Below are 57671 nucleotides of genomic sequence, written 5' to 3' on the forward strand. Positions count from 1 at the left end.
GGTGACATCAAGCGCTTTTCCAGTCCCCAGAAGCTCGTGAGCTACCTCGGGCTCAATCCGAGCGTGCACCAGTCCGGCGACCACCCCGCCTACCACGGACACATCACGCACGTCGAGTTCGAGTTGTTGCCACAGCACGCATGACAGCCAGCACGCTCCCCACTGGCGCGGGCGTTCCAAGCGCAGTTGGTCCAGACGGATGCCGATCGCATTCGCGTCATCCGCGGGCATCGAGCCGGCCGGAAACAGCGCCACCTGGCGTCTCGTTCCCTCGTCGTGCACCTCGATGGTCTTGCGCCAGGCTTCGCGCTGGCTCGCGTTGATCTCGCCCAGGTAGAGCACCTGCCTTTGCACCACGCGCCCATCGGTGAGTCGGCGGTTCTCCACCACGCTCCAGTAGTCGTGCGTCTTACCGTCCTTCAGCCGTCGGTTGCAGCGCAGGAACATGCGCGGCAGTTTAGGAACCCCTCGCCTGCATGCCAAGGACCAAGGTCTCCACCACAAGCGTTTCGCGCCGCCACCCCTATACCCATCAAGCACTTGCGTCGCTCAACACCCTCAAAATCGTCGAAATCGGGGTTGAGTTGAGAAAGATGGGTTAACGCCACGGCGCGCCGCGTCGCCGGACGCTCGACGGCAACGATGCCGCCCGCCAGGACGCCCGTGGTCCCGGACTCATCGACGCCGATTGAGGTCAATAACAGGCGATTATCGAGGGTAAAAATACAGTGGAAGAGGGCGGGTCAACGCCAGACTGTTCGAGGTCCATATGAGTGAAATCCGGGAAATCAGAAGCGCTCGTGGCATCCAGCAAGAGGATGTCTTCAAGGCTGCGATGCGCTCCTTTCCGAGGGGCTGCGGCCCACCATCGAACGCGTGCGGCTGAAGATCGGGCGCGGCTCGCCCAATACCGTGAGCCCCATGCTGGAGCGCTGGTTCGGCACGCTGGCGTCACGGGTTGCCGGCGGCGCGAACCCGTCGGCGAATCTCGCAGCGGGCAACGACGCGGATGGCGTGCCGGTGTCGGTGCGCAATGCCACGCGGCTCCTGTGGGAGACGGCGCGGCGCGAGGCCGAGGATGTGCAGCGGCAGGAACTGGAAAGCGCGCGGGCCCAGCTTGAGGATGCCGCGAACGTCTTGGCGGCTGGGCAGGCCGAACTGACACAAAGGGTGACCGCCTTTGAACAGGCGCGTGCCAGCCTGGATGCAGCGCTGGCCTCCTCGCAACAGGCGCGCGAAACCCTGGAGCGGCAACTGGCCGATCAAGGCGCAGAGAGCGCACGCTTGCGGGCGATGTCCGAACAGGAGATCGCCCTGCTGAACGCCCTCCTCCAAGAGGCGCATGCTGGCAAGGAGGTGCTGCGGCAGGAGCAGGCGGCGGCTCTGGCCGCGCGGGATCAGGACTTGCGCGACGCCGAAAACAGGCACACTGCGCAGGAACGACGCATGCTGGAGGAAGTCGACCGGGTTCGCCAAACGCTGAAGCAGTCCGAGGCCGGACTGGCCAGGGAGCAGAAGCAACGCATCCAGAGCGAGGAAGCCGCGGCCCAGGCGCTGGAGACCGGCCGACGGATGCTGCGAGACACGCAGCACGCCGCCCAGCAACTCGAGCGTGAGCTTCGCGATCAACTTGCCAATCAAGGAAGCCTCTTGGCTCAGTCGCAGTCGCAAGGTCAGCACTCCAGCAGCGGCTGGACGATCTTGAGCGGCAGCTCACGGATGAAAAGAAATCGCACGAAAACACGCGCGGGCTGCTCGCCGGCGCCTTGGCCGTGCGCAAGACGGTGGGGTCACGCAAGCCGTCCGTTCGACGGGGCAAGGCGTAGGCCGCCCAAGGGTGGTCGTACTTTCTTTCCAGAATGGTGCGGCTTCGCCTGAAAAGTTGTTGCGCGACAAGGACTTACGATATCCGGTCAGTGCGCGAAAGTCGTCCAACTAAGCTGTTGATTTCTAAAGGGAAATCTCGCGTAAGCGTGTCAATTTGTCGGAAAAGTAGTTCTGCATCAACGCCGTCGCGCCTCCGTGCAAAAATCGACAGTCGCTTTAATAGTCCCGGAGGCACTACAGATGAAGAAGGATGCGCTGTTGGCACTAATCGCAGAGACTGCTTACAACGTGGGATATGGCGCGAAAAAGCATTTCGCCACTTATGACATCGTTGAAAAACTCCCAGGATGGGTCGCGCTCTTCTCCGCCGCCGCCGGAATTTTTGCCTTGTTTATTCCGTCCATGGAGCAAAAATGGATGGCTGCGTTTTTTATCGTAATCTCAATTGGTACGGCCACAATAGTGATCTACGACAGAGATAAGTCGAAGTATGCAGAGGCGGGAACTCAGCTTACGACAAGATTTCATGAATTGCGAATGCTTTATCAGGCAGTGAAAGAGCAGCCTGATGGAGTGGATCTGCCTACCTTTGAGAAGCAACACAAAGATATTCAAAATCAAGCTCTCCAAATTCCAATCTCAAAGCAGATCTTTATGAGCGACTGGTACGCGCATTACAAGTTTTTTTGGCAAGGACAGACAAACTGGATTGATGAGCAACTCCACTTCAAACTATTCCGCGATAAGATCCCCTTGGGAATGATCTTCGTGCTCTGTTCTGGATTCGTAGTGCTGATTTGGTTTCTTTTTATTAGTGCGCCAGCCCTTGTGTCATCGTTATGCAAGGTGGTTGGATGATTGCAGCCTTATTCAAAAAATTCCGATCGAACATTGCTGTTTCAAATGCAGGCGAAATATCGACTTCGTACGCCACAATCACGACACGCCTCAATAAGGACTTTTGGAGTTTGGACTCCGATTCGGTCCACCGGAGACAAGTCGGCTCTTACGGGCGCGGCACAGCCATCCACGGTATCAGCGACCTTGATATGGTTTTCGAACTTCCATGGGAGATGTACGAGCGATTCAGACGCCATGAGAACAACGGCCCATCTCAGCTACTCCAAGCCGTGAGGCAGTCGCTTCGGAAGCGGTACAACGGCACCGACATCAAGGGCGATGGCCAAGTTGTAGTAATCAATTTTAAGAATTATGTGGTTGAGGTGCTGCCTGCATTCAAAGACGTGGAAGTCGACGGCTATCGCTTCCCAGACTCTAACAATGGAGGTGGTTGGAAAGTTTGTAAGCCCATTAAAGAGATGGACGCGGTTGACGCGCGTTCCATCAAGACAAATCGAAATTACAAGCATGTCTGCAAGATGCTCCGGGCTTGGAAAAACACGCATGGCATCAATATGGGTGGCTTGCTGTTGGACACCCTCGTCTACAATTTTTTCTCTCAAACCGATGCGTATGATAATGCGACCTACGCCTCATTTGACGAGTTGATGGTGTCGGTATTTAGCTATCTTGGTGGCTTGGAACACCAAGACTATTGGGCGGCACCAGGTAGCGGTCAACGAGTCTATGCGAGCGGGAAATTTCAATCTAAGGCGAAGAAGGCGTCGGTCAAATGCGTTGAGGCGAAAGAGGCTGACCGAGAATCGAGGAAGACCAAGCTCTACCGAGAGGTTTTTGGAAGATCATTTCCGGCGAGCACGGAGACTGTCGTCAAGGCTGCTAAGTCGGCAGACCGCGCCAAACCCACGACCGAAGAATTCATCGAAGACAAGTTCCCGGTGGATATTCGATATGACTTGGAAGTCGATAGCGAAGTTATGGGAAGGGGCATCGCCGCAGATCGTCTACGGCGGCTTGCAGCGGTCTTCACGTGGCTACCAGTCGGACGCGAGCTTGAATTCTTCGTGGAGGTTTGCACTGTTCCGAAGCCCTATGACCTCTACTGGAAGGTTAGAAACGTCGGGCCGGAAGCCGAGCGACGCGGCATTCGCGGGCAGATCTACCCCGATGGTGGCAGAGAGCGGAAGCGAGAGACGTCGGACTTTCATGGCGACCATTACGTCGAGGCGTATGTGGTGAAGGACGATGTGTGCGTGGCACGAGATGTCATTGATGTGCGCATAAATGGCGAGCACTGCTGAGGAAGTTGTGTATACGCGCAGGGCGGATCAGAGATTCCATAAGCCCGCGGGGCATACGGGAGTTCGACTACACCTGAGCCTCGAGCTCGTTAAGGCGTAGCGCGAAGAAGAGAAGAAGAGCGCCTCGACGAGCACTGGGAACCCCGCGGTGGGCAGCGGCCGTGCGGACAGCCGTGCCTGCCCGAGCGGCGGAAACACCCTGTGAGCGCTGCTCCGGTGGACGTCGCCGGCGTGCGATTTGCTCACTCGATTGCCTTGGCCATGTCTTCCACGACTTTCTTGGCGTCGCCGAAGACCATCATGGTCTTGTCCATGTAGAAAAGCTCGTTGTCGAGTCCGGCGTAGCCGGCGGCCATGGACCGCTTGTTCACAATCACCGTCTTGGCCTTGTATGCCTCCAGGATTGGCATGCCGTAGATCGCGCTACCTTTGGTGTGCGCCGCCGGGTTGACCACGTCGTTGGCCCCCAAGATGATGACCACGTCGGCCTGCGCGAACTCGCCGTTGATGTCCTCCATCTCAAACACTTGGTCGTACGGCACATCCGCTTCGGCCAGCAGCACGTTCATGTGGCCTGGCATGCGGCCCGCCACAGGGTGAACGGCGTACTTCACAGTCACGCCTCTGAGTGTGAGCTTTTCGGCCAGTTCGCTCACCGCTCGCTGCGCGTGCGCGACCGCCAGACCATAACCGGGGACAATGATTACCCTCTCAGCATTGCTCAGCATATGAGCTGCGTCGTCGGCGCTGCCCCTGCGGACCGTCCGCCTTATGGAACCGTCTGCGCCCGCTCCTACGCCGCCGAAGCCTCCTAGGATCACATTGGAGAACGAGCGGTTCATCGCCTTGCACATGATGTAGGCAAGGATCGCGCCGGAGCTGCCCACCAAGGAGCCGGCAATAATCAGCATGGCGTTGTTAAGGCTGAAGCCAATGCCTGCGGCGGCCCAGCCCGAGTAGCTGTTGAGTACCGACACCATCGTCGGCATGTCGGTGCCCCCGATTGGGATGACCAACAGCACTCCCAGCGCCAAGCCCAGCGCAATCACCAGCACAAAGTCCATCCAGCTTTGCGAGTGCCAGAAGCCAAAGCAGAAAAAGATCGCCGCCAGCGTCAGTACAAGGTTGACCTTGTGCCGGCCGGCAAACTGCACCGGCGCACCCTGAAACAGGCGGAATCTGTACTTGCCCGACAGCTTGCCGAAGGCGATCACCGAGCCGGTAAAGGTGACCGCGCCGATGAAGGCCCCCAGCGCGAGCTCGATGCGGGTGCCCGCGGGAATTGGTTGGCCAAGCGCCACGATGCCGAAGGCCCAAGGCTCTTCCACCACGGCCACGGCAATGAACACGGCCGCCAGCCCGATCATGCTGTGGAATAACGCAACCAGTTCAGGCATCCGACTCATCTCGACCTTTTTGGCACGATAGGCGCCGTAGCCGCCGCCAACCACCAGGCCCATCAGCACCCAGACCATGCCCACGGCGTTGCCCCCGGCTAGCTTGACGATCAGCGCGGCGGTGGCAAGCACGGCAATTGCCATGCCGGTCATCCCGAAAATGTTGCCTCGGATGGAGGTGGTGGGATGCGACAGGCCCTTCAGGGCCTGAATAAAGCAGACGCTGGCAAGCAGGTATAAGAAGATGAACGGACTAGATTCGTCGATGATTTTGCTGCCAGAACTTGGACCGGGGACCGGCAAATCAAACCGATAGGGCCTTGGTACATTAAAGAATGCAATTGCAGCACCGAGGGTTGCGAGGGCCAATATCAACAATAGCTTCCAGACTTGGAAATATTTCCCGCCAATTATCCAATTAACTTTCGCTTGCCTTGATGCATGCGAGCTAGCTTTAGATGTTTCATTTGCTGTTGAGGTGGCCATGAAGCGCGAAAGCTCATCCTGGGCAATTGAGAGTTCTGCTAGTGCTGCTCCTACTTCATCGTCGCTTCCAAAGTCGACTGCATCATTTAGGAATGCAGCCATCTCCGAGTCTAGGTTCATCAAAGCGAATCGGGCGCGCAATTCATCGCGAGCGCTACTTGCCTCGGGAGTGCTCATACACGCTCCTCATTCTAATTGCAACTCGCGACGAACTCGCCGAAAAACTCGATCAACGATCGGACGCGCAAGAACTGCGTAGCGTTCAAACTGGGCCTGTTCGTCCGGTGTTAGTGATCCGTACTCTCGGGTCGCCTTACTAATTTCAGTCTGTGGCAATTCGCTACGCAACTTGTCAATCGAAAATTCGAGGCGCTTGCGGATTTTGTTCAAATCTGTTCGATTCATCACAAACAAACTCGCATGCAACTGGCATCGATCCTGCAATGACGCGAGCAAAGCACCGTCATTTCTTGCCAATTTTATTAGTTCATCCACTTCCGTGCCCAGCATCATTAGTCGACATGCAGACAGAAGGCGTCGAACAGCTTTGACGATTAGACGAGGCGATTTTCCACTGGCGGCAATATGCTCAGCAGCGTTCTCGACCAACCAAGCTAGGTAGGCACCTAATCTAAGCGGGTCCGACAGGTCGCGCGGTGTCCATGCTACTTCCGAGATTGAAACTTCTTGGAACGCGAAACTCCTAGCCGCCTCTGATCCGGCCTCTGGTACGCCGTAGTCCAGATCTAGAATCAAGTTGGTAACCTCGAACACCCCGAGAGAAGCCAACTCTGCAACAAAAATGCATTGCCGAAACGGAGCTGCTTGTAGTTTATCAACGACGTCAGATGAAGACAGGTTTTCAGCCCAAGGGGCTTTCCACGTCGTATGCTGTCCCAGTGACAAGCTCAAAAGTTGAGGCCCTTGCGCATCGCGCCGGCTCGCCAGCTCTGAAAGCCGGTCTTTGGAGTTGTGATCCAATTTCGGTACATACTCGCAGAAATCCAGATCGGAAATGTAGCGTATTTTGCCAAACTGGCATGCGCTTCCACTCAAGCAAATGACTGATCCGGGATCGACTTGAATTCGTGCTCCCAAGGCTGCCATCTTCCTTAATTCTCGCGCCAAAGGCATCATGTCATGCAAGAAGAAGGGAACGAATACATTATTTCCCGATACGGGAAATACAACATAGCCAATTTGTTCGCTATTGGCGCTGGCGCCCTGCGACCTCATCTTCCACGCAGCCGCTTGGGCAAAAACGTGCCAGTGCCCTTTAATAATTTTTCTGAATTCTTCGAGTTCTTTCGCACCTGCCAAATCGATGCTTCTCGTTGTTCTTCGCTGATGCCATTGCACGGCATTGGCGAGGATCTTGACCATGTCATAAAGGCCGCTCTGAATCAAGGCTTGGGCTCCATTGGGTAAAATGAGCAGGCAAAGGTGCCCCATGCAGCGACAGCCGTCCTCTGCCACCGCGCCGGCGTACTTGAGAAGTGAGGGTAAAGGTGCTGGCTTCGTCAAACAAGGTGCAAGCCCGAAACACAAGATAGCAGTACTTCGTTTCGTCATGGCGCCACGGACTTTGCGCAGCGTGTCGGCCCGTTCGGCCCGTCGGTCAATTTCCTGCAGGATCCCGGCTCTGCAAGTAGGTTGACGTCCACGATCTGGCGCTGGCGCCGCGTCTTCGACCATTCATTGTGGCTGCCCATCGATCCAATTCGGCGCGAATAGACCAGTCGACGGCCGTGTGCATCGCTGCCGTGAGAGTGCGGGCCAAAGTGGGGGCTACGCTGCCCTCCTGAGCAGTTCTGCGTCCCATCGAGAGTCTGGACCAAGCTTTGGCGCGCGAAGCGGAATCGGCATAGCCCGCGGCTTGAGTTCGTCGTTGAGTACTTGCACCCTCACCTGCGCCAGTAGATGGGCACCTTCGTCGGACCAGCGCATTTGCCGATGCTTGACCATGCGACTGCTGACGACCTGATTGACCGCGGACTCTGCGGTTGCACTGCTGATTGGCAGCCCTTTGCGATAGCGTCGGCCGTAGTTGACCAAGTAGCTGTCATTGGACCTGAGGTACCACCAGACCTTGCGCAGGTTCCACTGAAGAGTCGAGTAACGTCCCCTCGGCCAACACTCCGAATGCATCGTGAAGGTTTCTGGGGGTAGTCGAATGATAACACGCCCTAGGACTCGGCGGCAACCTCAACCCCGACGAGCACCCCGAGGACGAGCGCGGTAACGCGCGGGCGGGCACACCCTCACCCGAAGCAGTGGCCGTCTCGTTAGCTTGCATCGCTCGCCACGCCGCTAGTCGATCTCGACATCGCGCCCGAGCCGGATGGCTCGCTGCAGGAAGGTCTGCACGTTCCAGACGTCCTGATAGCGATTTTCCAAGGTGTAGGTCTTACCTGCGGACTCTTCCTTGCAATCGACGACGAGCGGGTGCTCGGCGCGGATGCGATCTACTGTATCCGGCCGCAGGCGATGATGCGCATCGGTGACACGCCACAACGCCTGGTCGAGACCCGCCAATCGATCGAGGACACCCTGCATCTGCGCCGACGTCAGGATGATGCGGCCTTCGTCGTTCGGTCTGGTCACGACGTCGTCGAGGAACTGGCGCAACTCCCGGCCGCGCGGCGGATCGACGACGTTCCAGAGAAAGGTCGCAATGTACAAGTAGGTACGGCCCGCCTCGATCTCGCACGGATGGGGCGAGTCGAGATCGTCGTCGCACTCGCCTGCGCGCACATTGAGCAACCGCATCGACATCACGGGCCTCCTCTGGCCGGCGGCGCCAGAATCCGGTCGATCAACTGGTTCATGTCGGCCTCCGTCAGCCCCAGCGACTTGTCGAAACCCTTGCCTTCGAGCCCGCGGGTACGACTTTGTGCCGTGCCGGCACTGCCGAGATCGACCTGATTCGTAATGTCAAGGGTTCGGTTGACGTGCAGGCGAACAGTGGTATCGCCGCTCGCCATGCGTTGGATTGCCGCAAGTGCTTTGGCATTCTGCGCCCGCGCACTGCTCGGCGTCGAATCTTTCGATGTTCCGGTCTTCACCTGTTCGAGCGCGCTCAGCCTCGCTTTTCCACCGGTGCCGCCCTGCAGGACGAGGATGTCGATGTCGGTCATGCGTTTCCAGACCTTGCCGTCCAGCTCATGAATCTGCAAGTTCTCGCCCGGATGTGCCGCCTTCGCCTCCGCGAGGGTCCGGAAGCTGCCGAACTGCTCCACCACTTCGACATCACCGATTACCTGATAGCCGGCGTCCGCGTTGAATTCCTGCCTTGCCTCCACGCGCGCCAGATACTCCCCAATCTTGCCTTGCAGGGCCGGACGGTCGCCAGCCGTGATCCCTGATTGCACCAGTGGGTTCTCGTAGAATCCGCTCCCACGCAGGCGAAGCTCGGCGGCGGTAACGCGCTCGTTCGAGGGGACTTTCATCGCTTGCCGCTGGCCTTCCTCTATAAGCGAGTTTTCCAGGCCTTTCCGGCTCGCGCTCTTGCTCTCGAAGTCGCGCAAGGCGCGCTCCGCACCCTTCTCCTGCACTTGCCGCAAGAACTCCATCTGCGCTTCATCCGAGTGCAACTTGAGAAGCATGTCCTTCAGCTTGATTCGCGCCGGCTCGGGTGCCGTCACCGTCAGGGATTTCAGCAACTCGACACGCGGATTGAGCGTCTCGATGACCGTTATTATCTTGCCATCCGGCGTAAGGGTCTCGAACGTGCGCGCGCCGCCTTCGCCGACCGTCACCTTCTCGGTCTTGCCGATGACCGGGACGATGGCGTCGATCCGCTCGCTCGGGCACTTGAACAGCCCCGGCCCCATTCTTTCGAGCGTGAGCAGTGCGTCGACGCTCTTCGTCTTGGTGAGCGCCGCATCGACCTGACCGCGCAGCTCGGTCAGGTCCTTCATCTCCATCCCCATCTTCTTCAGGATGCCGCCGTCCTTCGGCGGATTGGCTGCATCGGCCTGCGCCTTCTCGTGGATCTCGGTCAATACCTGCGAGCGCTCCTCGAGCCACGCGCGCTCATCGGCGACGAGCTTGCGCGCACTGACGAGGTCCTTCGTCCCTTCGAGCGCTCCGGCGCGCGCCCGCAGTGCATTGATGGCGGCGTTGTTCGCTCGCAGCCGCGTACCGAACTTGTAGGCCGCGCCCTCCAGCGGCTTGAACATCGGCTGCGTGACCTTCGAGATCGCGTTCTGCGCGATGTACATGACGAGCGCCTGCACGGCGATCTCCGCAACCTCGCCCCGAGTCAAATGCTTGCCCGTCTTCACGAGCTTGTCGATCTCCGCCTTGGCCAGCGACATCGACGTGAGCAGCACCATCTGCCCGCCGCCTTTCGCGATCGCGGAGAGCTTGGCGGCCTCGGCGAAGGCAGCGAACTTGCGTAGCGCGCCGAACATCAGCCAGTTCGCGCCGAACTCGAAGGCGATGTGACGCGCGTCGTGCTTCTCGTCGAGCACGATCTGCGACAACGCGGTGAAAACTGCGGCCTCCCCCGCGCTCACCAGGATGATTCCACCGGTCGACAGCCCCGTTGCGGTCGTGCCGAGCCCGAGCCCGATCGCCCCGGCCGCAAACACATCCGCGAGCCCAGCGGTGACGACCGTGATGACGAGGAGCCCGACGAGCTTGCCGATGATCTTGTCGCGGGCAGCATCCTTAAGTACGCCCTGAATCTTCCCGAAATGCGCCCGCAACGCGGGATCGGCCCGCAGTGCATCCACCTGCGTCTTTGACTGGGTGCGGCTCGCCTCGTCCCCCTTCCTCCAGAGCGCGTAGGCCTGCTTCCAGCGCGCGTGAAATTGATCCCCCTCCTTCTGCAGCAGCCTCGCGCCGATTTGCGTCCCCGGCGAGGACCAGAAGCTGTCCGCCGCGTCGTCGAGCGCCGACCACGCTGCGTCGATCTGATCCATGTTCGCGACAAACTCTGTCTCCGAAGCGAGATCGGTGATCTCCCTCGCCAGCTGCTCCAGCAACTTTGCCGCTGCGTCCGGGTCGCTGAGCGCGGTGGCTTTCGCCGTCGCAAGCCGCCGTCGCAGCGCCTCTTCACGCTGACTCATTCCCGCGACACCGTAGTCGTGCTCGGCACCACCCCGTTTGGTCTTGCGCGCGTCGTCGAGCGAGCGCTGAACGCCGGACAGGGCGCCTTCAAGATATTCGATCGGCAGTTGCCGGGCATCCTCGTTCGCTTTATCGAGCAACTGCTGGCCGTTGCCGGGCGTGTCGCTCGCGAGCATCGCGTTGGAATAGCCCATTGCTACTCGATGCATGGCGTCGCGAACGTACGGCGGGAGGTTGAGTCCGCCGAGCTTCACCGTCGCGTCGGTTACCTTCTTCGTCATCTCGTCGAGGTGCTCGACGAGCACCCCGAAGCCCGTCGAGATCGTGACGAGCAGCCGCTGCTGCGACTCGATCTGCGCGCCCCACGACTTCGCCTGTGCGTCATCGCCCCCGGCGATCGCCGCACGCCGCTTTCGCAATCGATCGAGCAATGCCGTCGGGCCAGCCACATTGGGATCCCTGCCCATGCCGAAGCGCGCACCGGACGCGGCGATCTTCGAGACGATCGCAGTGTTCTCGTCGATGAGGCGCAGCGCATCGCCCTTCGTGAGCACGATGGTCGCGATCCCTGCGGCCTGATTCTTCGCGATCTGATCCGCGAGCGGGCCTTGCTGTGCCTCCAGCAGAGGATCGCCGAGCTCGTCGAGGTTCGCGCCCAGCGACTGGAGTGATTTCTGGTGATGCGCGAGGAGCTGGTTCGCTCCCGTGAAGCCGAACAGGGGAGCGGCGGCGACGGCGATTTTTCCTGCGCTAATCGAGGAGCCGAACAGCGCGTTCGCCACTTCCTCGACACTCGGATCCGAAGGCGTGGTCACGCGAATCCAGAACGTTCCCTTGCGCGGCGGCTCCCAGCAGAAGCAAATGGGCCGCAGCACACCGCGTTTGCCGCGCGCGTCCGGATTGGCCGCACGGAAGCCCTGGTAGTCGAACTTCGCCCGGCCACACAGGCCAACGATAACCGGCTGGTCGATGGCGTGACTAGGGATGATGTCCGCGGGATTCGGACGCGGCGGATCGAGCAGCGATGAGTTGCGCTTCTGTTCGGCCTCCATGCCCAATGCGACCGCCGCATCGATGTAGCGTGGCACGATGCGTCGCAGAGACTCGTGGACCTTCCGGGTCAGCGCCTGCCCAAGCTCGACCGCGACATCGGCGAACCAGCGTTGCGGCCCTTCGTTGCTCTTATCCTCCGTCCACGTCTTGTTGTCGTCGGTGACCGTGACTCGGCCCTTCTTGCGTCCTTTGTCGATGAGCGTGTCGATTCTGAGCGGCGCGAGATACGTCGCCAGCTTGTTGGCGAGGTCAGCGCCACCTTTGCCGACCAGCAGGGGACCCGGAAGGTCCGGCGGCGAAATGTACAGATAAGGCGTGCCCGTCGGGAACGGCTGCTCTGCGAGAAAGCGGAAAACTTCGTCGCCAATGCGCTCGGTAAACGTCGCAAAGTACGTGGCTGCGTTGACGTCCTTGTCATCGGCATCGTCGCGCTGCACGGTCGCGGCTGGCGACGAGCGTCCCTGTTGCATCACGTGCGTGAGCTCGTGAGCCAGCAAATGTCGGCCTGAGACCGAATCAGGCGAAAACTTCCCCGCGGCGAACGCAATATCGCGGCCGACGGTGAACGCGTTTGCGTTGATTGAGCGTGCCGTTGTAGCGGCATTCGCATCGGTATGAACACGCACGCCGCTGAAATCCGCGCCGAAACGCGGCTCGAATAAGGAGCGGGCCGACGCCGGTAGGGGGTTCCCTGCGCCAATCATCGCGTTGATGTGGCCAGACACGGAGCGAGGCGCCTGCGTCACCGCCGCTGAGATCTCCTTTCGTTGGAGCTTCGCGTGGCTGTCTTCCTCGTCGCGGTGTTGAGCCTGGCGCTGGACTCGATGCGCATTGGTGGTGGGTGCGGGATCCGCCATCCCCATGACTCGGTCTGCAACGCTGTCCGCTTCGCGCTCGTGCGCGTCGCCGGGCTCACTGATGGTGAGCTGACCTACACCGACGCTCGGCTTGGCCGGTCCCGCGCTCGATCTCGCTCGATCGCCACCACCGCGCACGCGATCGACAAGGCTCCGCGTCCCCTCGTTTCCGAGCCGCTGCTGCAGTGCCTGCCCGGCCGAGGGCGCGCGATTCTCGGCTTTCGCACGCTCGACCGCCGCAGCCGTTTCACGGCGCGAGGCGTCCGGCACCGGACGACGTACCGATTCACGTTGGTCGGACATGCTCGCGCGCGGGCGACTCTAGCTGCGCTTCGACTTATGCGAGCCCTTCGACCCCGTCGGCGCGTACGAGCTCTGAGGCTCCTGCTTCGCAGCGCCCTCGGCCTGGCTCTCTGCACCCTGTGCCTCAGCCTGTGCCTCGGTCCGTGTGTCAGCCTGTGCCTCACCCGGCAGCTCGTACTCCAGCGCTGTTTCCTCCCGGCTTTCCCAGCCCTGATCCTTGTACTGCTGCGCGCGTTTGCAATCTTCCAGTTCCTTCTGTACCTGCGGATCGCGCATCAGCATCGGACGTATGAAGCGCCGCACGCGATGATCGGCCTTCCACACGGGATGCTCCGGATCGTTGTCGACACGGTCGAGGCGCGCGAGCAACACGCAATCACACTCGCAACTCGCGCAGTCTTCGCAGTCGCATCCGCACTTGCCGAGATAGTGATCCTTGTAGCAAGGATGCTCCGGATTCGCGCACCAGCACTCATCGTCCGGCACGCCCTGCGGGGGGTCGCTCGGCGTGCCCTCTGCACAGCTGCAGGTGCACGCCGGCCGCGACCGCATGATGCGAATCTCGAATCCCGTTCGCTCGCGAGTGCAGACCGAAGCAGCCTCGTCGTCATCAGACGAGCACATCGATGTGCGCGGTGAGCAGCACTTCTCGGTGCCGCACAACGCCACCCACACGCGGCCCGGGATCTCGGGATTGCACTTCTCGTCGAGCACGATGCTCTGCGCCTGCGGCACATGGATGGGATCGCCCTGGCAATCGAGTGCCAGACCGCCTTCGACCGTGACCGTGACCTTCCCGCAATTCACCTTCGTGCCGACGACGAGTCCGCAGACTACGCCGCAGCCGAACAGCGAGCGGAACATCAGGCGGTTCAGGTCGCGGGTGTAGAGGTTCAACTGCTCCAGGTCTTCGTGCTGCAGAAGCATGCCGGGGCCGAACTTCGCGCGGACGAGCGTCGAGTTGCCCTTCACGCTTGCGAGCGGCTGATGGTTGGCGTTCATGACTTAGGCTCCTTGAGCTCGATAGGTGTTGTCGTAGCCTCGCGGCCGCGAATCGCGCGGGTGCACGCGAAAACTGGAAAAGAACGTGCCGCCCGGCGTGCCATTCCCGGTGGGCGCCGGCGAGAGACCGACGGCGTTCGCGTCCACCGTCTGACCATTGCAGTCGACGATGTAGTCGCCGCGGACCTCGATCTCTACTTCTGTCTCGTGCTGGTTGAATACCTTCTTGCGACTCTCGATCGCATCGTTGACCCAGCCGGCATCCACGACGAGCGTCGCGCGGACAACGAATCCTGGCTGGCCGGGCGCATCGACCGTCTCGACGTCGATGATGGGCACGCGGCGCGCTTCGCCCCAGCCGGCTTCGTCCTCGGGCACGATGACCGTCATCGTGAAGCAGTCGGTGCGCACGGTGTCCTTGCGCACGGCGCGCGAGAACTCAACCCAGTACGCGAGCGTCACGTTCCGGCCGCTGCCGGAAGCGGACTCCTTGCCGAACGACTCTCTGAAGGCATCCCAATGGATCGGGTCCTTTGCGCGATGCCACCGCGCCCAGCCGATGTCGCAGATCCGCGTGAGGTCGCAGCCGCGGATAAGGTCGAACAGCACGTCGTTGCGCTTCACGACGCGTCGCGAGCCGCAGGCTTCGACGTCTTCATCGAACAGCCAGTTGTCGCAGTTGCCTTCGCGTAGGTGCACGCAGGCGATGTCGACTCCGTGACGGAGATCGACGCGAACCCGACCGCACGGCTCGTCGATTGCCTGCAGGCAATCGCAGTTGAGGTCCGACGGTCCGCCATGCTCGCAGAGGCATTGGCAGCCGCCGCGTCGAACCGGGTTCTTCGTCGTGTCGGTATGCCCTTCGTGCTGATGCTCGCGTCGCTGCTCGTTTTGATGTTCGTGCTGATGCTCGTGCTGATGCTCGTGTCGATGCCCCTCGCAGCACCGGCCGGTTCCGCACTCGCAGTGGAGCTCGCAATCGACCGCCTTGCAGCACTCCGCGCAGTTCACGCGACGCAAGGAGAAGCGCACGGTTTCACACACGTGATCCCATTCCTTGCGCTCGCAACTGCAGGGGTCGTTGACCTTTACCGGCCCGACGTTCTGCTCAGCGTAGTGCGCGCTCAACATCCAGCACGCTTTCGGATGCTGGGAGCGCTGCCTCTCGTCGCACCGCTCGTACGGCTCGTACGAACCTTTCGGCGGTTGGTCGAGCGTCCCGCCATCCGCATCCAGCAGAATGACGTCGACCACCGCGAGCGCCTTTGCGCGCGCAATCAGCAGTTCGCGTCCGCACTCGTCGAGCGCAAGACCCGCGGTCACTTCGAGTCCGCCCGAAGCCCCATGTCCGGCCGACGATTGCGTCTTCACGCTTAGGCCGTAGACAACGCCCCAGCCGTGCATAGCGCGATTGAGGAGGCGCCGCCGTTCGAGGAGGTAACTCTGCTCGACCCGGAACGAATCAGCCGTGAGGCGCTTACCCTCGAAGTACTGGTTTCGCAGCCCCGAGTCGCACGGCGCATCGGTGCAGCACGGTTGCGACATGGCACCGCGCGGCGGCGGCGTTCGTGTTGTGTCACTTCTTTGCATGGCTGAATCTCCTGAAGGTCATTGCAGGCGCGTGCCGATGTCCGCTCCCGTAGATGTGATGCGGCTGCCGCGCTCCGGCAAGCGGGCAACGCCGGTCACGGCGTCGCTTCCCAAGTGAGGCGTGGTGTTGTCCTGCAGGACCAGCGAGCCGTTGAGGCGCGCGCCGTGCATTGCTTTCGGCCCGATCCATCGCAGCTTGACGCGCGCCGTGAGGGGCACCATCTCGTCGATGAGCGCGGGCAGCCACGGCTCCCACGCCTGCCGTTGTTCGCTCGTCGCCGCGATATCGATGCGCACGAATCCGGACAGTGACCCCACGCCGTCATCGACCTGACCGGCGCACGGCAACCGCATGCGACCGAGCACGGCGTTCGCGTCGAGCTCCGGGCTCCACTGCGAACGGCCGCCGAGCATGGCGGGCAACGTGCTGCCGCGGCAATCATCGCCGCCCACCATCGCGAATCCGACGTCGGCAGTGCCGTCGGTGATGCGGTAGCTCGGCGGCGGGCCAAGCAGCAGGCTTTCGAGCAGCGCTTGCAGACCCGCGCGTGTTCCGCGACCCCGCGCAATATCGACCGATTGCGCGATGAGTCGCTTCTTCTGCTCGTCGCTCAGCGCGTCGTCCCAAGGCACACCGAGCCAGCGCGCGACGAAGTCCAGCCAGGGCCCCTCTGCAGTCGCCGGATGAATGTGACTGGCGATCGAGCCGATGCGCGCATCGAAGCCTTGCGTCATCGACTCGAGCACGCCGACGAGCGAGCGCAAGAAACTGCCAGGCCGCGCCTCGTCGCGACGATAGATCGCGGGCAGATTCTCCATCAGCGACTGGCCCGGATAGCGCACAACCAGTTCACTCAGTGAGGGCAACGAGCCACCGGCGGTGGAACTCAGCGCAACGCAGATCAGCACATAGGGGTCATGCACGTCAAACAATGGCGCGGAGTAGGGGTCGGCCGGCTGCGGAGTCTGTTCTGCGGCCGTCGCCTGGGTTCCGTGGAATGTGATCGGCGCGCGCCAGATATCCGGTTCCTGCAGCATCTTCTGCATGCGAACGCTGGCCGGTACGGTCTCGTCGGCAGCGATCGTCGCGAGCTTCTTGAGGGTCTGCGGGTCAGCCGTCGCGGCGTAACGGATTTCGAGCGACGCGCCATCGGGCACCTCGGCGCTCGCTTCGATACGCAACCAGCGGCGCGCGTCCTCGCGGTCGGGCGAGTACAGCACAGGCGTCATCAACGAGCAGCGCACCTCGGACGTTCCATCCGGGACCGATTGCGCCACCGAATATCGCAACAGACCGCGTGGCCCCGCGACGAGCAGCTTGTCCTTCGTGCCTGCGACACCTGTTGCCAGCGCATCCCGTTCGTCGAGCGCAGTCTCGCCGAGCGACTCGCCGTCACCGTTGAAGATGAGCACGAAGGGTTTGCCGCCGAGGTCTGCGCTGTCGGCACCGGCGAGGAACACGCGTTCGCGGCCATCTCCACCCAGAGCCTGCGCCACGTAACACGGGTGCAGAGCGCCGACGCTAACGTGCCTGAGTGCAGGCCCGCCCGTAGCCGCGAACCAGTAGAGTCGTGCGCACTCACCGCCGGTCATCACGGCGAAGCGCCGCGCGCGACGCAAGAACGTGAACGCTGTGACGCCGGTGACGCCCTCGAACGTCACCGTCTCGATGATGCGCCCGGAGCAGTCGAGATGAAGAGCCTTCGCAACGCCGTCGCTTTCGACGAGCACGAACAGTTTGTCTCGGCCATCGCCTGCGATGTCGACAATCGGCTGTTCGGAGATCTCGACGATCCCGAGGCGCGCCAGCGCTTCCTCGTCGTAGCACTCGAGCGATGTGCGCGCCGCACCGATCACCCACAGCCCGCTCGACATCGACACCATGCGGGCGGCGTGTGCAATCGCGTAGGGTGCGGGCGAGACGTCGGGATCTTCGCTGCATGCCGTGAGTCGACACAGGCAACCGGCATCGTCGCGCCACAGTATCTCGCCGGCTGGCGTGACCGTCGGCGCATGTGCGCCGCGCGTCTCATGCAGCTCTGCGCTCTGCTCATACGGCGCAATGAGCTGGATGATGCCCTGCTTCGCATCGAGCTCGACGCGATCGAACAGGCACGCGGCCCACTGCGCCGGCGTGCTGAAACGATAAGAGCGCTGAGACGAGGCGCTCATGTCGGCACCTTCGTTCCGCTGCGGATCACGTCGACCTTGCTGCCGGCGAGATCGAATCTCGGCAGCCCGTTGCGGGGAACCGCGATTTCTTGAACATCCGCACCCGATGCGCCGACGAGCCTCAACGAGTTGACACCGCGGACGCCCGGAACGATGCGTATCCATCCCGCGACATCGCGATTCGTGACCGGTGCACCCGGATGACGTGCGTCATCTCCCACCAACGCCAGCCGCTTCTTCAGCTCGAGCTCGATGTCGCGCTTCACGTCCGCCGGATCGCGCCCGGCCTCGACTTCAACCGCGGCGCGCAGCGAGAACTCGACGTACTGCGGCCCCGTCACGACGAGCCGCGTGGCGAGGGGCATCTTCGCGACCAGGCGGCGCCGGATCGCTTCGAGCCAGCGCGGAGTTTCGGGGATATCGCCTGCGTCTTCCTCGGACTTTCGGGCGCGCATCGCGACGAGCGCGACCACTCCGGTGCGCGGCGACTTGTCGTCCGGGGTCAGCACCCACGCACGCGCGACTTCGAGCAGTGGCAAGTTCCGGGCGGCAGACACGATGTCGGCCGCGCTCACCAATGCGTGGTCCTCGCGCGCGCGCCGCCGTGCCTCGCGACGCTCGTCGATCCAACCCGTCGCAGCCGCGCCGCCCGAGATCGCATCGACATTCACGCCGAACGAGCCGGCGTAGCCTTGCACGCTCCACTTGCGATTTGCGGCGACACTGCCGCTATCGCCGTCGCACACCGCGTAGCTCGCGAGCATCGTCGACTCGGAGGGCGGAATCTTCCCGTTGAGGCCATTGCCAAACGTGATGCGGCCGGCCACGGCGTCGAGCTCGAAGACTTCGTCGCTCGGTCCACGGTCCGCGAGATTCCCGGCACGCCACACCGCGCGACGATTCGTGCGCGGCTCGCGTAGCTCGATCTTCACAGGAGTCTCGCCCAGCGCGAAGCGCAGCCCGGGCACGTCGAGATCGAACGTCCAGTCCGGAACGCCGGTGGAGGTGTGCCCTTCATCCTCTACCGGGCGGCCTTGCACGACGGGCACCACATTCGGCTCGATCCGCAGCAGTCGCGGCGGGCGCTCGAAGCCCTGCGGCACGCGCAGCTCGAGCGAGAATTCCCTGGGTGAATCGCTCACCGCGGATAGATCGAGCAGCAGTGCCCCAGTGCGCAGAAGCCCGTCGCTCGTGTCCGAGGCGATGGGCAGCGGGATGCGCCCAGTCTTCGTGACGAGCGTCGCCGTGAGACGAGACTCGCGCGGACGAGCTGGGAGCGCGAAGCGCGCTCCCGCATCCGGCACAGGATTCGTCAGCGGCTGGTCGACGCGCACGCCAATCGACCAAAGCGCACCGTCCGCGTCTTTGCGCGCTGGCGGGAAGAGCCCACGATCGCTGCCGCACTCGAACTCCATGACGAGCCGGTCGTTCTTGCCGGCGAGCGTGCCGAAAGGCTGAAATGCCGGTCCGCCGCGTTCGTTGATGACGGTGTAGTCCTTGACCTTGCCATCGGCGAGCCGTCCTGTGAGGCGCCGCACGCGGCCGGCCACCCACAACAGTTTCGCGGCTGGCCGGAATGTCGGCGTCTGCTCGCCCACCATATTGATCACGGCGTCAGGGGCGATCACGACGCTCTGCGCGAACGTGGCACCCGGCGAGCGCGGATCGAGTCGGTCCGGCCAGATCAATCCGCGCGCCGGCTCGGTGCCCCGTTCCGCAAGACCCATGAGCGCGGCGTAAGCCTCGCGCTCGTCGCGCCGGTCGCGGCCCAGCGAGTAGAGCTGCGCCTCGGCGACCCACGCGAGCAGCTCCATCAGCGTGATGCCTGGATCGTGCGCGTTGTAGTCAGTCCAGTCTGGCGCGAGGCCGGGCAGGCGCGCGCGCCCCATCTCCATGAAGTCGCCGAAGCGGCGGTCGAAGAGATTCGGTGCGAGCCGCTTCATGCGATCACCTCGACCGTCTCGAACTCGATGCGCACACCGTCCTTTTCGAGACGCGGCAGATCAGCGCGCGCGATCGACGGCGGCCAAGCCTGCTCGTCGTCATCGGTGATCTCGCGCAGCGAGACGGCAGCAATTCCTTCGAGGAGCGCAACATCGGCGAGTACGACAGCGATGTCGATTTCGTTCGGGTTCTCGCCGAGATGCCACCCGCTCCCATCGACGCCACCCGTTGCCGCGTCGAAGAGTGCGATGACCTTCTTCTTCGCGTCGCTCGCGACTGCACCGGCATCGTCGAGACTGGCGACGCGCAGACGCAGATCTACTCGCAACCGCCGAAGCCGCGCGCCACCAATGCGCAGTACCTCGGGGGCAGCCAGTGTCGGCGGCGCCTGAGAGAGAAGCAGTCGACGCAGCTCGCGAACCTGAGCGGCGGTCGGCATCGGATTCGCCCCACGCATCACGACGACGAGCCGCACGAAGCCTTTGCGTGGGAAGCACCGCGCCTGCGCGATGTCGGGCGAGCTTTCGCGCGCGATGTCCGAGAAGTCGTGGGCCGTCAGCGCGCGATCGCGATGACGCAGGCTGGCAACGCCGAACTGAAGCACGCGATCAATGCTTTCGGCCGGGGCTCCGCCCGCGGCCTGGTCCGCGGCAAACACCGCTTCGACACCTTCGATCGGCGACACGAGATTCAGCGACGTGCGCTGCGCAATCGCGTTGCCGGGGACGTTGTCGCTGCCGGGTTCCCCCGGGGTCGTGCGGCGATACGCGAACGCCATGATCGAGTCGCTGCCGACCGGAGGAATCTTGCCGTGTTTCCCATCGCCGAAGCGGATCTCGCCGGTCGCTTCATACAACGCATATACGCGCGCCATGGGCGATTCATCGGCCGGATCAACTACGCGGTCCCATAGCACCCAGTCACCCGGGAGGTTCTCGACGGCGCTCAGCACGTAGTTCGGCCGCTCCTGATTGAGTGCCGTGCGCTCTTCTTCGCCGAGCGGTTCTTTCACGCGCAGCTCGAGCGTGTTTCGCAGCAGCGGCGGACGTGCCAGGAACAGCGTGAGATCGGGCTCGCCCTGCGATGAGCCGATGAGCTCGCGCGTCATCGTTTCGGCGGCGCTCGCCCAGACGCCGTTGAGATAGGCGCCGAGTATTTTCGGCGCCCACGTGCCGGGCGCAGTACTCGCCGCGGGCGTGAGACGCAGCCAGCTCAGCTCCTGTCCGAACAGCTCGCGCAGAGTCGGCGCGATCGCGAAGGCCAGCGTGAGAATGCCGCTCTCGCCGAGCGCGCGTGTCGCATCGTTCGTCGTGACCGGCGCGAAGCGATCGGCGATCAGCGCCTCGACGGTCATCGGCGCGAACTGATCGTGCGGTCGCTCCTCGACGAGCAGCAGCACGTTGATGGGCTCGCCGAGGAGCGTCGCATCTAATCCCAGGTAGATGGCGCGGCCCGCTGCGCCAGTGGAAGCGCCGGCGCTCGCCGATGCGGGTTGCGCTGAAGTGACGGCGGCCGCGGCGCCGGCGCATTCGCAATCCGGCTCGCATTTGTCCGGCGCTGCCGACGCCGAAGGGGCACCAGACAGCCGGCCCAGCAACTGCGCGAGCGGCACAAACGCCTCCACGTTTGCGCCCGGCGTGCGATTCGCATCGCTCTGATCGCGCAGCGATCCGCTGTCGGCCGTCAGCACGAAATCCGGCATCACGTTCGTGCAGACCTCGTACGAAATGCCGAGCTCCACGACCGCCGGCGCGTGGATGTTCTCGGTCGACCGTTCGATCGTCTGATGCCGGATCTTCGTCGTCGGGTCCTTCGGCCCGATCGTGACACTCACCTTCTCGCGTCCGTAGTCGCCGCCGACGAGTCGCGCGCGAATCCAGTAGTTCGTCCGCCCGGACCAGTCCGTCGGCGCAAGATCGAGCGGCACTTTGAACTTCAGCGGGCCGCTCACCTTGAGATTCGCGGTCTCGTCCTGCGTGACGATTAGCTTCCACCAGCCCGTGCCGTTCCAGTACTCCCACGACAGCTCGGGGTTGACCGATGCGTCGTCGAGCGCACTCCTCCAGGTACCCACGGTCGCATCGAGCTTGAAAGCCACCGTGCCGGAGGGCTTGGCAAGCGAAGTCCACGCGTGACTGAGCTCGAGCAACTCCGGCGCACCGCCGAGCAACCGAAATGCCTTCGCCGTTTGCACAGGCCCGAATCCGGGAAAGAGCAGCGACGCCTGCGGCAACAGCTCGGTCTTCCAGGGTGGGTTCGCAGGATCGAGCCGCATATACGGCGACACGCGCGCCGTGATCGGCGTGTCTTCGAAGTAAGTCGCGCCAGCCGGAGGGCTCGGCTTCGGCGGCGGTTCGAGCGTCATCGCATTCGTGCCGCTGATCTTGGTCACGCGATGAGCCACGCCGTCCGAGGTGAGAATGACCGAACCGACACGCGTCGTCATGTCCGCCGCATCGAGCTGGATCGCGTCGCTCGACAGCACCTTCAGCGGATGCGCGCTGACGGTTCGATAGCCATGCAGCGGCCCTTTCGCAGCAACGGCAAACGGTTTCCCCTGCAGATAGAACGTCTGTCCGTCCGTCGTCGTCCCGGCCTCGGCTATGTCGGTGAGCGAGAACGCATCGGCCGCTGCCATCTCGCGCGCGAGGAACTCCCCGGTCTGAAGCGCTTCCGGGCCCGGCGCAAACAACGCCTCGCCGACATCGCCCTTCAGAGTCCAACGCTGCGACAGATCGAACGGGGCCGATAGCACATGCCCGCGAGTGGCCGGTACCAGGACGTGCGCGTTCGCAACCGTCGGCGCACCCTTCGGCTCACCCGCTCCCGCCGGGATGTCGTCGCGGAACGCCTCGATCTCGTTGCCGCCGGAAGGCGGAGTCCAGGACACGACATAGCCACCCGATGGCAGGTGCACAGACGCGACGAAATGCAACTCGCCGCCCGTGACGAATGCGTTGAAGCCAATGACCTCGGCATCCGCCTCTTCGAGCTTCACCTGCTTCTGCACTTTGCCCGGCAGATGGAACAGCACCGGATTGCGATTCGACTTGCGCACGAACGCAACGAAGAAGCCCGCGCTGTTCAGCACCGCGACTGGCCGCATATGCGCGTCGACGTTCGTACGTTCGAGGTCGATGCAATTCCCGTCGGCGGCGACCCGGTAAAGCTTGCGGCCTCTCGAAATGCCCACCATCCCGGCAGCGGTCGACGTCGTCAGCGCACCGCCGGTGAGAACGGGCACGACCGCTTCCAGGACGACGGGCACAGGGTCACCCGTCTTCGGATCGGGAGTCGTGGTTGCGATCGCCGTCCACGGTGCCGCGTCACCCGATTTGCGCGCAGAAAGCTGGCCGCCCCGCAACGCCACGAGCGTCGACGCATCGGCGAAATAGACGAGATCGGAGATCGCCGCGTCCCCTTGCGCCGGGAGCGCGGGCACTTCGCCGAACAACTCCCATTTGCTCGCGTCTTTGTCGGATCGCTCACGCCAGACCCAAACGATGCCGCCCGATGAAGCGCCGACGAGAAAGCCACCTGGATCTACCGCGTCGTGCCACACGGGCAGTCGCCCCAACGGCTGGCGATTTAGCTGACGGCCCGCAGAAACATCCACGTTCGCCGTGCCTTCCGAAAGCGGCGGCCGAATCGCCGCGCGGTCGCGAAACTTCTGCAGAGCGCCGGAGGTGGCGTTCATCTCCAGCAGATAGAGCGCGCCGTCCTCGGCGACGCCGGCGAGTACCTTGCCACCGAACGAGTCGGGCACCAAGGAAAGCGCCGCGAACGTCGCTTCCGCCATGCCGAAAGTCAGCGTGATGTCGCCGCCCTTCTTCGAGAAAGCCTCTTTGCTGCCGAGATAGAACGCATCGAACTGACGCGGCTCTTTGCCGAAAGGGTAGAACACGCTGTCGAGCACCAGCGGCGTCGTGTTCGCCATCGCCTCCGCCGTCGCACTAGACCTCGAACTCGCACTCGCAGACAGATCGACATCCGCCGGCTGCGGCACGCCGTGGCGACAATTCACGCGAATCTCGAATGCGTCGACGAGCAAGGGCGGCTGATCAGGGAGCACCGTGGCGACGGAGGCGCGAATCCAGCGACTCGGCTTCCCTTGGACGACCTCCGTCATCTCCAGCGCGCCGCGCGGCTTGGCGAGGACTAGGCCGTCGGCTTTTGACTGCAGAGCCGTCTCTGCCGGCGACAGCTCCTGCCAATCGATCGTGTCAGCCGGATACTTCTTGCCCCAGTAGTGCCACGTGACACCCGTCAGATTCCGTGCGCCCAGGATCTCGATCGTCGCGGCCGCCTCGATGTTGAACAGCTCGGTGTGCCCGATGTACAGCACGTGTCGCTGACGATTGCGCGCGGCATCGAACGGCATGAACGCCGTCACTTTCGTTGCGACGGTCTGCACCGCTCGATCCGCGTCGAGGGGCGGATCGATCGTGACGATGCCTTTGTCCACCTGTGTGATGCGGTATTGCTCGTTGCCCACCTCGATGAGCATTTCCGCTTCGAGCCCCTGCTCGGGTTCGAGCTGCAGTTTTGTCGCGCCGGTGGAAGCGAAGCTCTTGAGCTGCCACTGAGTCGGCAGCGGTTCGAGCGGCGTCAGGTCTGACAGCCCCGGCGGCGGCAGAAAGAACGCATCGGCAGCGCCATCGACGCCGACCAACACCTGCAACCCGCGGGGCAGAACGAGCAGGTCCTTCTCGGTTTCAAGAATCACCGACGTGCCGGCGGCCTCGACCTGCAGACGAGTACTCGCGGTGGCGGGCTTCGCTTCCGTCGCGCTGTCGGTGAGCTTGAACACGACCGGCAAGCGCGCCGGTCGCGCCGCCTCAATGGGCACGGCCAGCCAGTCGAGGAACCCGAGTCGCACCTTTTCCCCGGCGCGGTCGAGTCGCTCGGCAACCTCGGATGCAAAACGGGCCGCGACTTTGAGCAGCGCGCGGCCGAAGTCGCGCGGGTCGTCGTCCCTGCCCCATTGCGGAATCCAGGCGCGTGCGCGCTCGAACAGCTCCCGCTCCAGCTCGGGCGCGCGGCGCGTCTCGAATCGCGGCGGGAGTTCTGACTTCATGGCCGCCCGCCCTCGCGGAAGTAGAACGGAAAGACGAGGTTGCCCAGCTGATTCGTCTGCCGGACGCGGTAGTCGATGGCGACGAGCAACTCGCCGTCGAACGTCGCCGCTTCATCGACCGTCACGTCGAGCACATCGATGCGCGCCTCGCACCGGCGCAGCGCCTCTTCGACGGTCGAACGGATCTGCTGCATCGTCGTGGTGTCGAGCGACGTGAACACCATGTCCTGAATGCCGCAGCCGAAGTTCGGGCGCATCACGCGCTCGCCCGGCGAGGTTTCAAGGATGATCAGAATCGACTGCCGGATGTCCTCTTCGTACGCCACGCTCGTGACGAGCCCCGTGCGCGGATCGAGCGACACGGGCATCGCCCAGCCACGGCCGAGAAATGCGTTGCGATCGTCGGCGGGGCGGTTGGCGCTCATCCGATCATCACCGTGAACGCGCCTTGCGCGATGGGATTGGGCGCACCCGCTTCGACCACCATGTCGCCCAGACGCGCAGCGAACATGCCGCCAATGACGACGGTGAGGCTGCCGACGACGACGACACCGCCGACATGCGGTTTCACGCCGTCCACCAGTGGGCACGCATGGGTGTCGCCGCCGACTCGCCACGCGGGCTGACCGCCGATCATGACCGTCGGGCATCCAGGCCCCGGGCCGAGCGGTGTGCCATGACCTGTCGTGTCTCCAACGCGCGCGGCGGGCTGTCCCATTTCGTGCGCTCCTTCAGTTGATGTTCACGAGCGCGCCGCGCACGGTGAGCGTTGCGTTGGCTTTGAGCTCCAGCGTGCCGCTGGCTTCGATCGAGATCGAAGCGGCCTTGATCTTGAGCTGGGTGGTGGCCTGCAGCGTGATGCTGCCGCTCTTCTCGATCTTGAGCTGGTTGCCCTGCGCATCCTTCAGCTCGATCTCGTTGTCGGTGAAGCGGACCATCGCGCCGTTCTCGTGCGCCAGCTCGACGACACCCTTTGCACCGTCATCGAACAGCAGGTAGTGCTTCTTGCGCGACTTGACGATGCGCTTGTCGTTTTCGCCATCGTCGTTGGCCAGCGGCGGCTTTTCCTTGCCGTTCCACAACGCGCCGAGAACGTAGGGGAATCGCATATCTTCGCGTTCGAAACCGACCAGCACTTCGTCGCCGACTTCGGGAATGAACACGGTGCCGCGCTCGGCGCCGGCCATCGGCACCGCAAGCCGTGCCCAGTAACTCTCGCGCGGCTTGTCATGCCACGGATAGCTGACCTTCACGCGGCACAGGCCGTCTTCGTCCTTGTTCTGCGTGACAACCGCAACGGCGACGCCTTTCGCATGGCCCGACTCATGTGCAATCTCGCTGGATGTTGCTACGGCAGCAGTCATCTCCTTACCCCCCTGACCTTGAACTTGGTGCGATAGCCGCTGCTGTCGACGCGGTGAGTGGCCTGCTCGATGTAGTACGTCTGCGAGAACGCCTCGCCAAGATTGGTGAGCTTCACGGTGCGATCGGGGCGCAGCTCGGGCAGCCCGATGCACTCGCCATCGCCGGTGAGAAACTTCTTCTCGATCTCGCCGAGCGCCGCCTTCGCGCGCTTGTCCGCTTCGGCCTGCGTGAACACGGGCTGGCGCAAGCGCAGCGTCGGCTGGCGGTCGGGCGAGCGCACCAACGAGACGAGTTGCTGGGCGATGGTCTTGTTCTGCGGCCCGCTCGCCGTATCGGCGCTCGCGTGGCCGACTATGGCCTTCTTGTTCTTCACGTCCCAGCCATAGACCTCGACCTTCGACACCTGACCGGCGAGGTTCGCCTCGGGGCGGAAGCTCAGCAGGCCCGCGCCCCACTTGAGGGTGACCACCGGGTCGGAGCCGAGCTTCGGCATGCCGAAATGCAGCGTCGGCTTCTTCACGAGGCCGCCCGGATCGACATACAGCTCGAAGTGCACGCTCTTGTCCGGACTGCTGTTGCGCTCGGCGAGCGTCTTCAGGAAATCCCAATCGTTCTGCTGGTTCTGCTCGATCTGCGGATGCCGCTCGACCGTGTCCTCGATGACGGTATCGAGATGATGGAAGTCGGCGACGAGCTGCACGACCTCGCTGTCCTTGCGCTTCTTCCAGCTGTCGGAGTTCTTCCCCAGCGTCATCGGAAAACCGTGGTCGTACCCCTCGACGACCAGCTCCGGTGCGCCGGTTTCGGGAAAGCTGGTCGAAATCTTCGCGACCTGCCCGAGCATAGCCGTGGGGGTCGAGGCAGCATCGCCGTAGCCGATGCACACCTCGACTTCCGCGCCGAGCGTGAGGATTTTCAGCAGGTCCTGGCCGCGGCCGGTTTCGAACTGGCCGGATTCGAGGTTGTAGCAATTGGCGAGCGTGAACGAAAAATGCGAGGCGGCGTTCATCACCAGTTCGACTTCGATCTGGCTCACGGCAACGAGCAGATCGCGCAGCACATCGGCTCCCGCGAGCCGCAACGTGAAGGCCGGCGCGTAGAAGTTGCCGTAGCCCTTAGAGAGATCCGCCAGTTCCATTCGGGTTCTCCATGGGTGGCAGCTCCAGCCAGTCGCCGGCGGCAATCTGACGCGGATCGTCGAGATCGTTGGCTTCGGCGATGCGCACCCATTCGTTCGCATCGTTGTATTCGCGCGCAGCGATCAGCCACAGACTCTCGGGGCCGATGACGACGCGGCGTTTCGTCTTGTCCGCCGACTCGCGGCGCGGGTCTTCCACCAGCTGGCGCAGCGTGCGGTATTCCTTGAACGTGATCGAGAGCGTCACGCGTGCCGGCTTCCCGTCCGGGTGGAACATCGTGACCTTGCGGCCGATCTTCTCGATTACCGCGTTGAAGCCCATCGTTCCCCAGTCGAAGCGCACCGGCGGCGGCGCATGGATGGTGCGGTCGATCTCGAGCAGCTTGGTGAGGTCGAACAGGCGCTTGCCGAGCGGGTCGTTCTCCTTTTGCTGGAGCGAGGTCGGGCCGCGCGGGTCGGTGTAGTCTTCGAGGAACAGATCCATGCTGAGCTGATCCGCCTCGCCGTTCACGAACTGCAGTAGCGGCGCGCCGAGGCCCGGAATCGGCGTCGGCTTGTAGGAGTTGGTGCGGTCGAACGTGTACTCCGTCGGGTTGAACAGTACGGTGATGACCTGGTTCTTGCGCTCGCCATCGAGCACCGTGATCGTCGCTTTCTTGAGCGGTGGCTGGGCCATTTGCGTGCGTCCTAGTGACCGTGGCGTTCGCGTTCGATGCGGGCGCGCTGATCGATGCGGCGGATGATGTCGTCAGCGAGGCGATTGGCGAGTGCTGGATCGAGCGTGGTCGCACACACCGCGCTGGTCGTACTCGGCTGCGCCGCCGAGGTATCCGCAGCAACTGGCGTCGAGTGGGCCGCGGGTGCGCGCGCCATCGATCGGCGAAATGTTTCACGCGACGTCGATGGAAGCGATGCGTCGCCTGCTGCGCTCGATGCGCCGGAACGCGCGCGCCACACGAGGTCGACGGGCCGCTTGGTCATCAATGCTTGCAAGCGTCGCGAAACGGATGACGCGGAGAAGTCGAGCGACGCGGGCGTTGAATCGCCGGACATCGCTACCGATGCGCGTGCCCGTCCGATTCCTCGGTTCTCGGTGGATGCCGCGCGGAAAGTCGGGATCGGGCGGATGGGTGCATCGCTCGCCCGCACGGGATTCAAGCCGGTACGACGAAAACGCAATCCGGTTGCCTTGCGAGCAAGGCGCGCGGCTCGTGATCCGAACCCGCTGCCCTCGTTGCCCGCGGCAGGGCCAGCAAGATCGCGACCGGCGTCGACGCCGCGCTCGGCAGGCGCGCCGGCCCGCGATCCGCGACGCGCGAACGACAACGTGGCGAGCGGCCAGAGGTGACGCAACCCGCGTGCAGACGCGGCCGCCGTGTACGCAGCGGCATTCGTAGTCGCGGTATTCATCGCCCCACTCCTCGCACCCACTGCGCGCGCGGCGGCTGGGCTCGCTGTCGCTGCCGAACGCGCAGTGGCCGAACGACGCACGAGTGTGTGCCCGGTGTCCTGATTCGGCCTATGCAGCACGCGCGCAGACGGGCTGCCGAACTTATCCGTGCCAGCGCGCCCAGATGCGGCGCTCTCGCGCCGTGACAACGTGCGACGGAGCCGCCCGTCAGTGGCCGGCAACACGGCTCCGCGCGAGCCACTTTGCAAGCGCGCATCGCCTGGCGCGTGCGCAAAGTGAAAGTGCAGATGAAAGTTTGAAACCCACGCCCGAGCCGGCGCCGCTGCGCGCGCTTCGACGGCCATCCGCTCGCGTGCCCGCCCTCGCCAGCGCAATAGCACCGGCGCCCACCGCGCACGACCGTGTCCGGCCTGCTTCGGACCGTGCCCGTTTTGCGCAGGCCGAGCATCCTTCGCAATGCGCGCGCCCGTGCCGCCGTGCAGGCCCATCGGCCCGCACACGCCATCGAGCGCACCAATCGACAATGCCGCTGCCTTCGCGGGGAATCTCATCGCCCGCCATGCACGCATTTTTTTCGTTGCGCGTTTCACGACGCCTTCCTCAAGCCGTGGTGAGCCAGCTCCAGCGTCTCCATCACCACCTGCGATTCCTTCGCATCGAGATCGGTGCACGACCACTTCACCGGTAGCGCGTTCTCGATCTGCCATGCCCACGCACGGTTGTTCCCTTCATCCTGCAGCCGCACGCGCACCGTCTTGCGGGTGACATCGCCATCGGCCGCCGCAAGCGCCCATTTCCACAAGTCGTCGAGTGCGAGCCCGCGTTCGAGAATCACCACCGGGTAAGAAACTTGAGTCAGCAGCTGGTGCTCGTACTCGTTCACGCCCCCTTCCCGGTACGGCTCATGCTTCACCTCGCGCGAAAGGCCTTTCACGCGCAGGAATGCGCCGCTCGTGATCCCGTCGATCTCGACGAGATACCGAAAGCCTCGCAGTGGGTCTTGGCGTGCCATCGTTGCCTCGGCTCAGATTTCGAACGGATTCGGTGGCGTTCCATCCAGCGCGCGATTGATCGCGGAAATCTCGCGACACCAACGCCGGCGCTCCCGATGTTCGAGCTGCATGAGGTCGCCGGGGGACCAGTGAAAGTGGTGAGCAATGAAGGCCATCTCCTCGTACAGCGACTTCACGGGATAGGCCCTCATGCTTCCCCCAGGGTGGTCGCCCTGCGCAGCGAGGAGCCGTTCATCCTCGCCGCGGCCGAGGGAAGCGTGTCGGTCTCGTCCGCCGAATTCAGCTCTTCATAGAGCCGCTGCAGATATGCGAGATCCGACGCGAACAGTCCTTCGACGATTCCTGTATGCACTTCTGGCAACTGTCCGAGGCGGACAATCACGCGCGCCAGCACGATGACCGCGAGATACGCGTCGTTCTGCTGCACTCTTGGATCGCGCAGCGGAAGAATCTCATCCGCCGCTGTCGCGAGGCGCATCACACCGCGTCGGTGCAAAACGCCCTGCTCGTCGACATATCCTTTCGGCAACTCGAACTCGACTTCGGTTTGGAATCCCAGCGGTGATTTCGTGCTCATGGTGGCGCTCCTTACTTCACACGCTCGATGCCCTCGTTAACGAGTTCGAGCAGCTCGATCAGCACCTCATTGCCTTTGGCATTGAGGTCCGTCGGGTCGTACTTGATGGGCCACGCCTCGCTCACGACAAAGCGCGCCGCGTCCTGACCCGCCTCGTCCTGGACGGCGATGACGACCTTCTTGCGCTTCGAGGTGACCTGGCCGGACGAGACGTCCTGGTGCCACTTGTAGAGATCGAGCGCATTGGCGCCGACGAACAGACCCCACTTCAGCGTGATGTTGCCGTACTTGGTCAGTCCCGAGAGCTTGCGCACGTGCGGCGGATCGGTGCCGTCGCGATAGTCGACGGCATCGATCGTCGTCTCGCCGATCATGACCTCACTGAAGGCGGCCTGCGTGATGGAGTCGATCTCGAGCCGATAGCGAAAATTTCTTAAGGGATCGATGCGTGCCATGGCTTGCGACTCCTAGTTCTGGGCTTCGGCGGTGTTCTGGAAAATGCGGAAGATGACGAACTCCGCGGGCCGCACCGGCGCGATGCCGATCTCGCAGATGAGACGGCCGTTGAGGATGTCATCCTGCGTCATCGTCGTGCGATCGCAGGTGATGAAGAACGCTTCTTCCTCCGTGCGGCCGAACAGCGCGCCGAGACGCCACTGCGTACGCAGAAACAGGCGAATCGTGTCGATGACACGCGCCCACAGGCGATCATCGTTCGGCTCGAACACCACCCACTGCGTACCCTCGTAGATCGATCGCTCAAGGAAGATGAAGAGCCGCCGCACGCTCACGTATTTCCACAAGGCGTCCGACGTCAGCGTGCGGGCACCCCAGACACGAATCCCGCGCTCCGCAAACTTGCGAATAGCGTTCACGGCGCGCGGATTCATGTTGTCCTGGTCGTTGTCGTTGATGTCGGCCAACAGATCATTCACGCCGCGCAGGATCTCGTTGGCCGGCGCCTTGAACACGCCCCGCTCGGAATCCGTTCGCGCGTACACCCCGAGCACGTGGCCACCCGGAGGCACAAGCTTGCGCGCGCCCGTCGCCGGATCGGAGATCGCGATCCACGGGTAGTAGAGCGCGGCGAACTGCGTGTCCTGTACGGCGCTGCGCGGCTGGAAGTCCGTGCCGTTCACGCTCTTTTCCGGATCGACCACTGCGAACCGAAACCGCAGCTTCTCGCAATGGGTGATGACCGCCCGGTTCACTTCTACCGACTGTCCCGGCGCATACACGAGCGCGACATCGCGATACGGATCGAGCTCGAGCGCGGCGAGGCCTTGCGGGTTCGGCCGGTTCGGCGCCACCGCCAATCCGTTGAAGTCGGCGACATCGATGGGGTTGCCGTCGAGGCCACCCGTGGCGAGCTGCAGGAGCTGTTTTGCGGGAAGGGCGTTCGCCGGCCCGCCGGTCTTGTTCACTTCGATGAACGCCGAGTTCTCGAACAGCCGCTTCTGCCAGTAGTTCGGCGACCTTTCGTCCGCATCGAGATCGTCGAAGGCTTCGCTGGCCGTGGGGAATGGCGGCTTGGTGGGGTCGTCGAACCAGTCTTGCGGTTTGCCGATCGGCAGCGCATCGTAGTAGGCGATGCGAATCTTGACTCCAATCGCCGCCAGCGGGCTGCCCGGACCGGCAGTGGGTTTCTTTGTGGTGCTGTCCTCCACCTTCACGTAGAGACGCTTGCCCCACGATCCCGGGCCGACAGCCTTGATCTGAAAGGTGCCGAACGTCGCTTCGGCTGCGGTTGCACCGTCATCGGTGACGCGGCACACATACATGCGCTTGCCGCCGTTCTCGAAGAAGCCGCTGACGGCGTACGGCATGAATTTGCTATCGCCGAAGACGCTACCGAACCAGCGCAGATAGTCCTTGTAGCTGCTGATGAAACGGGGCTTCGTCGGTCCGCGTTCGGTTTCGCCGATGAACGCCGCCGTGCTGGTCGGCACGCCTTCGATCGGCCTGGGTCCCCGCTCGATCTCTTCGATGTAGACGCCGGGATGCAAATATTCGGGCATGGCGATATCTCCGGATTCGGATCAGCGGGCCTGGGCCTTCGGATCGCAGGTGTTCGGGCTGTTCGGCTTCGTCGCGGTTGGCGGACAGCTCTCCGGAGGCTCCGGCTCTTTCGGCTCTTTCGGTTCCTTCGGCTGTGCATGCACGCAATAGGGCTTGCAGTCGAACGGCACCGGCAGACCCGCGGTGTAGGTTGCGAGGATGTTCTGTGTCTTGTCCTTGATCGCCTGCACCGCCGCGTCGATCTCGGCGTTCGACGCCGCGAGCTGCGCCTGTGCATGGGCGAGCAGGTCGCTTGCAGGCTGCAGGCGATGCTTGGTCAGGCAGCAGATGATCTCGGGAAGCCTCTTCGGGTCCACGATATAGGGCAGCCGACCCAACAGGCGCTGGCGCAAATTGAGGATGCCGACGTCCAGGCCGCAGCAATCGTCCGGCGTGCCATCGTCGCAATGGCAGCCCGGGCCGTCGTCGTCGCCGTCGCCGTCGTCGTCGTCGTCACCGCACTCATCGGAATCCCTGCCGTCTTGTCCGGTGTCGCCGTCGTCCTTCGCGCAGCCGCAGAGCGGGATGTACTTCGGATCGATGCCCGATTCCGCCTCCCGCGGCCGGATGAACCAGTGACGCGGCAACAGCGTCATGAAGATGTCGAACAGCGCCTTGGCCGGATCGGTCGCGACGATCTTCGCCGTATCGTCGATGAGCTTCTGGTTCGCATCGAGCACATCGCCCAGCGACTTCGACGGATCCTTCCACGCTTCGAGCACGCTCTTGATGCGATCGACACGCGCCAGCAGGTGCACGACGTTGCGCTGATGCCAGTACTGCTGGTCGTACAGCGAATGTGCCTCCTGCGGCAGCCCCATGCCGGCGTCGAGATCGCTCGGCCCGTTCAGGCGGGCGTCGAGATTGCGAATCTCGACGAGTGCCTTGCACAGGTGGCAGTCGAGCACGCACTCCCAGCACGGCACGGCGCAGACCACTTTGCGGATCAGCTCCTTGATGGCCTTGTCCTGATCCGTCCAGAGCTTCGTCAGGTCTTCATGGCGCTTCGGCGTGTAGCTCGCCTGGGCGGTGACCACATCCGCCTGAATGGCGGTGAGCTCATCCACGAGCGCCTTGGCGCGCTCGGCCTTCTTGACGACGTGGTTCTGGCTCTTGATGAGATCGTCGAGACAGCTGGACGGCGTGCCGCCCGGCGGAGTCGGGCACTCGCAGTGCGTGGGGCATGGCGGCGGATCCGGAATGCCTGGAACGTCCGGCGGCTTCGGCATGTCCGCGCACGGTGTGGAGTCGGTGGGCGGCGTTTTCGCTTTGGGGGGCGCGTAGTCGGTCATGGCGTCGTTCTCCTGATCGCCGATTCGTTGCTTACAGGGAGTCCCAGGCAAAGGTCTTGTCTGTGACGCGACCCTGTGCGAGGGGATAAACGTGTTGCTTCTGTGGGCCAGTGGCGCGCTTTGCAGTGACACGGATGCTCAAGTTGCCGTCGACATCGCGTCGCGGTTCATCGGGTTCCGGGGATGAGCCGTCCGCGTGCTGCAGCCCGCGCGCGAATCGCACCATCGCCGTGAAGTCGCCGCTTGCAGTCGTGACGCGCGGCGACAGCCACGCATGCCACGTCACACCGTCATCGTCGAGCCACTCGAAGCGCATCGTCGCGCCCGAGATCGGAACACGCGGCACCTGAGGCGGCATGTTGTCGCTTTCGACGAGCCTGCCGCGGATCGCGGTATCTCCAGGTGCAAACGGATAACTCGGCAGCGGATGGAGCTGCACGCTGTGGATCGGTCGATCGAGCTGCGCGGCCGTCAGCTCGACCCGTTCGAACGGAGCCGAGAACGGGACGATGGTGAGCCCGGTGAACTTCGTCGCATCCTGCTTTACCCAGACGAAGAGCCCGCTGTGATTCACGAAGGGCTTCCCGGCAATTCCCTGCGCGATAACGTCGAGGCCTTGCGTGACACGCTCGAGCGTCACGGCATCGAGCACTTCGACGGCCAGCATGCCCTCGCGCATGTAAGCGACCTCGGGCGGTTCTCTAACGAGAAGTCGGCGTGTCATGGCGCCTCCGCGGGAAGGCCGACGCGAACGCCAGCTCTCAAACTGTCGATCACGACGGGTGGGCCGACGGCCGCAGGCAACCGCGGGTCGATCCACACCGGGCTCGCGAGATAGGCAATCGAAGTGCGGTAGTTGGCGGTCGGGAACAACGCCCAGATGCGGCTCGTCTCTTCCGTGGTCAACGGGTCGAGCGACACATGCACGGTCTCGTATCCCACGGCCGGGCCAGTGAGTTCGGGATCGAGTTGCATCGCTTGCATTGCAGCTCCGAGGATTTCAAGCAGCGCCTCTTCGTTGTCGCCGGGAGTCGTCCCGACCGTGAGGAGGTAATACAGATCGAGAGGCAGCGAGTTGCTAAAAGTGACGGCCGGCGGGGGAGGAACATCGGACGGAACTCGGTGCTCCCGATTGCGCAGGCTCGCGTTCGGCATGATTCGATAGAGAAAGAGAATCAGCGAAGCGCCGGCGACATCCGGGTCGTCCAGCGGCCCGACAAATACCTTGCCCGCACCGGCCACCTGCTCTAGGCGTTCGCGCAAAGCCTTGGTGACCCTGAGGAGCGCGTCGGCGTTCATGCGGCCTTCCGAACCCCGGCCAGCTCGAGCATGACCGCCGGCCTGCCCAGTTTTGCTAGCTCCGCGTTCGTTGCGTAAGCGACGTGCGGCAGCCCGATCGAGTCATTTGCGGCCGCCGCCACGAAAGCGGCCCGCAACGTGATCTGCCGAATGTGGCCTCCGGTGAGTTCGACCTTGCGGGCGAGTTGCCGAAACGCCGCCGCATCGAGCGTGTGCGATTTCTCCGGCAGGCAACACCGCCAGATCTCTTCTCGGGCTTCGACGTCCGGACGCGGGAAGTCGATGATGAACCGCAAGCGGCGCAGGAATGCGGCATCGAGGTTCTGACGCAGATTGGTCGTCAGAATCGCGAGGCCCTCGTAAGCTTCCATGCGCTGAAGCAGGTACGCCACTTCGATGTTCGCGTAGCGATCGTGCGCGTCCTTCACTTCACTTCTCTTGCCGAACAACGCGTCGGCTTCGTCGATCAAGAGCGCTGCCCCAGAGGCGCTGGCATCGTTGAACACACGGTCTATGTTCTTCTCTGTATCGCCGATGTACTTGCTGACGACACGCGAGAGGTCGATCCGCAGAATCTGCACGCCCAGCTGCTTCGCCACGGCGAGTGCGGACATGGTCTTCCCGGTACCGCTCGGCCCATGCAGCAGCGCCGTCACGCCGCGTCCGTAGGGAAGTTGCTCGCCGAACTTCCATCCATGCAGAACCCGGTCTGCAAAACGAACGTTGTCGACGATCTCGCGAAGCTGCTGCTTGCGATCGGCCGGCAGCACCACCTCGTCGAGCGAGAACATCGGCTCCAGACGTTCGGCTAGGTGCGACAGGCCTTCGGCGCTAACTTGCTTGCACGCCGACATGAAGGTGTCGAAGCGTCGCTCCGCAGTCGTGTTCGGTGATTGAACGCTGCGCGCCAGCATCACGGCTTGTTGGATGCCGTCGATTTGCAAGGGATGCAAAGCCAGTAGACCCCGGGCTTGTTCGGCGGCGAGTGTCGCGCCTGAGAGTTCGGCTGCTACGGCAAAGGCGTCGGCACGCGCCGCGTGTGATAGCGGTGGCCCTTCCATCAGCAAGAACGGCATCGAACCCGCCACCCGGACAATTCGCGCCGAGTCGATGCATATCACGGCCGCCCGACATCCAGTGCCTGCTATGCCAGCGAACAATGAGCGCAACGCGTGGTCGCCTTCGACCGTTCCTGCAGAGCTTGTCGCGTCGATGACCAACGGGGCTCCGGTGAGGCGTGCAGCCCGTCCCAGGCGTATGCCGCACTCCTCTATATCCGTAGCGTCCAGGTTCACGATGCGCGCATCTTCGATGCGGATGGGAGACACCCTGCGCACCTCTGCGCCGACCTCGAGCAGCGACCGCCAACTCGAAGCATCATCGCCCGCGAACAGCACCAGTTGGCCGTCGTGCTCTGCTTGCAGCAGCTCGATGAAGCCACTGACGCGAACGCGTTCTGTCTCTACATCGATGAGCATCGCTCCGGGCCATGCGGTGTGCCTTGTCACCCGACGCGCACGCGCATCGCGCGCAGGCGCATCACGCTCCCCGAGGATCCATCCCACCAGAACGGGATCGAGACGCAGCGGTTCGTCCGCCGCAGGCAAGACTCCGGTTTGCGTCTCGAAGACACGCCAGCGGATGAGGTTGCCGGTAGAGGCCAGAGCAACTCGCACACCCACGGGCTCGCCCAGCAAAGCGACGTAGAGTCCGAGTGTGCCCACTCGACGCCCGAGGTCATCCAGCAGCACCCCCATGCAACGCTGATACCTTGCGTCTAGTTCAGGGGCAAGGGCCAGCAACAACAGGCGGAACTCGAAGTGACTCAGTTCGAGGTCTCGGACCATCGATGCGAGCGGCTCGCCGCTGCCTTCGGTCTGGTTGATCGCACGAACCAGCGCCGAGTCTGCAGCCTGCAGAGAATTCGTTGCATTCGCGGTGGCTTGTTCGGGTGCGGCGTCGAGCAGCTCGACGAGTGTCGAAGCGGTGACAGTCAGACCTGGCAGGTCACCGTTGCCCCCGGCAAGACCTAGCACGGCATTGCGCAGGGTCTCGTGAATCCACTGGATGGCTGCATTCAGCAGCGCGCCGTCGCGCACCGCGGTGTCCGCCCGCCCTGTTTCAAGACAGTCGGCGCGGAGATGCGCAATCCGCCCGCGCGGACCGATGCCGGATTGGTCGACGAGTGCGCGCAACTCGCGGAGCAACTCTTGAAGGCCGAGCTGGTGGGTCGCAACCCGAACGACATCCCCGAGCGGTGCGGTGACGCGCATCACGACGCAGTCCTGGAACCGCGCAAGGTAGCGCTCCGCCGGGTCGTGAGTGTCAGCGTCGGTGCCGACGAGAATGATGCCGCATTGGCCCGTCAACGATCGCGATTCGAGCAGCGCTTCGACGTCCGACACCGTCAAGACACGTCCCGCGACGAGCGTCATGTCGTCGCGCCCTGCCACGGCGCGCGCAATCCCCTCGGCCTGGATATCCGGCGCAGTGGCGGCAACCACGACCTTCACTGGCGACATCGAACAGACCCCCGTGCTGCTTTCGAGAGTAGAGTTGTCGCAGGTGTCGGATACGCTGGAAATCCTCCTCAGGGGATCAGTGAGGACTCATATCATCGGAACCATTCGATCCTTCTGATGATCCAGATCTGTTGACCCCAAAGATGGACCGCAGCCTGGATCCAATGATCGCTGTCAGCGGCTAATTGCCGCGTCGATGCGGGTCAGCGTCCACAGAAGTGGGGAGGTCGACAGGTCGCTTGTCTGTTAAAACGCATCGAGCCGGAATCGGTAGTTCAAGTTCCGTAGGCAGCGATGTGGGAGGGGATATGCAGACCATCTGCAGGGTCATCAACATCATCCTCAGTCCGATCCTGACACTCATGTTTGCGTCCCGGTTCGCGGGGCTCGGCATCGCAGGAAGAGCCGCTGGAGACGCCGTCGGGGGCGTTGTCGCTGGACTTCTCGTTCTGGCCGTGGAACTCGGACTGACTCAGGGTCCGAAATACAGCGTCTGCCTGCGACGATGGCTGGATCCTCGAGCGGCGTTTGAAGGGATCTGGCTCCAGGACGTTCTAGGTGGTGACGACAACGCTCTGGGCGTGTTCTCACTGAACTATGAGCGCGAGAACGGTTCGTTTACCTCGACCGGTCACGCGTACTCCACGAACAGAAGGCAGTGGGCCAAGTGGCACTCAACGCACATGTTCATCGACAAGCAACAGCACAAAGCGACCTATCGTTGGGAGGGAGGTGTGCTTGGGTCGGTGCCGATTGCCGAGTCTGACAAGTCCGGGCTGACCGTGTTGGATCTGCGCAAACCGCCTACGTTCTCCCTGCCGATGACCGGTGATGGTGAGGTGTTTCACGTCGGAGAGGAACGCCGCATCAAGTTCCGGCTTCGTCGCGTGACGAAGCAGTTCCTCAAGGAATTCAGCTTGCCCTTTACAATGCGCGACCTCCGGATCGATGCGCACGACGAGGAATCGCAACTGGTCGGCGCCTTTTTCCGAATGCGCAAAGGTTCGACAAGGAGCCCCCTAGATCGAAGGTCGATCCTGTAAGGGTTAACAGTGTGAGCGAATCCACCGCCGTGATCAAATTTCAGCCGAGGCGATTGGCAGCATCGGTCGAGCACAAGTATGCGTACTTGCCAAGGCGTTCGAAGCCTCGGTTGAGCGTGCGTGGTCTCGCAGAGTGGTGCAAACCTCCGACACGAGAACAAGATGAGGGTCTGTCCCTACCATGAACATCATCGTGTTGACGCACGTGCGCTTGATGGGCGACGGGTTGGTAGCGTGTTTAAGTCCACGGCCGGAGATGAACGTCTGCGCCGTCGTAAGCGACCTTGGAGCGCTGCGACAGACGCTGGCGTCCATCCGCGCAGATCTCGTCCTGATCGACGTGACCCAGGGCGTCGACTTGTACGACGTGCGATCGATCGCCACGCAGTATCCAGAAGCGGCGTTGGTGGCGATCGGCCTTGTCGAGCAACGCCAGGAAGTGATCCGTTGCGGTCGCGCCGGCTTCGTGGGTTATGTCGCACGCGATGCGACGGTGGATACGCTCTGCAGTTCGCTGCTCGATGTCGTCCAGGGCCGGCTAGCCTGTCCGGCCGAGATCTCAGGCGGATTGTTGCGAGCGCTTTTTCGCTTACATAGCCAGACTGCGCAAGAGAATGAGGAACTGGCTTATGCACTGACACGTCGCGAACGCAATGTGTTGCAATTGATCGGGCACGGCGATTCGAACAAAGAAATCGCTCGCCACCTCGGCCTCAGTGAAGCCACCGTCAAGCACCACGTCCACAACATCCTCGGGAAGCTCAATCTTCCGCGGCGAACACAAGCGATGCGCCTTGTAAGGGACGCGCCGTGGTTGGTATCGATACCGGATAGCGCTGGCACGCCAGAGCCCACTGACCGCAGAGGCAATTCAGCATAAGGGCAAGAGAAGTGCTGCAGCCGTTAGATCGGCAGTTCTCTCGTTGCGCAAACTCACCGACTGACAAGTTGCTCTTGAGCGCCGCGCTTTTGCAGGTCCTTGCGGCGTTCTCGTGAATTCGATTCGCGGCAGGGAGGGATCCCGACCTTCGGCTGCGAACGTCAAATTCCGAGATGAACCGCTCGGCCGTCGACGAGCCCGCGTACGGCTGCTCTGGGCGGCCGCAGACATTCGCCGTGTCGACGTCGAACTTCTGCATCCAGTCGAGATGGTATGGACACCGCCCACTTTCTTGACGGCATGAAACGGCTTGAGCGGCCGGGTTAGGACCGCACAAGGGTGTGTCAAAGTTCCGCTTCCATCCTCATCTACCGTAGAACAAAGCAACTGTGTCACTCGCGCGCAGGCAAATGTGTCACCTTGGCCCTCCGGAACTGCCCTGTCGCACTGAATGCCGCATCCAGCCTTGCATTGTGCGGTCCGCGAAGCAAATTTGTCTCACTGCCGTCGGTCGGCTCGGCTTCGAAGGAAATGTGTCACCGACATCCCGCACCCGCAGGACCGTGATCGCCGCAGGGTCTGCCTCCAGGCGAAATCCATTGCGCGAAACTTGAGTGATCGAAGAGGCGTACACGGCGTTGCAGCTTCGCGCTGTAGCCCTCGATCAGGCGTGCGCCGCGGGGTCGGGCCGCCTCTACCGGCCCATGGAAACGAGCGCGGAAGTCCTTCATGGATCACAACCATAACGCGCGGCCAGTCCGCCGCACATCCACAAGGTGACGGATTTGCTTCGTTCAAAGGGAAAGTGACAGATTTGCTTCGCGGCCTTCGCGAGTAAAAAAAAGTGTCACAGCGCCGGTCGGCATCAGAGGGAAAGGACCAACGGGAGCGGTGACGAATTTGCTTTGTTCTACGGCACATCCACAATGTGACGGATTTGCTTCGTTCAAAGGGAAGGTGACAGATTTGCTTCGCGGCCTTCGCGAGTAAAAGTGTCACAGCGCCGGTCGGCATCAGAGGGAAAGGCCCAACGGGAGCGGTGACGAATTTGCTTTGTTCTACGCAATACGCACCCTGGTGATGTTGCAGAAATCGGAGAGGTTCGAATCCACGAATCTAGGTCCGGCACCTCGATACTCGCTGGCGTTGACAAGAACCTGCTGCTACTGGCCCTGGGCGGAAGCCTCGTTCAGTTTTCGTCGCAACTGGGAGCCGATCTCGCTGGCCACCTGATCCATGGCCACACCAGCGACGACCGCGGGTGGGCGTCGGCAGAGGGTCCTCTCGGTTCAGGAGCGCTTCTCCTGCAGGAGTTCATATTTGCCTTTCGCGGTTATCAGTCGGCCTTCATCGACCGCATCGTTTTGCATCCGCTCAGCGGGATGACGTTCTATGTGGGACCGAAACCGGCCACAGGGTATTGGGCGAAATCGGTGGAGTTGCTCGCCTCGGAAGTGAGTCCATGGGCGGGCTACGAGAGCTTGGGCATCTTCACGCTCAAGCCCGATCCGAAACCGCTGACGGTCCTGGCAGGCAAAGCGATGCGCTTCCTGAAGTTGCGCAAAGCTACGGCGGCGAGCGGACGACGTTTGGCGAAGTCGAAGCGATCGAAGGCAAAGGACCGCAAGGCCAGTCCATTCTGTTGGGCCCCATTGACTACAGCACGTGTGCTTCACACGCGAAGGCTGCCGGCCCAGAAAGCGCGGCCCGGCAGGAGCGGGAACCGAATAACACGCTGGCCCAGGCCGAGTTCCTGGAACCGGGGGTTGCAGTAGGAGGCGCCGTGGCGCCGGGCAATGACCAGGACTTTTTCAGGATCAAGGGCAGCGCCGGCACCCAACAACAGGCCGTGACTGTCGATGTGCACGGCCCATTTGTGACGCTGTCATGAAAGCATTTGAATTCCTCAAGCCTGCCACTGGACATCGAGCAATCATCCTGATGACGGATGGCGTTGGCTTGTCCAGTCAAACCCGGCCGCCGGTACTTGGGGACGCGACCCAAAAAGAGCATGTCCACGTTTATGTGGTCGGACTCGGTGCGGCGCTTGGAAACTTCGTCGGGCTGGCCTCAGCCACAGGTGAACAGATTCTTGTCAACACGGCCCTCGGGACCGGGGGGCGCTATCTCTACGCCTCGGATCCCCAACAGCTCACGGCCGTCTACCAGCAAATTGCGCAGGAGTTGCAAGCGCCTCCCACCTATGCCATCGCGGCCAAGGTGACCGCGGCGCCGGGCACGCTGGCGGTCAAAGCCATCGGGGAGCGCCTGTCTTCCGTCAGTGCCCCTTCCCAGGTTGAACTGGTTCTCGATGCGTCGGGATCCATGAAGCGACGTGTGGGTGGAACGTCGATGATGGACATCGCTCGACGAGTACTGTCCAGAACGGTGAGTCAGTTACCGGATGACACGCAGGTAGCACTGCGCATCTACGGACAGCGTGTACAGGAAGGACGTGCAGGCGCATGCGAAGACTCGCGCCTAGTTGTTCCGCTCGCCAAGCTCGACCGTCCGCGGCTTCTCAAGGAGATCAACGTCACACAGGCGCTGCGCACAACACCCATCGTTTATTCGCATCGCGCAGACGCCACCGGCGCCGATGCCCACCCCCGGGTTCCTGCCAGTGTATGTCGGCGGCCAGCAGGTGAGCGTCACCAATGTCGTCAACGGCGCCACGCTTACGTTCAGCCGCAACGGCATCGTGCAGTTTTCCTTTGCTTAATAGGGCTGCCAGCATCCGGTCGACCTGACGCCGCCGTTCTCTGCCGGCGAAGTCCTTTCGTGCAAGCAGCAGCTGTGCCCCGGCCTTGTCGAGAACTGGTTCTCGCGCACCCCGCGCGACGTAATCAGCCGCGGCAAATTCACCCCGATCAAGGATGTGGACAAGAGGCTTATGCGCTACATACGCCGGCACGACAAGGATCCCAAGCCGTTGAAGTGGAAGTACAGCGATCCGTCTCGCCAACACTTTGGGAGATAAACGCGACTCAGCCCACCATTGCTGCTCAGTCCAGGTCCGCCTGTCGGCTGAATTGGCTAACCTACGACTTCATGGAGGTTCCCTACCAAAATGCAAAAAACCTTCAATTCTGCATAAAGCCATCTGACCGCCCGCTCGCCACCGCGACTGCACCGAGGTTAAGGGAGACTTTGACATGCGACCTCTTACGCTCCAGATTATTCTTCTTTACTCAAGCTTTCTAGGATTAATGCATGCAACTACGGTTAGAGCTGCAGACCTGGAAGCAGCCAAACAAGGATCAGTCTTTATTGAGTTTCAGTTGATTGACTCGCAGACAGGCGAAATTACACCTGCATCTTCAAGTGGCTTTATTGTATCCCCCGCCGGTTGGATAATTACTACCAATCATCAGTTCGAACCCGATGATTGTGGGCCGACTGTCAGCCTAATCGGCTGTAAGAGTAAGAAGCTGGATGGACAACAGGTGAGAGTACGTATCGGACGATATTCACGAGATGTATTCATTGCGGACCTAGTCGACCATGAAGAAATATCGGATGTCGCACTGCTGAAAATCAAAAATCCCGACGAGAAGGGATTCGCGTTTTCGCCGCTATCCCTGTGTTCTGGTTATAGGCCCAAGTTCGCCGAAAAATTAAGGGCGATTGGCTATCCATTGTCAGGCGATGTGGCCGGGCTGGATGTCAACTTCCAGAATGACAATGCGCCCAACGGTCGATGGCATGTGTCGAGTGATTTCACACACGGTATGAGCGGGGCACCCATCCTGCGTGAGGCAACTGGAGAGGTGGTAGCGATTGTTCAAGGAGGCATTCAGAATGCGCCAGCGGTACGGTATGCAACTCCACTGGAACGCGCGACTGCGCTATTAAGCAAAGCAGGGCTGAATCCATCCGAATGCGGGCTTGCCCGATCCTCCCCAAATTCAGTCACCCTCAATTCTCTCCGCTCTCCAGGAAGTTCTGCCACTGCTATTCAAGCGCTAAGTGGATATGCTCCGCTGAGCATTGAGCACACGCAAGTCGCCTACCCGAAAGGCGCCAAAATTCGGCTGACGCTTGAGTGTCAATACGATGACAAGTCGGTTGCAATTATCTCCGGCATTTCGCTTGATCCTGTTCGCGCACAGCTGCCCGAGATTTTAGTAGCACAGAACGTAGGAGACTTCAAAGCGCTCGGTCCAACCGTTGAACGGTCCTTCAAAGTTTTACTCAAAGACGCAAAAATCGTCCAAGCAAGCCTTGTTGATATTCAAGGCAAAAGCACATCGGTCTCCCCTAAAAATCTACTTGAAACAGAATCCGGAATTTGGCCGATTCCAACGACCGTGCGATGCTTCGATCAAGAAGTCTTCTTTCTTACAATTCACGTTCTTTTAGCAGACAAAACGTCGACTCGCATAACTCCCAGGATCATCTACAATTTTGGCGGCGCAAGCCACGAGCTCAAATTGGAACCGATAATGCTAGTTGGTGTCCGGTGATCTTTATAGAAGTAAGTGAGGGGCAAAATGCGCAATTTCATCCTCGTTCTGTTCCTAGTGAGTTGGTCTAATTCGTCGGCGTGGGCGCAGTTTAAGGACGAGATTTCCGAGACCGGGCACCTAGATCGGATAGTTCACCGAAATGAGAAGTTTGCATACTTCTTGTCGAATTCTCAATGGAGAACAAGAAGGATATTTGTCTGTTGGGAACCTTCAATCAACGACCATGAAGACGAAAAGAAATGGGTGCAGGAAGCAATCTCAAAGAGTTGGGAACAATATTCTAAGCTTGAATTTTCTGGGTGGGGCGTCTGCTCTAATCAAAATAGAGGTATTCGGATTGCCATCGAAGACATAGGCCCGCACGTAAAGGCTTTAGGTTCATTTCTTGATGGGATGCGAGACGGCATGGTCCTTAACTTTTCATTTAAGCAATGGAGTTCCACTTGCCGCGAAAATGAAAATATGCGGCGAGACTGCATACGTTCCATCGCGGTGCATGAATTTGGGCATGCGATTGGGTTTGCGCATGAGCAAAATCGACTTGATAGGGAAAGCTCCTGCTTCGAACGACCACAAGGATCGAATGGAGATGCATTACTCACGCCTTACGATGCTCGTTCCGTAATGAACTATTGCAATCCGAGGTATAACAATAATGGAGAGCTGAGCGACTTAGATATAGTGGCAGTTCGGCAATTGTATGGAGCGAAGTGATGAAATCCCATGTTCGTAGCATTCTATTCGTAGTTGGTTGGCTGACAATACGTAGCTGCTTGGCGGACTGCACCCAATTAGCTTGGGTTAGAGGGCCGGGCGTTGAGTGGGAAAAAAGAGTTGCGCGGTCTCAGTCAGCACCGTTCAATGAAGAGCAGCATAAATTTGTCTTAGTTAACGCCAAGGCAATGGCAGAATCGCCGAGGGCATCTTTAGCACGGATGGCCCTAGGGCACACTCTCAATTCGATGCAGTCATGGGCTATCTACAGTTTTGAAGAGAGCCAAAGGAGAGCTAACCCAGAGGATGAAGAGATTGTTACCAATCTACCGTCGTCGTTGTTTGACTGCATAGTTCGTCCCGAGTCGATGCTTCTCCTTAGTGATGGATTGACCAACCATCATTACATGGGTGTCGTGAGCGTCAGCAAGAGTAATGTAGTTGTCACTGACGCTTTTCCGGAGGAATTGTTTCTTGTCAAAGGCGACAACATATTGGATGTGAAATTTGAAAAGCAAAAATTGCAGAGTGGGTTGGTAGTTTTCAATCTTGAGAAGAAGGAGCTACTGAAGCTCTTTAAGGTGGCAGAGAATCTCACAACGTTCTCCGAAACAAAATCTCTGGCGTCGCAGATTAAGGACTCAACCACGCGAGTCAGTATCCTGCATAACTATTTGAGAAATGCCCTATTGGGTCGCCACTATTCAACGATAGAGGAATCAATAGATCTAGAGGAGTTTTCGAGCCGCATACTTGAAGAGGCCCCCGTTCTTTCCGTGAGCAAACTTGCGACTCTCGCCGCGTATTGTGTCTTTGGCTGCGGCGATTCAGTGCGAAACAAAATACTTCAAAGAGTTAGAATTGAAGCGCCAGACTCACCTCGACGAGAGCAAGAGACACTGGTCTCGTTTGCCGCGTCACATGGATTGCAAGAGCTTACGGAAGAAGTGGGAGCGTATCTCATTTTTCGGAAAAGGCAGGACCTGCTTACCCTATTCCTACCCATTGCCGAAGTACGGTTGAAGCAAAGCTTCCGCATCAGAGGTATGCGGAATGCATATTTCTACTACTACGATCAGGATCATTTCTTGGCTCATACCAAAGAGCTCGATCTCGACATCAAGAAATATATGGTCAAAACGTATGGACCTTCCTATGATTACGCTACTCTGCGATTGAGAGCAGGCCGCACAATCTTATTTGATGTCCCGAACGAGGTTCGCCGCGAAATATTGGTTCGTGAGGCAGAATATCTCGATGCCAGAAGGAGTCCTGAGCTAGTAGACCCGGCTACTAGTTTGAGCCTCGAAATTGGAGATTCTCGCGGCTATCGGTACCTATGGCGATATGAGCGCCGGGAGGGGCAGTTTGAGCCCGCACTTGTTCATCTTGCGAGATCATATCGGTTGGCTGCAAATGCACACTCCGATAAGGAGATTTCGGTGGTGACTGAGGACCTCAAGGAATTTCTCGCCGAGCATCCAGAATACCGTCACGAGCTTCCGCGCGATCTGAAGATACTGCTGATGGTGGATGGAGCTACTCGGTAATAGCGAACGACGCTCTGCAAGGAAAAGCCGGATCAGTATCGCGCGTGGTCCAGATTTGCAGTCTAGTGGTAGTCGTCCTTTCGGTCTGGATTGTCACGGTTGTGTCCGCAATAGCGCTACGCGACAACGACTTAGGTTGGATCGTAGCTGCGCGAGGACCTTTAAGCATAAGTTATTGATTCATCGAAGGATTTTTAATGCTCGGTGTTGTCGTACTTTTCGTGCAACGTGTGCTTTTTTCGCAAGCGCGCGCAGCCCAGAGTGCTATGCGGGTTTCGTGGAAGGGTAATCGAATGAAAGGGGCTTCCCCATTCCGATACCTGCGTATTGCGGCTGTCGGCTACATGGTGCCACGATGGGGTTGCGAACGTCCCATCAACCGTGAGGGAGAGCGTACAAAAGTGCGGGAGGTCGAAGTTTCAGGCCGCCTCCAAGTCCCATTCGTAGTTGCGGTACCCCCCGCGTCAGAATAGTTGCCGCGTCTATAGATTCAAGAACCCGGGGGCGGCGATGAAGGACGAGATTGGCTCGATACGGAAAATCATTCAAGGCCCGAGCGGTAGCGAGATTGCCGCCGCCGGAGAGTTCCGCGCTCAAAAAGCCCACCCAAGACACCCAAATGAGCCTGCTGTAGTGGCAATCCGCGAGGACGACCTATACAGATCAAGGACTTACGTCGGTTGGTGTTGAACTCGGGTGTACGACCTGCTCGAAGAGATCGACGGCCTGCGCGAGCAGGACAGGCAAGCTGGGCGGCCGCCCTCAGTCGTGCTGAGGAAACTCGATCGGGCGCTGGATGAATTCGCGACCTATATCGACAACAATGCCGGCGCCATCGTCAACTACGGGGAGCGGTACCGGTGCGGGGAGCGCATCGCAACCGGCTTTGTCGAGTCCACGGTCAACCAGGTGATCGCCAAGCGGTTCGTGAAGAAGCAGCAGATGCGTTGGACGCCGCGCGGAGCACATCTGTTGCTCCAGGTTCGTACTCAAGTCCTAAATGACGAACTACGCGCGTCCTTCCAGAGGTGGTACCCGCGGTTCGGCGCACAGGCTCAGCCGCCGCTCGCGGCGTAGCGGGAAAAGGATGCTGCGCTGCACACCCCCAAGAAATGGACGGTCTCCGCGTTCGAGAGGTGGCATCCGCGCTTCGGCGCTCAGGATCAGGCGCCGCTCGCAGCGTAGGCAGGAAGCAAGGATGCTGCATTGCACACCCCCAGGAATGAGATGCTCTCCAATCTAGAAAGCCACACCGTCTCTTTGTTACTGTTGCTCCAGCACCTCAATAATCTTGCGGGCAAAGACGCTGCAGTGGTCGCCGCTGCGCCCGGTCACTAGGTCGCCATCTACTACCACGTCCTCATTGACATAAATCGCACCCATATTTCTGATGTCGCCGATCAGGTTATTACTTACAACCACTTGGCGACCTCGCACCAGTTCTGGCGCAGGCGACACTAACCACATACCGTGGCAAATGATGCCCTTGAGAATGCCTTTTTCCGCAAAGGCACGTTTAAGGAACTCGGTCGCTGGAGGCAGCTTGTTGACATCCTCGGTATAGCGCAGCCGATCGGAAACCATACCCGCAGGCACAATAATCGCGGCGAAGCTTCGGAGAGTCTCGTCATCCATATTCTCGAAGCTCTCATTACAGTCGAAGGGTGTCTGAAATGTAAGCCCGTTGAATGTCAACTGGCGTTGCCCCCATAGGCGGCTCAAAAAGTGAACCTGCGCACCTTCTTCGGGAAAGCGAAATTTATAGTACCAGATTTCCCTATCCTCGAAATACTGCTCAATAAAAATTCCTATCTTTTTCCCTTGCAGTTTCATGTTTTTTACCTTGAAGACGACTAATGCACTCCAACCAGAATCTGGAATCAAAATTCATTGGCTCCTCCATTTGAAATTTTACTTAATGGCCCAATGGCCGAATTCCGTTATGCCTAACAATAGTTAATAATAATCAACATGGCTACCCAGAGCCGTGATTGCGGTTAAGCTCCTTTTTCAGAACTTCTCGTCTCTGCTATTTTTGGAATTGCTGAGCGTGCTGAAAAAAATGTATCCATTTCTGCTGATACCGTCTGCTCGACTTTGTTAAGTAGTTCTTCAGTTGCTTCGCCCAGTGCCTTCGAGACCTGATCGTGATTGGTTAGCTGTCTGGCATTAGCCACTTTGACATCCCACAATCCAATCAGTGTCCTTAACTGGACAATCCCCTTGCTATATTCCCTCCAAGTTGTGCGCCATTGATGCAAGCCATCTAAGCCACTAGCAGCCGCTATTAACAGTGACATCAATGTAACAATCATGTCCACCCGGCGCTGTGTGACGAGTTCAGAACCAAAATTTGTAACGAAAGGGATTGCCAAACTGATAATCAGCACTGCGGCGCCAAACCACTGGGCGTAGAACTGTTTCAAGGCTACTTTGTCAGAATAAAATTTGAACTGCTTGTCTGCACAATCAGACTTAATTTTGTCATAGGGAGCGAGAATCCCATTAAATTCTTGATCATCCATTGTCCGTCACCTTGACTTGCATTGTGTTAACTAATTCGGGCAGCATGTGCGCTTGGTTGACATAAACAATTCTCTCGCAGATCGTTAACTATAGAAACGTGCATTTTTTGCATAGTAGAGTTACTACGCGCATCAGCTGTCATCTGGATCGGAAATTACTTGCCGGGCGTACAACACATTACCGCACCGACATAGATCGCCCAGGATAGGTGCGCCACTACAAAAAATCCTGGCGGCCACATCAAACGTTTAATGAACCTGGGGAAGTCCGCCTTATAAAATTCATGCCGCGCCTTCTCGGTCTCCTTAGTTCCAATGTATTCCGACAGAGGTTTGCTTTGTAGCGCAAGCTTGTTGGCTGCAGTCCAATAGCGTTGGATGTGGTCGCCCAACTCTGAAAGCACGAAAGCGATGTATGCGCTCAGGACCACCCCAGCGAGCGCTGAAAGACACTCGATAAGAAGGAGCCCACGCACCGAAGGGCTCTGGACGAAAAGGTTCAAAGAAAAACCCAGGACAGCGCCGTTGAGTGTCAGAACCCAGGTGGACTGCGCCCATGCGTGCCCCTTCGTTCGCTCGGCGACCTCTTCGTAGAATTTGAAGAACTCGAGCACTTGCTCAGGCAAGAGTTGATCGTCTATCGATGAAGTTTCGCTAGGTGGCACGATTCGGGTCCTTTTTATGTCAGACGTTATTCTGCTAAGCTTTCGGCTCGCGGCAATACGCGTACGAACGTAGTGCTATTGGGCGGACCCAGGACAGCTCAGGTTTGTGCCATAGGCGACTGGTCACCAGCAACAGATGCAAGCCGGCTTTTCAACGTTCCGCCTTGCAGCCCAACCTCTGCTCGGTGGCCCGTTGGCGGTGCAAAAATCCGCGCGAAGCGGACCGGCCGTTCTAAAAGCGGCCGGGCGATGCGCTCGGCTGTCAGTCTCAATCTGCGACTTCATACCGAATCAGCACGTAAGGGGGCTCGGCTTGGTAGGCGGCAAGGGGAAGTTTGATTTCCTGAGATTGACTCGCTGTGACCGTCGTGACGGAATCAGCTGGATGTTGAATCTTGAGTGTCTTTCCCCGCAGCAGAAACGGGAAATGTTCGATTCGCACGGTAATTGACGGTGGTGACGCAGCAGTGTTCGACTGTTTGTACCTGCTCCATTCAGTTGGGAAGTCGTGCTTCAGGTCGAGAAGCAACCATAGCCCAGCCTTGGACTGGCCCTCCGCCAGTAGCGCATTCAGTCCTCCCATCGCCGCTGCCTGCGCATCCGTCGCGAGGGACAGCCCGCCGTCGCGGGCGGTATAACGCATGTGCAGGACGACGTCGCTGATGGTGTCGTAGTCGAACGGACGGAATTTCTTGGGGAGTGCAAAGCTCCAGCGCGAGATTGCACCGGCGCCTTCGAAGGTCATGAAGCGATCGTCACGAAAGTTCAGCTCGAAGACTCCGGCATCGTTTTGTCCCGTACTCGTTGCAATGGCTTGCGCAGGCAGGTACGAAGCCTTCCGATCGGCCGCGAAATCGGGTTCGTCGCGAAGTTGGCTGGACAGGAGCGTCAAGGTCCCGCTCACGCCCATGTAGGGCCCCACCACGCACGGCACCGAAATGCTCACGTTCTTGATACGGCGGAAGTAATGGCCAGGGAAATCGAGGTCGAAGAGCACTTCTGCCACGTCAAATTCACATGTGCCGTCCTTGCGAAGCTTCACCAGTGCCAGCGGGTTCAGTTGCCGCAACGACAAGTGCTTGGTGATTTCCAGCTCTCTGCGGTTGTGCTGCAGATACCCCATTTCCATGCGCTTCAAATCCGCGTGCAGTCTTTCACCGGATAGCAGACCTTGGCGCAGACCGTCCCACTGGCCGAACTTGACGAAGGTGGCGTCGGAGCCCAATTCGAACTGGAACGCGCGTTCGGCCAACCGCGCAGCGTCGTGCGCCATCTTGTAGGCCTGCGAGTGCAGCATACCCAGTTGGCCACTCATCCAGTGATAGAGCTGGTCGTTGGTGAACTTTCCGCGCATGTAGTCGTCCACCTCCTTCGCCTGTTCGATTTGCTCGACATGGTTCTCCAGTTCGGCTTTGACCAATTGCTCCCGAATCTGGCTGGCCAGAATCTGCCGGTCAATCTGCTGCAGCTGTTTCAGGGCTTGATTGCTCTGATAAGCCCATTCATCGCGGCGGCGGAAGTGGCCGCCTACCAAGCTGTGTAGCGACGCGCGGTTCTGGTGCTGTTGGGAAACGATGCCAAAGACCTCTCCGATAGAGGTGCTGGCTGTCCCCAGCGCCGTCATTGCCTTGCCGACACTCTCGGCAGTGCCACTCTTGTCAGAAATCGATGCAATGAATGCGGCTGAAGCAACCACATGACATCCGCTGCCCACGGCTCGCGCGATGCCGCTCGCTTCCGACCAAGAATTCGCCGTCAGGATGTCGTCCAGCTGGAGGTTCTCATGAGCGATCAGTCCAAGCCCGCTCCGATCTCCCCCTGCCGTATCCACAGCGCCGCCCAAGAGGGATTCATCCCCCGCAGATTCGCCTTCTCCGGGTACGCGAACATCGGCTCGCCCTAACAGCCGCTGATAGTGGCGGAACGTCTCAACCAGTTGTATGCGGCCGGCCCGCAGTGAACTGATCGACGCCTCGGCCTCCTGCCTCGCAAGTTGCTTCACCTCCCTAACGAGGCGAAGCATCGAGATCTCATTGCTCGAGCGAAGCAATGACAGTTGCTCTGCATCCCCCTTTTCCAATGCAGAGAGCAGTGCCGCACCGAGAGTCTTAACCTCGACGGTCAGTTCGGCTGCTCGGGCAGCGAGCGTCTGGTAACGGTACGTTGGTGGGGGCGCATACAGGCCCTCTATGACCTGTGCCAGATCAAGGCCCGCAGCGGTAGCGCGAATCAACAGTTCGGGATCGATTGGCGGCGCCATTAGTGGCAGGTCGCGGCTCACGCCGTCGATGTTTCGACAATGCCGGATGTCGAAAAGACGTCTATCGACAGTTTTCCAATATGTCTGCAGTTTGTCGTTCATTGGCACGCAGAAGTACAGGAACCCGGCGCCGTCGGGTGCGTCATCGCGCCGTATCGACGAACGCACTGGCGGACTCCGCGCCGGCATAGCGGCCTTAATCCACACATTGGCGAATTCGTCCCACCGATTCGCCATGCTGGCGTACGTGAGTGGGGTCTTCCGCTCTCCTCCCCTTTGCACACTCGGGCGCGGACCCAGCATTCGCGATGCCAGCACGTAGAGCAGGATCGCCTCGTTCACCGATTCGCGAGTATCGCGGCGAAACAGGTTGTCTGCCCAAGCAATCAGATTGTCGAGATACGAAAATATGACGCGCCACAGGAACGCAATGTGACGCTTCCGCGCAACCAGGAAAGGTCTGAAGGGCGAACTTGCCCACTTCTCTATGAGCGCCCTGATGTCTTCGACCTCCTCTGGTACTACCGCGCCAGTGGCACCCGCAGCCATCGCCAACGCCCGCAACGTCGACTGCATGTTCCTGGTGGTGTCCAGCGCCTTGAACGGCAAGAATTTCAAGTACTTGCGGGCATCCGCTCCGGGTTCGCCCTTGGTCGGGTCGAGAACGCAACGCAACCATTGCTCCGCCTCTTCGAAGCGATGCTGCCGAGAAAGTTGTTCGGCGATCAGCAACGGCGCGTGCAGGAACACTTCCCAGTTGTAGGCGGCGTATGGCATGCGCTGATCGAAGGCCAGCTTTCCGCCCGCTTGCTCCGCCCAGAAGGAGGCAGCACCTCCGCTGGGCAAGGGAAGGTCCTCAGTGCCGAATGTGCCAGTCTGGTGCCTGTCGGAGAACAAGCCTTCGGCTGTGGCAAGCGCAGGCCGATAACCCGCTGCCTCTCCGTAGGCTCCTGAATATACCGTCCAGCGTACAAGAGGATCGTTGCTGGAAGGACGGACATCGATAATGCAGGCTCCTGTCTTCTCGCGATAGGCCCAGACATCAGGTGCTTCCGACAACTCACGCGCAGAGGAAGCCCCGACGATCCAGAAGTCTTCCACAGGGAATTTCGACATTGCAGTAGACCCTGATGTCGCCGTCGGAAGCCTGAATACGTCGACGGAAGCGCCCTCCTTCATTAATCGAAGCGGCAAAGTAGCGGCCGACATTTTCTGATTGCCATTCATCCAGAACTCGCAGCCAGCGAGTGGCTCGAGTCTGTTCGTGACAGTTATTGGCTCAGGCCAGGTCACTCGCCCCTGTAAATCCAGAGTCCAAGTCGCAATCGGAGCAAAGTCAGTTGCCACAGAGATCCCTAACTGCTCTAGTGTCGGGAACGAGTCTGAGTCTCCTAATATCGTCTGATCGATAACAAGTACCAAACTCACAAAATTCAATTCATTGATATTTGTTGCTCCGATGGTGGTCACGTGGGCAGCGCTTGTGAGAGTAACTGGCGGCCAGGATTTCAAAGTCAGGACAAGGCGAGCGACGGCGGTGAGTTGTGGGATCTGCACTGCTTGAAGCGGTGCACTCCACGGCGCCAAAGGCGTCCAAATAGCTATACCGCTTCCTAGTGGAACGTTGCCAAACCCATCTGACAACTTTAGATCAACCGTGCAGTTAGGTAGCCCGGACTCCAGTCGAGCGTAGCCAACTTGCCCATCGTTCTTAGCCTTCACCCAGCACTCCCAGTGGCTAACTATCAGGCCTGCTGCAATTTGGAAAGTGCTGCTTTCCAATTCGAAGGGCGATGTCGACTTTACTTTGCGCTTTCCATTGGAATCCACTTCATGGCTCAGCTGTCGGATGACACTGCTCGACGCCGCTGCTTTCTGGAAGTACCAGGTATTCTTCCCAGTGACCCATGGAAGCGAGACAGCGGGCGCCTGGGGTGGCTCAATACTAAGTCCGCTTTGCGTAGTGCCTGCATAGCAGTTGATCATGGCCCCTTGCGCGGCCTGACAACGGAATGCAAACCCGTTCCGCTCGTCTCTGAAGGGAACGACTTTGCCCTCCCACGCTGTACGCGTAGTTTCGACCTTATTCCACGCACGACCGTTAAAGCGCGACCATGCGAACCTTAGCTGCCAACGCTCCTCGCCCTTGACCTCCTTTTCGGAGCGCTTGAATGTCGGCCATGCCACGTGCAAGTCGCCATTCAGCACGAACGGCAGGACGTGGTCGCCCTGGATGTCGAGATCGATCCGTTGCCACGGTAGCCACTCCATCGACTCTTTCCTTCCGAAGTCCGTGCAACTTCTCCAGAAGTAACGATATGGCGGGTTCGGTGAGCGCCCCACCAGGTACAACGTGCGCGTGCTGCCCTTTGTGCTGCCCTCTGTGCTGTCCTCAAACATGCCGAGCACCTCGATCTGGCCAGTCTGCGCGACGTCGTCCAGAAACTCCGCATATGAGTCGCGTGCCAGATCCGCGGTCAACTCGCCTTTGCCGAGAGCCGCCTCAAACTGCCCGAAGCTTGACGATTTGTCGTCGCGCAGTTCCGCATAGAGCCAGTTCTCGGGGAAAAGGAAGACCTTCCGATTGGCCTCCCAGACGCGGTAGTTGCGCATCCAGACCCAGCGTCTGCGCAAGGTTTCAGATGGTCTAACCTTGGCCTCCAAGCCGAACAGGATCCTTTGTGCGAGCAGTTGGATCGCTGAAACGGCTTGCAGCAGCCGCGACGTCTTCATGCAAGGCGCCATCTGTGAGTCGATCAGATATCGGTCGTAGAGCTCATCGGGACTTTGAAGGAGGTCGCGATGAACGAGATGCGCCACCAACGCGTCGCGCTGCATGGCGCGCAGCTTGTTCGAAATGCCCGCAAGCGTTCCCGGCCACGCATCGACCCCCACACGCGCCTGGAGCAGCTCTCGAGCAACGCTCGCGCCCCGTTCGTTGGCGGAAGTGTTGGCGAGGCTCGCGACCTGATTGTCGGTAGCGCCAAGCTCGCGGGCCAACTGCGCAAGATCGAATATGCGTCGCAAGCCGTCGGGTGCTCTGAGTGCCGCACTACCGGGGACTGCTGCCCGCCTCGCCAGTGCGAGAACTTCTTCGGGCGCGAGTTGCACGCGCTGCGCAAACTCTGCAAAGTCGCCTGAGTCGACGTTGGCGGGCGAGATTGCGAGATGATCCAGCGTGGCCAGGACCGCCGTGGCGCCCAATCGATCCGGATTGCACAGCCAAGCAAGGTCGAGCAGTGCCTTCCACAAGACCCATTGCGGCAGCCAAGCCGGGTCTTTCGCGGGTGCAAACAGTTTCGCCAGGGCGATGGGCTGCAGGCCACCCGGTCCGACCATGACGTGATCAAACAACTTGAACGTCGCTACGCCGAAACCAAGCCGTTTGAGCGCCAGCAAGAACTGATCCAGTTGGCGAACCCAAGCATACAGATTGCCGAAGACCGCCTTCGAGATCGCCGGCGCGGTGCTGCGCTTGATGTCCAGAAATGTATCGGCAAGCAGCGCATCCGCTGCGGAGCCGTTGCCGATCTGGAGCCTCCACCCCGCCAGCTCGTCCACCATGGCCAGGGGAATTGACAGTGCAGAAGCCAGAAGGTTTCGCAAGCGCACCTCTCGGCTGATTAGCATGGCGCGTCGCAAAAGGGGCGCGCAGAGCCCGGCTGCATCGAGATGTCCAGCATTTCGTAGCAGGTCCAATACTTCTTGCCGCGGGAGGAATCGAGCCCGCTCGTTCGGCTTACGTGGCAGCGCGGGAACCGGGGTCTCGTATAGGACGTCAGCCGCGCGCTTGAGATCAGCGTCCGCAACTGTGCTGCCCCCAGCAGCCGCAGCGACGCAGGCCGCCAGATGGCCGATCTGCGACGGATCGAACCATGGTCCGAGCGCAAATTGCAGTTGATCTTCGATCCCACCAGACAGCGGTTTCGGAGCGGTGATGGCGCGCAATTCGGCCTGCAGGGACTGCAGCCACGCGGTGGTTTCATCCTCACTGCGAAGCGACTTGCCGAGGCTGAAGCCCAATTGCTCGACTCGCTCGGATGGTAGGAGAACCACGGCCGTTTCCTCAACGGTACCGCCAGCCTCCTTGATCCGTCCCGCTGCCGCAATGAGGTCTTCCAGCACCGACATGTCCGCCCCTGGTGCAAGCGCGTCGAGGCGCGTGCACTCCATCAACAGCAGGAGCCGCCCAACGTTCAGTCCAAAGGCCTTTGACAGCACGGCGTAGCGATAGAGCCGAGTAAGCGTGTTGACACTGAGCGCATCGGCCAGGGGCGGGTGCAATTGAGGGCCGATGGCAACAAGGGCCAGCAGGGCGGGGGCGCTCACGCTCAGAAGGCTCGCCAACGCGCCCACAGCTTCGGTGATGCTCGGGGCTGGTGCGGCCGCCAGTGCCCCGCCGCCATCGAGTTCGAAGAATCGCCTATGCTCGGCCGGCAGCCGGGCGGGCAGGAACACTGCTTCATAGAGAGTGCGAACAGGCTCTCCCGCCACCGAAGGCGACACACGAATATCGCGAAGCGGCATGCGCAGGCCCAGCAAGGACTCGATGGGAATCGCCAAGTGATGTTGCATCGCCTTGAGACGTGCCACTGCATGCAGTACCTGCCCATCCAATAGCCCAGGGCCGGCTGCGGCTGGCTTCGATGCCGCAATGGCGCCGTCCATTGACGGGATGCTCCAGTCCAGCTTGCGCCACAGGCGTATGAAGCGATGAAGCCGGTCTAGGTGCCTCCCGGTCAGGCCTTCTACAACCATCTGGCTGGTCTTGCATTGATTTCTGTTGAGGATCTTAAGTTTTGATCCAAGGAACGCAGTGCCCACCAGCAGGTCCAAATCGTTCAGCGTCACCCCGGCCCGATCGAGCATGATGGAGACATGGCCCAGTACCTTCAAGGGCGCGCCGCTGACTTGCTGATTCGATGCAGCGTCCAGCACCGTGACGTTGCCGGAGCCGTCCGGAACAAGCCCCCACGCACTCCAAAGGGCGGCTCCAGAACGTGGGGTGACGACAAGTTGGTATTCCGGTGTTGCGCCGCCCGATGGGTCGAACGACAGCCCCAGCGTCTCCGCGGCCCATTGCGCGGATGGAGTACTGGGCAACGAAGTCAACAACATCGACCGCGACAGGCCCAGTGTCTTGAATAGCATTTGTGCCTCGGCATGCGCGAGGTTGAACGGCAATGTCCATGGAAACAGCGCCTGCGACAGACGGCGATAGGCGTCCCGGTTGCGATGTTCAGGAGCCGCATTCAGGTCGAGCCCAGGCGTCGAACGCAGGTACGAGATGGCGCGGATCCCGATGATTTTCTGCGCCGGCATTTGCACCAAGGTCCAGCGCCGTACGCCGTCTTCGATGAACCAGCGCTTTGCGGACAACGCCGAAGCCGGGCTTTCAGTTTGGACTACGAGCGTCGGCCCGACCACGCCGGTGGTCTCCCTGAGCGCCGCAATCACTGTAGGATCTCTCGGGAATCCGAGCAAAGCCTCTGCTGTACCTCCCGCCGGCACGGGAATCGTCACGTTAACCCCCACTGCGTTTTCCAGCACCTCCAGCACGAGGTCGATGTAAGGAATCTCGGTCTCCGCGTTGGCGCACGAGAGTTGAAGGTCGTAGACATCCGGGCGCCGCAGTTCCAACAGGACCAGAGCGCCCCGGCTCGCAAGGCTCTTTGCGTCCTTCACCTTCTTCAGGTCGAGCGGCACCTTCTTTAGCAGGTTCATCAGATCAACGAAATAGGCGCCAAGACCCAGCACGGACTCGCACGGCCGGCACGCGCATTCGTCAAGGTCACCGAAGAACTCGCGCAGGGTAGGCAATGCCTGCGGGAGATCGTCGGCGGTTATTTTGGTCAAGCCCCCCCCGAACGGCTTTGCGTTGGTGGCGGCAACCTCCATCAAGAACATGTTCCCGACCGCGACCACCGGTTCAAGCGTCGTCACA

The 57671-nt window shown here is 60.8% G+C and carries 37 protein-coding genes and 5 pseudogenes (1 of these 42 running past the window's edge); 12 read left to right on the forward strand and 30 right to left on the reverse strand.

The window, feature by feature from the left end; genetic code table 11:
• Positions 1-108, forward strand: a pseudogene (locus QTI66_RS31585) (transposase); the annotation flags it as partial.
• A gap of 6 nt (positions 109-114) precedes the next feature.
• Here the strand turns inward: QTI66_RS31585 and QTI66_RS31590 are convergent.
• A pseudogene (locus QTI66_RS31590) lies at positions 115-447 on the reverse strand (IS1634 family transposase N-terminal domain-related protein); the annotation flags it as partial.
• A gap of 429 nt (positions 448-876) precedes the next feature.
• On the opposite strand from QTI66_RS31590, the gene QTI66_RS31595 reads away from it, so the two are divergent.
• From QTI66_RS31595 to QTI66_RS31605, 3 genes are all read left to right on the forward strand, one after another.
• Entirely contained in the window at positions 877-1878 is a 1002-nt protein-coding gene (locus QTI66_RS31595) for a DNA-binding protein (protein WP_444815076.1), read from the forward strand.
• Between the two features lie 189 nt (positions 1879-2067).
• Positions 2068-2685, forward strand: a complete 618-nt coding sequence (locus QTI66_RS31600) for an SLATT domain-containing protein (protein ID WP_286564310.1) — start codon at positions 2068-2070, stop codon at positions 2683-2685.
• Positions 2682-3989: an SMODS domain-containing nucleotidyltransferase gene (locus QTI66_RS31605; RefSeq protein ID WP_286564312.1), complete on the forward strand. Its 1308-nt coding sequence runs from the start codon at positions 2682-2684 to the stop codon at positions 3987-3989. The genes QTI66_RS31600 and QTI66_RS31605 overlap by 4 nt, the downstream gene beginning before the upstream one ends.
• A 242-nt stretch (positions 3990-4231) precedes the next feature.
• Here the strand turns inward: QTI66_RS31605 and QTI66_RS31610 are convergent, their stop codons facing one another.
• The 25 genes and pseudogenes from QTI66_RS31610 to QTI66_RS31725 all read right to left on the reverse strand — a co-directional run bounded on the left by QTI66_RS31610 (position 4232) and on the right by QTI66_RS31725 (position 37612).
• Positions 4232-5632, reverse strand: coding sequence for an NAD(P)(+) transhydrogenase (Re/Si-specific) subunit beta (locus tag QTI66_RS31610; RefSeq protein ID WP_286564390.1), 1401 nt, complete (start codon positions 5630-5632; stop codon positions 4232-4234).
• Between the two features lie 426 nt (positions 5633-6058).
• A complete protein-coding gene (locus tag QTI66_RS31615) occupies positions 6059-7567 on the reverse strand; it encodes a hypothetical protein (RefSeq protein ID WP_286564313.1) in 1509 nt (502 codons plus the stop codon).
• Positions 7568-7660: 93 nt separating this feature from the next.
• Positions 7661-7924: pseudogene (locus tag QTI66_RS40010) on the reverse strand (hypothetical protein); the annotation flags it as partial.
• A 258-nt stretch (positions 7925-8182) separates the two neighbouring features.
• Positions 8183-8647: a hypothetical protein gene (locus tag QTI66_RS31620; protein ID WP_286564314.1), complete on the reverse strand. Its 465-nt coding sequence runs from the start codon at positions 8645-8647 to the stop codon at positions 8183-8185.
• Positions 8647-13161: an eCIS core domain-containing protein gene (locus QTI66_RS31625; RefSeq protein ID WP_286564315.1), complete on the reverse strand. Its 4515-nt coding sequence runs from the start codon at positions 13159-13161 to the stop codon at positions 8647-8649. The genes QTI66_RS31620 and QTI66_RS31625 overlap by 1 nt, the downstream gene beginning before the upstream one ends.
• Positions 13162-13179: 18 nt before the next feature.
• A complete protein-coding gene (locus QTI66_RS31630; RefSeq protein WP_286564317.1) occupies positions 13180-14133 on the reverse strand; it encodes a hypothetical protein in 954 nt (317 codons plus the stop codon).
• A gap of 33 nt (positions 14134-14166) precedes the next feature.
• Entirely contained in the window at positions 14167-15753 is a 1587-nt protein-coding gene (locus tag QTI66_RS31635) for a hypothetical protein (RefSeq protein WP_286564318.1), read from the reverse strand.
• A gap of 18 nt (positions 15754-15771) precedes the next feature.
• Entirely contained in the window at positions 15772-17925 is a 2154-nt protein-coding gene (locus QTI66_RS39685; RefSeq protein ID WP_353506247.1) for a phage tail protein, read from the reverse strand.
• Positions 17922-19868 carry a putative baseplate assembly protein gene (locus tag QTI66_RS31645; RefSeq protein WP_286564320.1) on the reverse strand — a complete coding sequence of 649 codons (1947 nt, stop codon included), beginning with the start codon at positions 19866-19868 and terminating at the stop codon, positions 17922-17924. Before QTI66_RS31645 ends, QTI66_RS39685 begins: the two co-directional genes overlap by 4 nt.
• Complete coding sequence (locus QTI66_RS31650; RefSeq protein ID WP_286564322.1) at positions 19865-24946, reverse strand: baseplate J/gp47 family protein; 5082 nt, start codon at positions 24944-24946, stop codon at positions 19865-19867. Before QTI66_RS31650 ends, QTI66_RS31645 begins: the two co-directional genes overlap by 4 nt.
• Positions 24943-25371, reverse strand: a complete 429-nt coding sequence (locus tag QTI66_RS31655; protein ID WP_286564323.1) for a GPW/gp25 family protein — start codon at positions 25369-25371, stop codon at positions 24943-24945. Before QTI66_RS31655 ends, QTI66_RS31650 begins: the two co-directional genes overlap by 4 nt.
• Complete coding sequence (locus QTI66_RS31660; RefSeq protein ID WP_286564324.1) at positions 25368-25664, reverse strand: PAAR domain-containing protein; 297 nt, start codon at positions 25662-25664, stop codon at positions 25368-25370. Before QTI66_RS31660 ends, QTI66_RS31655 begins: the two co-directional genes overlap by 4 nt.
• 13 nt (positions 25665-25677) lie before the next feature.
• On the reverse strand, positions 25678-26310 hold the full coding sequence (locus tag QTI66_RS31665; RefSeq protein ID WP_286564325.1) for a phage baseplate assembly protein V: 633 nt from the start codon (positions 26308-26310) through the stop codon (positions 25678-25680).
• Positions 26307-27449, reverse strand: coding sequence for a phage late control D family protein (locus QTI66_RS31670; protein WP_286564326.1), 1143 nt, complete (start codon positions 27447-27449; stop codon positions 26307-26309). Before QTI66_RS31670 ends, QTI66_RS31665 begins: the two co-directional genes overlap by 4 nt.
• On the reverse strand, positions 27427-28125 hold the full coding sequence (locus QTI66_RS31675; RefSeq protein ID WP_286564327.1) for a CIS tube protein: 699 nt from the start codon (positions 28123-28125) through the stop codon (positions 27427-27429). The genes QTI66_RS31670 and QTI66_RS31675 overlap by 23 nt, the downstream gene beginning before the upstream one ends.
• Before the next feature lie 11 nt (positions 28126-28136).
• A complete protein-coding gene (locus tag QTI66_RS31680; protein ID WP_286564328.1) occupies positions 28137-28859 on the reverse strand; it encodes a hypothetical protein in 723 nt (240 codons plus the stop codon).
• A 587-nt stretch (positions 28860-29446) separates the two neighbouring features.
• Positions 29447-29872, reverse strand: coding sequence for a phage tail protein (locus QTI66_RS31685; protein WP_286564329.1), 426 nt, complete (start codon positions 29870-29872; stop codon positions 29447-29449).
• Between the two features lie 12 nt (positions 29873-29884).
• Positions 29885-30049 carry a DUF6760 family protein gene (locus QTI66_RS31690; protein WP_286564330.1) on the reverse strand — a complete coding sequence of 55 codons (165 nt, stop codon included), beginning with the start codon at positions 30047-30049 and terminating at the stop codon, positions 29885-29887.
• 11 nt (positions 30050-30060) lie between these two features.
• The gene (locus tag QTI66_RS31695) at positions 30061-30450 is read right to left on the reverse strand and encodes a hypothetical protein (protein ID WP_286564331.1); all 390 of its coding nucleotides are present in this window, start codon (positions 30448-30450) and stop codon (positions 30061-30063) included.
• Between the two features lie 11 nt (positions 30451-30461).
• A complete protein-coding gene (locus QTI66_RS31700) occupies positions 30462-30905 on the reverse strand; it encodes a phage tail protein (RefSeq protein WP_286564332.1) in 444 nt (147 codons plus the stop codon).
• 12 nt (positions 30906-30917) lie between these two features.
• A complete protein-coding gene (locus QTI66_RS31705) occupies positions 30918-32456 on the reverse strand; it encodes a phage tail sheath family protein (RefSeq protein WP_286564333.1) in 1539 nt (512 codons plus the stop codon).
• Positions 32457-32489: 33 nt separating this feature from the next.
• A complete protein-coding gene (locus QTI66_RS31710; RefSeq protein ID WP_286564334.1) occupies positions 32490-33800 on the reverse strand; it encodes a hypothetical protein in 1311 nt (436 codons plus the stop codon).
• Positions 33801-33831: 31 nt separating this feature from the next.
• Complete coding sequence (locus QTI66_RS31715) at positions 33832-34467, reverse strand: hypothetical protein (protein WP_286564335.1); 636 nt, start codon at positions 34465-34467, stop codon at positions 33832-33834.
• Between the two features lie 53 nt (positions 34468-34520).
• Positions 34521-35099: a Pvc16 family protein gene (locus QTI66_RS31720; protein ID WP_286564336.1), complete on the reverse strand. Its 579-nt coding sequence runs from the start codon at positions 35097-35099 to the stop codon at positions 34521-34523.
• On the reverse strand, positions 35096-37612 hold the full coding sequence (locus QTI66_RS31725; RefSeq protein WP_286564337.1) for an ATP-binding protein: 2517 nt from the start codon (positions 37610-37612) through the stop codon (positions 35096-35098). Before QTI66_RS31725 ends, QTI66_RS31720 begins: the two co-directional genes overlap by 4 nt.
• 317 nt (positions 37613-37929) lie before the next feature.
• Here QTI66_RS31725 and QTI66_RS31730 point away from each other — a divergent pair, with 317 nt between their 5' ends.
• The 8 genes and pseudogenes from QTI66_RS31730 to QTI66_RS31765 form a co-directional block, all read left to right on the forward strand.
• Positions 37930-38664: a hypothetical protein gene (locus QTI66_RS31730; protein WP_286564339.1), complete on the forward strand. Its 735-nt coding sequence runs from the start codon at positions 37930-37932 to the stop codon at positions 38662-38664.
• A 181-nt stretch (positions 38665-38845) separates the two neighbouring features.
• Positions 38846-39544 carry a response regulator transcription factor gene (locus QTI66_RS31735; RefSeq protein ID WP_286564340.1) on the forward strand — a complete coding sequence of 233 codons (699 nt, stop codon included), beginning with the start codon at positions 38846-38848 and terminating at the stop codon, positions 39542-39544.
• Between the two features lie 1462 nt (positions 39545-41006).
• Positions 41007-41435: a hypothetical protein gene (locus QTI66_RS31740; RefSeq protein WP_286564341.1), complete on the forward strand. Its 429-nt coding sequence runs from the start codon at positions 41007-41009 to the stop codon at positions 41433-41435.
• Between the two features lie 918 nt (positions 41436-42353).
• Positions 42354-42524: pseudogene (locus QTI66_RS31745) on the forward strand (IS630 family transposase); the annotation flags it as partial.
• Positions 42525-42699: 175 nt separating this feature from the next.
• Positions 42700-44010 carry a S1 family peptidase gene (locus QTI66_RS31750; protein ID WP_286564342.1) on the forward strand — a complete coding sequence of 437 codons (1311 nt, stop codon included), beginning with the start codon at positions 42700-42702 and terminating at the stop codon, positions 44008-44010.
• 27 nt (positions 44011-44037) lie between these two features.
• Positions 44038-44727: a M57 family metalloprotease gene (locus QTI66_RS31755; RefSeq protein ID WP_286564343.1), complete on the forward strand. Its 690-nt coding sequence runs from the start codon at positions 44038-44040 to the stop codon at positions 44725-44727.
• Positions 44727-46277 (forward strand): hypothetical protein, encoded by a 1551-nt coding sequence (locus QTI66_RS31760; protein WP_286564344.1) that lies wholly within the window; start codon positions 44727-44729, stop codon positions 46275-46277. Before QTI66_RS31755 ends, QTI66_RS31760 begins: the two co-directional genes overlap by 1 nt.
• A 789-nt stretch (positions 46278-47066) precedes the next feature.
• Positions 47067-47354 (forward strand): annotated as a pseudogene (locus QTI66_RS31765) (ISKra4 family transposase); the annotation flags it as partial.
• Between the two features lie 186 nt (positions 47355-47540).
• Here the strand turns inward: QTI66_RS31765 and QTI66_RS31770 are convergent.
• From QTI66_RS31770 to QTI66_RS31785, 4 genes are all read right to left on the reverse strand, one after another.
• Positions 47541-48110 carry a DJ-1/PfpI family protein gene (locus QTI66_RS31770; protein WP_286564345.1) on the reverse strand — a complete coding sequence of 190 codons (570 nt, stop codon included), beginning with the start codon at positions 48108-48110 and terminating at the stop codon, positions 47541-47543.
• Between the two features lie 164 nt (positions 48111-48274).
• Entirely contained in the window at positions 48275-48802 is a 528-nt protein-coding gene (locus tag QTI66_RS31775; protein WP_286564346.1) for an SLATT domain-containing protein, read from the reverse strand.
• Positions 48803-48957: 155 nt separating this feature from the next.
• A complete protein-coding gene (locus tag QTI66_RS31780; protein ID WP_286564347.1) occupies positions 48958-49428 on the reverse strand; it encodes a hypothetical protein in 471 nt (156 codons plus the stop codon).
• Positions 49429-49735: 307 nt separating this feature from the next.
• Positions 49736-57671, reverse strand: the 3' portion of a protein-coding gene (locus QTI66_RS31785) for a Tc toxin subunit A-related protein (RefSeq protein ID WP_286564348.1). 2033 nt of this gene lie beyond the right edge of the window; only the last 7936 of its 9969 coding nucleotides appear in the window; its start codon lies beyond the right edge, outside the window — the gene reads right to left on this strand; it ends in the stop codon at positions 49736-49738.

The sequence above is a fragment of the Variovorax brevis genome (assembly GCF_030317105.1).
GTDB classification, from domain to species: Bacteria; Pseudomonadota; Gammaproteobacteria; order Burkholderiales; family Burkholderiaceae_C; genus Variovorax; species Variovorax brevis.

Excerpts from the sequence above, each read along its gene's own strand:
- QTI66_RS31655 (WP_286564323.1), bottom strand. The coding sequence starts at position 25,371 with ATGAGCGCCAACCGCCCCGCCGACGATCGCAACGCATTTCTCGGCCGT.
- QTI66_RS31695 (WP_286564331.1), bottom strand. The coding sequence starts at position 30,450 with ATGAGCACGAAATCACCGCTGGGATTCCAAACCGAAGTCGAGTTCGAG.
- QTI66_RS31605 (WP_286564312.1), top strand. The coding sequence starts at position 2,682 with ATGATTGCAGCCTTATTCAAAAAATTCCGATCGAACATTGCTGTTTCA.
- QTI66_RS31660 (WP_286564324.1), bottom strand. The coding sequence starts at position 25,664 with ATGGGACAGCCCGCCGCGCGCGTTGGAGACACGACAGGTCATGGCACA.
- QTI66_RS31735 (WP_286564340.1), top strand. The coding sequence starts at position 38,846 with ATGAACATCATCGTGTTGACGCACGTGCGCTTGATGGGCGACGGGTTG.
- QTI66_RS31665 (WP_286564325.1), bottom strand. The coding sequence starts at position 26,310 with ATGACTGCTGCCGTAGCAACATCCAGCGAGATTGCACATGAGTCGGGC.
- QTI66_RS31685 (WP_286564329.1), bottom strand. The coding sequence starts at position 29,872 with ATGGCACGCCAAGACCCACTGCGAGGCTTTCGGTATCTCGTCGAGATC.
- QTI66_RS31600 (WP_286564310.1), top strand. The coding sequence starts at position 2,068 with ATGAAGAAGGATGCGCTGTTGGCACTAATCGCAGAGACTGCTTACAAC.
- QTI66_RS31720 (WP_286564336.1), bottom strand. The coding sequence starts at position 35,099 with ATGAACGCCGACGCGCTCCTCAGGGTCACCAAGGCTTTGCGCGAACGC.
- QTI66_RS31770 (WP_286564345.1), bottom strand. The coding sequence starts at position 48,110 with ATGAAACTGCAAGGGAAAAAGATAGGAATTTTTATTGAGCAGTATTTC.
- QTI66_RS31675 (WP_286564327.1), bottom strand. The coding sequence starts at position 28,125 with ATGGCCCAGCCACCGCTCAAGAAAGCGACGATCACGGTGCTCGATGGC.
- QTI66_RS31650 (WP_286564322.1), bottom strand. The coding sequence starts at position 24,946 with ATGAAGTCAGAACTCCCGCCGCGATTCGAGACGCGCCGCGCGCCCGAG.
- QTI66_RS31730 (WP_286564339.1), top strand. The coding sequence starts at position 37,930 with ATGCAGACCATCTGCAGGGTCATCAACATCATCCTCAGTCCGATCCTG.
- QTI66_RS31700 (WP_286564332.1), bottom strand. The coding sequence starts at position 30,905 with ATGGCACGCATCGATCCCTTAAGAAATTTTCGCTATCGGCTCGAGATC.
- QTI66_RS39685 (WP_353506247.1), bottom strand. The coding sequence starts at position 17,925 with ATGAGCGCCTCGTCTCAGCGCTCTTATCGTTTCAGCACGCCGGCGCAG.
- QTI66_RS31740 (WP_286564341.1), top strand. The coding sequence starts at position 41,007 with ATGGGCGGGCTACGAGAGCTTGGGCATCTTCACGCTCAAGCCCGATCC.
- QTI66_RS31750 (WP_286564342.1), top strand. The coding sequence starts at position 42,700 with ATGCGACCTCTTACGCTCCAGATTATTCTTCTTTACTCAAGCTTTCTA.
- QTI66_RS31670 (WP_286564326.1), bottom strand. The coding sequence starts at position 27,449 with ATGGAACTGGCGGATCTCTCTAAGGGCTACGGCAACTTCTACGCGCCG.
- QTI66_RS31710 (WP_286564334.1), bottom strand. The coding sequence starts at position 33,800 with ATGACCGACTACGCGCCCCCCAAAGCGAAAACGCCGCCCACCGACTCC.
- QTI66_RS31620 (WP_286564314.1), bottom strand. The coding sequence starts at position 8,647 with ATGTCGATGCGGTTGCTCAATGTGCGCGCAGGCGAGTGCGACGACGAT.
- QTI66_RS31775 (WP_286564346.1), bottom strand. The coding sequence starts at position 48,802 with ATGGATGATCAAGAATTTAATGGGATTCTCGCTCCCTATGACAAAATT.
- QTI66_RS31625 (WP_286564315.1), bottom strand. The coding sequence starts at position 13,161 with ATGTCCGACCAACGTGAATCGGTACGTCGTCCGGTGCCGGACGCCTCG.
- QTI66_RS31645 (WP_286564320.1), bottom strand. The coding sequence starts at position 19,868 with ATGAAGCGGCTCGCACCGAATCTCTTCGACCGCCGCTTCGGCGACTTC.
- QTI66_RS31615 (WP_286564313.1), bottom strand. The coding sequence starts at position 7,567 with ATGGTCGAAGACGCGGCGCCAGCGCCAGATCGTGGACGTCAACCTACT.
- QTI66_RS31715 (WP_286564335.1), bottom strand. The coding sequence starts at position 34,467 with ATGCTGGCCGTCGAAGTGCTCGATGCCGTGACGCTCGAGCGTGTCACG.
- QTI66_RS31755 (WP_286564343.1), top strand. The coding sequence starts at position 44,038 with ATGCGCAATTTCATCCTCGTTCTGTTCCTAGTGAGTTGGTCTAATTCG.
- QTI66_RS31635 (WP_286564318.1), bottom strand. The coding sequence starts at position 15,753 with ATGCAAAGAAGTGACACAACACGAACGCCGCCGCCGCGCGGTGCCATG.
- QTI66_RS31760 (WP_286564344.1), top strand. The coding sequence starts at position 44,727 with ATGAAATCCCATGTTCGTAGCATTCTATTCGTAGTTGGTTGGCTGACA.
- QTI66_RS31680 (WP_286564328.1), bottom strand. The coding sequence starts at position 28,859 with ATGAATACCGCGACTACGAATGCCGCTGCGTACACGGCGGCCGCGTCT.